The organism is Amycolatopsis lexingtonensis (assembly GCF_014873755.1).
In the GTDB taxonomy this organism is placed as follows: domain Bacteria; phylum Actinomycetota; class Actinomycetes; order Mycobacteriales; family Pseudonocardiaceae; genus Amycolatopsis; species Amycolatopsis lexingtonensis.
In genome coordinates, this window is sequence record NZ_JADBEG010000001.1 from 7,844,035 (window position 1) to 7,899,811 (window position 55,777).

At 71.5% G+C, this 55,777-nt stretch carries 57 protein-coding genes and 1 tRNA gene (2 of these 58 running past the window's edge); 34 read left to right on the forward strand and 24 right to left on the reverse strand.

Features of this window, described 5'->3' with window-relative positions:
- Together H4696_RS36335 and H4696_RS36340 are read left to right on the forward strand one after the other, a co-directional pair.
- Nucleotides 1–605, forward strand: the 3' portion of a protein-coding gene (locus H4696_RS36335; protein ID WP_086863563.1) for an SDR family oxidoreductase. 40 nt of this gene lie to the left of the window's left edge; only the last 605 of its 645 coding nucleotides appear in the window; the start codon falls outside the window, past its left edge; its stop codon occupies nt 603–605.
- A gap of 107 nt (nt 606–712) precedes the next feature.
- Nucleotides 713–1,360, forward strand: coding sequence for a DedA family protein (locus H4696_RS36340; protein WP_086863562.1), 648 nt, complete (start codon nt 713–715; stop codon nt 1,358–1,360).
- Here H4696_RS36340 and H4696_RS36345 read toward each other — a convergent pair.
- The gene (locus tag H4696_RS36345; protein WP_086863561.1) at nt 1,357–2,253 is read right to left on the reverse strand and encodes an EamA family transporter; all 897 of its coding nucleotides are present in this window, start codon (nt 2,251–2,253) and stop codon (nt 1,357–1,359) included. The genes H4696_RS36340 and H4696_RS36345 overlap by 4 nt on opposite strands.
- 86 nt (nt 2,254–2,339) lie before the next feature.
- Between H4696_RS36345 and H4696_RS36350 the strand changes: the two genes are divergently transcribed.
- Nucleotides 2,340–3,245, forward strand: a complete 906-nt coding sequence (locus H4696_RS36350; RefSeq protein WP_086863560.1) for a LysR family transcriptional regulator — start codon at nt 2,340–2,342, stop codon at nt 3,243–3,245.
- Here the strand turns inward: H4696_RS36350 and H4696_RS36355 are convergent.
- The gene (locus tag H4696_RS36355) at nt 3,235–3,840 is read right to left on the reverse strand and encodes a TetR/AcrR family transcriptional regulator (protein ID WP_086863559.1); all 606 of its coding nucleotides are present in this window, start codon (nt 3,838–3,840) and stop codon (nt 3,235–3,237) included. The two genes, H4696_RS36350 and H4696_RS36355, sit on opposite strands and share 11 nt — an antisense overlap.
- A 59-nt stretch (nt 3,841–3,899) precedes the next feature.
- On the opposite strand from H4696_RS36355, the gene H4696_RS36360 reads away from it, so the two are divergent.
- Nucleotides 3,900–4,541, forward strand: coding sequence for a peroxiredoxin-like family protein (locus H4696_RS36360; protein WP_086863558.1), 642 nt, complete (start codon nt 3,900–3,902; stop codon nt 4,539–4,541).
- On the opposite strand, the gene H4696_RS36365 is transcribed toward H4696_RS36360, so the two are convergent.
- Nucleotides 4,528–5,079 carry a DedA family protein gene (locus tag H4696_RS36365; RefSeq protein WP_086863557.1) on the reverse strand — a complete coding sequence of 184 codons (552 nt, stop codon included), beginning with the start codon at nt 5,077–5,079 and terminating at the stop codon, nt 4,528–4,530. The two genes, H4696_RS36360 and H4696_RS36365, sit on opposite strands and share 14 nt — an antisense overlap.
- A gap of 130 nt (nt 5,080–5,209) precedes the next feature.
- Between H4696_RS36365 and H4696_RS36370 the strand changes: the two genes are divergently transcribed.
- Nucleotides 5,210–6,112, forward strand: coding sequence for an SDR family oxidoreductase (locus H4696_RS36370; protein ID WP_086863556.1), 903 nt, complete (start codon nt 5,210–5,212; stop codon nt 6,110–6,112).
- 391 nt (nt 6,113–6,503) lie between these two features.
- Here H4696_RS36370 and H4696_RS36375 read toward each other — a convergent pair whose 3' ends face one another.
- Both H4696_RS36375 and leuA read right to left on the reverse strand, forming a co-directional pair.
- Nucleotides 6,504–7,475: a helix-turn-helix transcriptional regulator gene (locus tag H4696_RS36375; RefSeq protein WP_086863555.1), complete on the reverse strand. Its 972-nt coding sequence runs from the start codon at nt 7,473–7,475 to the stop codon at nt 6,504–6,506.
- Entirely contained in the window at nt 7,472–9,232 is a 1,761-nt protein-coding gene (gene leuA, locus H4696_RS36380) for a 2-isopropylmalate synthase (protein ID WP_169735118.1), read from the reverse strand. The genes H4696_RS36375 and leuA overlap by 4 nt, the downstream gene beginning before the upstream one ends.
- 218 nt (nt 9,233–9,450) lie before the next feature.
- On the opposite strand from leuA, the gene H4696_RS36385 reads away from it, so the two are divergent.
- A complete protein-coding gene (locus H4696_RS36385; RefSeq protein WP_086863553.1) occupies nt 9,451–9,819 on the forward strand; it encodes a hypothetical protein in 369 nt (122 codons plus the stop codon).
- Nucleotides 9,820–9,883: 64 nt separating this feature from the next.
- On the opposite strand, the gene H4696_RS36390 is transcribed toward H4696_RS36385, so the two are convergent.
- Nucleotides 9,884–10,474: a nitroreductase family protein gene (locus tag H4696_RS36390; RefSeq protein ID WP_249027164.1), complete on the reverse strand. Its 591-nt coding sequence runs from the start codon at nt 10,472–10,474 to the stop codon at nt 9,884–9,886.
- 228 nt (nt 10,475–10,702) lie between these two features.
- Here H4696_RS36390 and H4696_RS36395 point away from each other — a divergent pair, with 228 nt between their 5' ends.
- Nucleotides 10,703–11,968, forward strand: coding sequence for an aspartate kinase (locus H4696_RS36395; protein ID WP_086863551.1), 1,266 nt, complete (start codon nt 10,703–10,705; stop codon nt 11,966–11,968).
- Nucleotides 11,968–13,005 (forward strand): aspartate-semialdehyde dehydrogenase, encoded by a 1,038-nt coding sequence (locus tag H4696_RS36400; RefSeq protein WP_086863550.1) that lies wholly within the window; start codon nt 11,968–11,970, stop codon nt 13,003–13,005. The genes H4696_RS36395 and H4696_RS36400 overlap by 1 nt, the downstream gene beginning before the upstream one ends.
- 51 nt (nt 13,006–13,056) lie before the next feature.
- On the opposite strand, the gene H4696_RS36405 is transcribed toward H4696_RS36400, so the two are convergent.
- A complete protein-coding gene (locus H4696_RS36405) occupies nt 13,057–14,154 on the reverse strand; it encodes a DUF4034 domain-containing protein (RefSeq protein ID WP_192782726.1) in 1,098 nt (365 codons plus the stop codon).
- Nucleotides 14,155–14,164: 10 nt separating this feature from the next.
- On the reverse strand, nt 14,165–15,643 hold the full coding sequence (locus H4696_RS36410) for a M48 family metallopeptidase (RefSeq protein ID WP_086864518.1): 1,479 nt from the start codon (nt 15,641–15,643) through the stop codon (nt 14,165–14,167).
- Between the two features lie 157 nt (nt 15,644–15,800).
- On the opposite strand from H4696_RS36410, the gene H4696_RS36415 reads away from it, so the two are divergent.
- Nucleotides 15,801–16,979, forward strand: a complete 1,179-nt coding sequence (locus H4696_RS36415) for an RtcB family protein (protein ID WP_192782727.1) — start codon at nt 15,801–15,803, stop codon at nt 16,977–16,979.
- A 16-nt stretch (nt 16,980–16,995) separates the two neighbouring features.
- Nucleotides 16,996–17,376, forward strand: a complete 381-nt coding sequence (locus tag H4696_RS36420; RefSeq protein ID WP_192782728.1) for a hypothetical protein — start codon at nt 16,996–16,998, stop codon at nt 17,374–17,376.
- A 63-nt stretch (nt 17,377–17,439) separates the two neighbouring features.
- On the opposite strand, the gene H4696_RS36425 is transcribed toward H4696_RS36420, so the two are convergent.
- Nucleotides 17,440–18,597: an MFS transporter gene (locus H4696_RS36425; RefSeq protein ID WP_420831574.1), complete on the reverse strand. Its 1,158-nt coding sequence runs from the start codon at nt 18,595–18,597 to the stop codon at nt 17,440–17,442.
- Between the two features lie 175 nt (nt 18,598–18,772).
- Here H4696_RS36425 and H4696_RS36430 point away from each other — a divergent pair, with 175 nt between their 5' ends.
- The 3 genes from H4696_RS36430 (at nt 18,773) to H4696_RS36440 (ending at nt 21,778) form a co-directional block, all read left to right on the forward strand.
- Nucleotides 18,773–20,293 carry a DHA2 family efflux MFS transporter permease subunit gene (locus H4696_RS36430; RefSeq protein WP_225955895.1) on the forward strand — a complete coding sequence of 507 codons (1,521 nt, stop codon included), beginning with the start codon at nt 18,773–18,775 and terminating at the stop codon, nt 20,291–20,293.
- Nucleotides 20,274–20,873, forward strand: coding sequence for an acyl-CoA-like ligand-binding transcription factor (locus tag H4696_RS36435; RefSeq protein ID WP_192782729.1), 600 nt, complete (start codon nt 20,274–20,276; stop codon nt 20,871–20,873). The genes H4696_RS36430 and H4696_RS36435 overlap by 20 nt, the downstream gene beginning before the upstream one ends.
- A gap of 380 nt (nt 20,874–21,253) precedes the next feature.
- Nucleotides 21,254–21,778, forward strand: coding sequence for a hypothetical protein (locus H4696_RS36440; RefSeq protein WP_086859894.1), 525 nt, complete (start codon nt 21,254–21,256; stop codon nt 21,776–21,778).
- 71 nt (nt 21,779–21,849) lie between these two features.
- On the opposite strand, the gene H4696_RS36445 is transcribed toward H4696_RS36440, so the two are convergent.
- Nucleotides 21,850–22,905 carry an alpha/beta hydrolase gene (locus tag H4696_RS36445; protein ID WP_086859892.1) on the reverse strand — a complete coding sequence of 352 codons (1,056 nt, stop codon included), beginning with the start codon at nt 22,903–22,905 and terminating at the stop codon, nt 21,850–21,852.
- Between the two features lie 151 nt (nt 22,906–23,056).
- On the opposite strand from H4696_RS36445, the gene H4696_RS36450 reads away from it, so the two are divergent.
- The 4 genes from H4696_RS36450 (at nt 23,057) to gad (ending at nt 26,139) form a co-directional block, all read left to right on the forward strand.
- Nucleotides 23,057–23,605 (forward strand): NADPH-dependent FMN reductase, encoded by a 549-nt coding sequence (locus H4696_RS36450; RefSeq protein WP_086859890.1) that lies wholly within the window; start codon nt 23,057–23,059, stop codon nt 23,603–23,605.
- 134 nt (nt 23,606–23,739) lie between these two features.
- A complete protein-coding gene (locus tag H4696_RS36455) occupies nt 23,740–24,162 on the forward strand; it encodes an organic hydroperoxide resistance protein (RefSeq protein ID WP_086859888.1) in 423 nt (140 codons plus the stop codon).
- Nucleotides 24,163–24,203: 41 nt separating this feature from the next.
- Nucleotides 24,204–24,680, forward strand: coding sequence for a Dps family protein (locus tag H4696_RS36460; protein ID WP_086859886.1), 477 nt, complete (start codon nt 24,204–24,206; stop codon nt 24,678–24,680).
- A 73-nt stretch (nt 24,681–24,753) separates the two neighbouring features.
- The gene (gene gad, locus H4696_RS36465) at nt 24,754–26,139 is read left to right on the forward strand and encodes a glutamate decarboxylase (RefSeq protein WP_086859884.1); all 1,386 of its coding nucleotides are present in this window, start codon (nt 24,754–24,756) and stop codon (nt 26,137–26,139) included.
- Between the two features lie 175 nt (nt 26,140–26,314).
- Here the strand turns inward: gad and H4696_RS36470 are convergent, their stop codons facing one another.
- Nucleotides 26,315–27,376 carry an NADH:flavin oxidoreductase/NADH oxidase gene (locus H4696_RS36470; protein ID WP_086859882.1) on the reverse strand — a complete coding sequence of 354 codons (1,062 nt, stop codon included), beginning with the start codon at nt 27,374–27,376 and terminating at the stop codon, nt 26,315–26,317.
- A 207-nt stretch (nt 27,377–27,583) separates the two neighbouring features.
- On the opposite strand from H4696_RS36470, the gene H4696_RS36475 reads away from it, so the two are divergent.
- Nucleotides 27,584–28,210, forward strand: coding sequence for a TIGR03085 family metal-binding protein (locus H4696_RS36475; RefSeq protein WP_192782731.1), 627 nt, complete (start codon nt 27,584–27,586; stop codon nt 28,208–28,210).
- On the opposite strand, the gene H4696_RS36480 is transcribed toward H4696_RS36475, so the two are convergent.
- Genes H4696_RS36480 through H4696_RS36500 form a run of 5 tightly spaced genes read right to left on the reverse strand, consistent with a single transcriptional unit; the run spans nt 28,176 to nt 34,173 of the window.
- The gene (locus H4696_RS36480) at nt 28,176–28,868 is read right to left on the reverse strand and encodes a hypothetical protein (RefSeq protein WP_249027297.1); all 693 of its coding nucleotides are present in this window, start codon (nt 28,866–28,868) and stop codon (nt 28,176–28,178) included. The genes H4696_RS36475 and H4696_RS36480 overlap by 35 nt on opposite strands.
- Nucleotides 28,865–30,664, reverse strand: coding sequence for a carbamoyltransferase family protein (locus tag H4696_RS36485; protein ID WP_086865539.1), 1,800 nt, complete (start codon nt 30,662–30,664; stop codon nt 28,865–28,867). Before H4696_RS36485 ends, H4696_RS36480 begins: the two co-directional genes overlap by 4 nt.
- A 16-nt stretch (nt 30,665–30,680) precedes the next feature.
- Nucleotides 30,681–31,928: a hypothetical protein gene (locus tag H4696_RS36490; RefSeq protein ID WP_086865540.1), complete on the reverse strand. Its 1,248-nt coding sequence runs from the start codon at nt 31,926–31,928 to the stop codon at nt 30,681–30,683.
- Complete coding sequence (locus H4696_RS36495) at nt 31,925–33,166, reverse strand: ATP-grasp domain-containing protein (protein ID WP_192782732.1); 1,242 nt, start codon at nt 33,164–33,166, stop codon at nt 31,925–31,927. The genes H4696_RS36490 and H4696_RS36495 overlap by 4 nt, the downstream gene beginning before the upstream one ends.
- Nucleotides 33,163–34,173: a glycosyltransferase family 2 protein gene (locus H4696_RS36500; protein WP_086859553.1), complete on the reverse strand. Its 1,011-nt coding sequence runs from the start codon at nt 34,171–34,173 to the stop codon at nt 33,163–33,165. The genes H4696_RS36495 and H4696_RS36500 overlap by 4 nt, the downstream gene beginning before the upstream one ends.
- A gap of 324 nt (nt 34,174–34,497) precedes the next feature.
- Between H4696_RS36500 and H4696_RS36505 the strand changes: the two genes are divergently transcribed.
- From H4696_RS36505 to H4696_RS36530, 6 genes are read left to right on the forward strand one after another with little or no spacing between them, the layout of a single operon-like run.
- On the forward strand, nt 34,498–35,205 hold the full coding sequence (locus H4696_RS36505; protein WP_086859601.1) for a hypothetical protein: 708 nt from the start codon (nt 34,498–34,500) through the stop codon (nt 35,203–35,205).
- Nucleotides 35,202–36,233 carry a GNAT family N-acetyltransferase gene (locus tag H4696_RS36510; protein ID WP_086859554.1) on the forward strand — a complete coding sequence of 344 codons (1,032 nt, stop codon included), beginning with the start codon at nt 35,202–35,204 and terminating at the stop codon, nt 36,231–36,233. The genes H4696_RS36505 and H4696_RS36510 overlap by 4 nt, the downstream gene beginning before the upstream one ends.
- A 23-nt stretch (nt 36,234–36,256) precedes the next feature.
- A complete protein-coding gene (locus tag H4696_RS36515) occupies nt 36,257–37,288 on the forward strand; it encodes a hypothetical protein (protein WP_086859603.1) in 1,032 nt (343 codons plus the stop codon).
- Entirely contained in the window at nt 37,285–38,328 is a 1,044-nt protein-coding gene (locus H4696_RS36520) for a GNAT family N-acetyltransferase (RefSeq protein WP_086859556.1), read from the forward strand. Before H4696_RS36515 ends, H4696_RS36520 begins: the two co-directional genes overlap by 4 nt.
- Nucleotides 38,322–39,359, forward strand: coding sequence for a GNAT family N-acetyltransferase (locus H4696_RS36525; protein WP_192782733.1), 1,038 nt, complete (start codon nt 38,322–38,324; stop codon nt 39,357–39,359). The genes H4696_RS36520 and H4696_RS36525 overlap by 7 nt, the downstream gene beginning before the upstream one ends.
- Nucleotides 39,360–39,379: 20 nt before the next feature.
- Nucleotides 39,380–39,559, forward strand: coding sequence for a tautomerase family protein (locus H4696_RS36530; protein ID WP_225955897.1), 180 nt, complete (start codon nt 39,380–39,382; stop codon nt 39,557–39,559).
- 64 nt (nt 39,560–39,623) lie between these two features.
- On the opposite strand, the gene H4696_RS36535 is transcribed toward H4696_RS36530, so the two are convergent.
- Nucleotides 39,624–41,474 (reverse strand): prolyl oligopeptidase family serine peptidase, encoded by a 1,851-nt coding sequence (locus tag H4696_RS36535; RefSeq protein ID WP_086859560.1) that lies wholly within the window; start codon nt 41,472–41,474, stop codon nt 39,624–39,626.
- A gap of 39 nt (nt 41,475–41,513) precedes the next feature.
- Between H4696_RS36535 and H4696_RS36540 the strand changes: the two genes are divergently transcribed.
- Nucleotides 41,514–42,278 carry a class I SAM-dependent methyltransferase gene (locus tag H4696_RS36540; RefSeq protein WP_086859562.1) on the forward strand — a complete coding sequence of 255 codons (765 nt, stop codon included), beginning with the start codon at nt 41,514–41,516 and terminating at the stop codon, nt 42,276–42,278.
- Nucleotides 42,279–42,319: 41 nt separating this feature from the next.
- On the opposite strand, the gene H4696_RS36545 is transcribed toward H4696_RS36540, so the two are convergent.
- Nucleotides 42,320–42,393, reverse strand: a tRNA-Pro gene (locus H4696_RS36545).
- A 29-nt stretch (nt 42,394–42,422) separates the two neighbouring features.
- Nucleotides 42,423–43,403, reverse strand: coding sequence for a metallophosphoesterase (locus H4696_RS36550; RefSeq protein WP_192782734.1), 981 nt, complete (start codon nt 43,401–43,403; stop codon nt 42,423–42,425).
- A gap of 117 nt (nt 43,404–43,520) precedes the next feature.
- Between H4696_RS36550 and H4696_RS36555 the strand changes: the two genes are divergently transcribed.
- Nucleotides 43,521–45,368 (forward strand): serine/threonine-protein kinase, encoded by a 1,848-nt coding sequence (locus H4696_RS36555; RefSeq protein WP_086859566.1) that lies wholly within the window; start codon nt 43,521–43,523, stop codon nt 45,366–45,368.
- A gap of 38 nt (nt 45,369–45,406) precedes the next feature.
- On the opposite strand, the gene H4696_RS36560 is transcribed toward H4696_RS36555, so the two are convergent.
- Nucleotides 45,407–47,581 (reverse strand): transglycosylase domain-containing protein, encoded by a 2,175-nt coding sequence (locus tag H4696_RS36560; protein ID WP_249026982.1) that lies wholly within the window; start codon nt 47,579–47,581, stop codon nt 45,407–45,409.
- Nucleotides 47,582–47,925: 344 nt separating this feature from the next.
- On the opposite strand from H4696_RS36560, the gene H4696_RS36565 reads away from it, so the two are divergent.
- Nucleotides 47,926–48,222, forward strand: coding sequence for a WhiB family transcriptional regulator (locus H4696_RS36565; protein ID WP_086859570.1), 297 nt, complete (start codon nt 47,926–47,928; stop codon nt 48,220–48,222).
- A 65-nt stretch (nt 48,223–48,287) separates the two neighbouring features.
- Here H4696_RS36565 and bagB read toward each other — a convergent pair whose 3' ends face one another.
- From bagB to H4696_RS36580, 3 genes are read right to left on the reverse strand one after another with little or no spacing between them, the layout of a single operon-like run.
- Nucleotides 48,288–49,397 carry an ATPase BagB gene (gene bagB, locus H4696_RS36570; protein WP_086859572.1) on the reverse strand — a complete coding sequence of 370 codons (1,110 nt, stop codon included), beginning with the start codon at nt 49,395–49,397 and terminating at the stop codon, nt 48,288–48,290.
- Complete coding sequence (gene bagA / locus H4696_RS36575) at nt 49,394–50,401, reverse strand: ATPase BagA (RefSeq protein WP_086859574.1); 1,008 nt, start codon at nt 50,399–50,401, stop codon at nt 49,394–49,396. The genes bagB and bagA overlap by 4 nt, the downstream gene beginning before the upstream one ends.
- 21 nt (nt 50,402–50,422) lie before the next feature.
- A complete protein-coding gene (locus tag H4696_RS36580; protein ID WP_086859576.1) occupies nt 50,423–50,671 on the reverse strand; it encodes a hypothetical protein in 249 nt (82 codons plus the stop codon).
- Between the two features lie 105 nt (nt 50,672–50,776).
- On the opposite strand from H4696_RS36580, the gene H4696_RS36585 reads away from it, so the two are divergent.
- The 7 genes from H4696_RS36585 (at nt 50,777) to H4696_RS36615 (ending at nt 55,145) form a co-directional block, all read left to right on the forward strand.
- Nucleotides 50,777–50,938: a Sp36 family protein gene (locus H4696_RS36585; protein WP_086679227.1), complete on the forward strand. Its 162-nt coding sequence runs from the start codon at nt 50,777–50,779 to the stop codon at nt 50,936–50,938.
- Between the two features lie 5 nt (nt 50,939–50,943).
- Nucleotides 50,944–51,399 (forward strand): RidA family protein, encoded by a 456-nt coding sequence (locus tag H4696_RS36590; RefSeq protein WP_086840822.1) that lies wholly within the window; start codon nt 50,944–50,946, stop codon nt 51,397–51,399.
- The gene (locus tag H4696_RS36595; protein WP_086859607.1) at nt 51,399–52,025 is read left to right on the forward strand and encodes a hypothetical protein; all 627 of its coding nucleotides are present in this window, start codon (nt 51,399–51,401) and stop codon (nt 52,023–52,025) included. Before H4696_RS36590 ends, H4696_RS36595 begins: the two co-directional genes overlap by 1 nt.
- Nucleotides 52,026–52,061: 36 nt before the next feature.
- Nucleotides 52,062–53,201 carry a hypothetical protein gene (locus tag H4696_RS36600; protein WP_086859577.1) on the forward strand — a complete coding sequence of 380 codons (1,140 nt, stop codon included), beginning with the start codon at nt 52,062–52,064 and terminating at the stop codon, nt 53,199–53,201.
- A 107-nt stretch (nt 53,202–53,308) separates the two neighbouring features.
- A complete protein-coding gene (locus H4696_RS36605) occupies nt 53,309–54,127 on the forward strand; it encodes an NUDIX hydrolase (protein WP_086859579.1) in 819 nt (272 codons plus the stop codon).
- Nucleotides 54,124–54,894 (forward strand): MBL fold metallo-hydrolase, encoded by a 771-nt coding sequence (locus H4696_RS36610; RefSeq protein ID WP_086859581.1) that lies wholly within the window; start codon nt 54,124–54,126, stop codon nt 54,892–54,894. Before H4696_RS36605 ends, H4696_RS36610 begins: the two co-directional genes overlap by 4 nt.
- Entirely contained in the window at nt 54,891–55,145 is a 255-nt protein-coding gene (locus tag H4696_RS36615) for a glutaredoxin domain-containing protein (RefSeq protein WP_086859583.1), read from the forward strand. The genes H4696_RS36610 and H4696_RS36615 overlap by 4 nt, the downstream gene beginning before the upstream one ends.
- Here the strand turns inward: H4696_RS36615 and H4696_RS36620 are convergent.
- A protein-coding gene (locus tag H4696_RS36620) for a carboxylesterase family protein (protein ID WP_086859585.1) crosses the window boundary here: on the reverse strand, nt 55,123–55,777 show its 3' portion. The gene runs 512 nt beyond the window's last position; only the last 655 of its 1,167 coding nucleotides appear in the window; its start codon lies off the right edge, out of view; its stop codon occupies nt 55,123–55,125. The two genes, H4696_RS36615 and H4696_RS36620, sit on opposite strands and share 23 nt — an antisense overlap.

Consider the following 55,777-nt stretch of genomic DNA (forward strand, 5'->3'; position numbering starts at 1 on the left):
TCCACGTAGTCCGCCTGCTCGCCGCGCGAGGGCACCGGGTCAAAGCCGGGCTCCGCAGCCGGAAACGGGCCGAACTCCTCCGCGGCATCGGCAACGCCGAACCCGTGCTCGCCGACGTCACCGCCGATCCGGACGATCTCGTCGAGGTCCTCAAGGACTCCGACGTCGTCATCAACGCCATCGGCGCGCCCGATCCCGAACCCGAATCGGTGAACCTCGTCGACCGCGACGGCGCCATCACGGCCATCCGCGCCGCCGAACGGGCCGGGGTGCCGCGCTACGTCCAGCTCTCCGCCCAGTTCGCCGATTCGCCCGATCAGGGCGATCGGCTCGTCCGGTCGATCCTCCTCGCCAAGCAGATCTCGGACAGCGCCCTCCGGAAATCGGCGCTGACCTGGACCATCGTCCGGCCCGGGACGCTCACCGACGGGCCCGCCCACGGCCGGGTCAAGGTCGCCGGGCACCTCGAAGCGGGGCACATCACCAGGGCGGACGTCGCCGCCGTGCTCGTCGGGACGCTGGCCGAGCCGCTCACCGAAAACCGCGGGTTCGACGTCGTTTCCGGGGATTTCCCGGTCGCCCCGGCCCTCGCCGCACTCGGCTGACCCCGACTTGAGGAGGACCCCCGGCAATACCTGAGTAGGCCGCCCCGGGCGCCTCGCCCCCGGTACTCTGCGAAAAGCAGATTCCGGAGTACCAGGGGGTACGAGCAGTGCACATCGACCAATGGCTGGAGGCGATCCCGCCGCTCTCGGTGTACCTGATCGTCGGCGCGGTGATCATGATCGAGAGCCTCGGCATCCCGCTCCCCGGCGAAATCGTGCTGGTCAGCGCGGCCTTGCTGGCTTCGACCCACGACACGCTGAGCCCGCTCTGGATCGCCGTCCTCGCCAGTGCCGGCGCCATCATCGGCGACAGCATCGGGTATTTCATCGGGAAGACCGGTGGGCAACGCCTGTTCGCCTGGGCCGGCCGGAAATTCCCGAAGCACTTCGGCCCGACGCACCTCGCCAACGCCGAACGCATCTTCGACAAACGCGGGGTGTGGGCCGTCTTCCTCGGCCGCTTCATCGCGTTCCTGCGCATCCTCGCCGGCCCGCTGGCCGGGTCGCTGCGCATGCACTACCCGAAGTTCCTGCTGGCGAACGCGGCCGGCGGCATCGTCTGGGCCGGCGGCACCACCGTGCTCGTCTACTACCTCGGCGTCGTCGCCGAGGAGTGGCTCGGCCGGTTCTCCAAGTTCGGCCTGGTGGCCGCGGTCGTCATCGGCATCATCGTCTTCTTCGTCATGAAGAAGCGCCTCGGCCGCAACCACGAGGGCGAAGAAGAGACCCCGAAGCAGGAGGAGACGGCGGCCTAAACCGCCACCAGCTCCGGCTCGGGCTTGCGCGTGAACCGCAGCGAGCCCAGCAGCACGCCGGCGATCACGACGGCGGCCGCGCCGATCTCCAGCCCGGTCGGCCGCTCGCCCAGGAACGTGAACGACGCCGACAGCCCGACCACCGGCACCAGCAGCGAGAACGGCGAAACGACGCCGGCCGGGTTCCGCCGCATCAGCGTCGTCCACAGGCCGGAGCCGACGACGGTGCCGATCAGCACGACGTAGGTCAGGCCGCCGAGCGCGGTCAGCCCGGTCGGGGTGCCCAGCGTGGTCAGCGAACGCCACTGGGCGGCCGGGCCCTCCATGACCAGCGAGAGCGCGAACATCGGCAGCGGCGGCACCACCGACATCCACAGCGTGAAGTGCAGCGGGTTGTCCGGCTCCGCCCGGCGCGTGCTCAGGTTGCCGAACGCCCAGCTCAGCGCGCCCAGCAGGGTCAGCACCATCGGCAGCAGGGCGGCGTGCCCGGACTGCTGCCACGCGATCGCGACCATCCCGGCGACGGCGAGCGCGATGCCGGCCAGCTGGTGCGGCGTGACGCGTTCGCGCAGGAAGACGGCGCCGAGCAGCACCGTGAACGGCGCCGACGCCTGCAGCACCAGCGACGCGAGCCCGGTCGGCATCCCGGTGTCCATCGCGATGAACAGGAACGCGAACTGCCCGGTGCCGAAGCCGAGGCCGTAGCCGAGCAGGTACCGCACCTTCACCTTCGGCCACGGCACGAACAGGATCGTCGGCACGGCGATGACGGCGAACCGCAGCGCGCCCGCGAACACCGGCGGGAACTGGCCGAGCGTGGCGTGGATGGCGAGGAAGTTGAGTCCCCAGAGGACGGCGACGAGCACGGCGAGCAGACGGTCACGAGCGGGCATGCCTCCACTCTGACAACGCCGACCGTGAAGGACCAGCGAGAATATCTGCAGGAACCTTGTAGCGCCGCTTCACATAGGCTGGGCCCGTGGATCTGGGTCGCCTGCGCACGCTGCGCGAGTTCGCCGACCGCGGGAGCGTGACGGCGGCCGCGCGGGCGCTGCACTGCACGCCGTCGGCCGTCTCGCAGCAGTTGCGCGCGCTGCAGGGCGAGGTCGGGCTGCCGCTCACCGAGCCGGCCGGGCGGGGGCTGCGGCTGACCGACGCGGGCCGCGCGCTGGTCGCCCGCGCCGACGAGGTGCTGGCCGCCCTCGAGCGGGCCGAGTCCGAATTGGACACCTACCGCAGCGCGCCGCGCGGGCGGGTGCGGCTGGCGATCTTCCAGTCGGCCGGGCTGATGCTGCTGCCGGGACTGCTCACCCGCGTCGGCGGCTACGACGGCCTGGATGTCGACGTCCGGGACGTCGACATGACGCCGCCGGAGGTGCCGGGCCTGGTCGCGGACTACGACGTCGTCGTGGCGCACCGGGACGAGCACGCGCCGGAGTTCGACCACGACCGCCTGGACGTCGTGCCGCTGCTGCGCGAGCCGCTCGACGTCGCGCTGCCGGTCGGGCACCGGCTGGCGGCCAAGCGGCGCGTCGACCTGGCGGAGCTGGCCGACGAACGCTGGATCGGCGTCGACCACGGCTTCCCGGTGGACGACGTGCTCCGCTCGCTGACCATCCGCACCGGCGTGCGGCCGGTCGTCGTCCAGCGGATCAACGACTTCCGGATCACCGAACGGCTGGTCGCGGCCGGCCACGGCATCGCGCTGGTGCCGCGCTACACGATCGACACCCGTCGCGGCAGCGGCCTGGTCAGCAGGCCGCTGGCCGGGATCCGCGCGGCGCGGCTGGTCGAGGCGGTGTGCCGCACCGGCGCACTTCAGCGCCCCGCGGTGGCCAAGGTGATCGAAGAACTGGCCGCGGAGGTCGCCCAGCTCACCGCTTGAAGCCGCGCAGGTAGGCCAGCGCGATCCCCAGCGCGTCTTCCAGCGCCGTGAGGTCGTGCCGGATGTGCGCCAGCAGCAGTCCACCTTGGACGGACGTCATCGCCGCCTGCGCCAGCCGGGCCGGATCGGCGTCCGGCGCGAGCTCTCCCTTGTCCCGCAACGTGGTCAGCCCGCGCTCCAGGTGGGACTCCCAGGTCCGGTAGGCCTGGTCGACCAGCGGCGCGAGCTTCGGGTTGTCGCCGACTTCGCCGGCGAGGTTGCCCAGCGGGCAGGCGATCGGCCCGCCCGCGCGGCGGTGGACGTCCAGCAGCTGCTCGGTCCACGTCTCGAGGTCGGCCCACGAGGCCAGCGTGAAGATCGCCGGCTGGTTGGCGAGGATCTGCTCGAGGTACCGGTCGATCACGGCCCCGACCAGCTGTTCCTTGTTCTTGAAGTAGTGGTACATCTGCGATTTCCCGGCCCCGCTCGCGGCGAGCACCTTGTCCACGCTCGTGCCCGCGACGCCGTCGACGTACATCAGGCCCGCCGCCGCGTCCACGATCGCGTCCCGCGTCCGCTTGCCGCGCGGGGTCGAGGCTGCCGCTTGCGTCTCCATGTACTGAATAGTACAGTTCGGCTCACTGTACCGATCAGTACAACTAGCTAGGGGGATCCATGACGCTCAACAGCGCCCTGACCGACTTCCGGACCGAGGGCATGAAGGTGTGGCCCGCCGACCTGGCGGCCACGCTCACGAAGCACCCGCGTGACCTGGTCGAAGCGGCGAAAGCGGCGAAGTTCGCCGCGATCGGCACGACCGCCGGGGACTTCACGCTGCCGGACGCCGACGGCAGCGCCGTCAGCCTCGGCGACCTGACCGCCGACGGCCCGGCCGTGCTGGTCTTCTACCGCGGGCAATGGTGCCCGTACTGCAACCTGACGCTGCGGGCCTACCAGGCCGAAGTGGTCCCGGAGCTGGGGAAGCACGGCGCGCGCCTGGCCGCGATCAGCCCGCAGCTGCCGGACTGCTCGGTGGCGGTGAAGGAGAACAACGAGCTGGGCTTCCCGGTGCTCTCGGACGTCGGGAACGTCGTGGCGCGCTCGTTCGGGCTGACGTTCACGGTCGACGAGGACGTGCGGCCCACGATGGTCAAGATCGGCGCCGACCTCACGAAGCACAACGGGGACTGGGAACTGGCGCACCCGGCGGTGCTCGTGGTGGACCGCGAGCACGTGATCCGGTTCGTCGACGTCCACCCGGACTACACGACGCGGACCGAACCCGCGGACATCCTCGAAGCGGTCAAGTCGCTTTAGCGCCGCGCTTCACGCCGTAGGTGATCACCGAACCCAGGATCAGGGCGACGCCCAGGGAGAGCAGCAAGCTGATCCCGGGTTCGGTGACGATCCGGCCGCCCGCGTAGCCGAGGAAGGCCACGTAGGACGTCCAGAGTGTGACGCCGACGGCCGAAGCGGTGAAGAACTCCGCCATCGGCCACCGGAGCGATCCGGCGAGGAGGGCGCCGATCGTCCCGCCCGACGGGAGCCAGCGGGCGACCACCAGCACCGGCCGGGGGTGGCGCTGCAGCCGCCCGTCGAGCCAGCCGAGGCCGGCGGCGATCTTCTTCCGCCGGTCCAGCCGGTCCAGCGCCGCCCGGCCACCGAACCGGCCGAGGGCGTAGAGCGCCTGGTCGGACGCCAGGCACCCGGCACTCGCCACGGCGATCACCAGCGCCAGCGACGTCCCGCCCTGCGCCGCCGCGATGCCCATGCCGAGGAGCGTCACCTCGGTGGGCAGCAGCGGCACCAGCGAGACGACGAACAGCAGCACCAGTCCCGTCGTCGATCCGTCCACACCTCCATTAACCGCTCCGGTGGCGGCCGGGAGTCCCGATCACCGGGGACTCACAGCAACCCGACAGCTCGCCCACAGACTTCGCGAACCATGACAGGAGTTGTCATGGTTCGCCGCGACGCTCGGGAGCATGAACAAACTTTCCGGAAAAACCGCACTGGTCGCGGGCGGCACGCGCGGCGCGAGCCGGGCGATCGCGGTCGAGCTGGGCCGCGCGGGCGCCTTCGTGTACGTCACCGGCCGCACCACCCGCGCCGGCCGGTCCGAAGTGGACCGTCCCGAAACGATCGAGGAGACGGCCGAGCTGATCGAGCGCGCCGGCGGCCAGGCGGAAGCGATCCGCGTCGACCACCTGGTGCCCGAGGAGGTCTCGGCGCTGGCCGAGCGCGTGGGCCCGCTCGACATCCTGGTCGACGGCCTGTGGGGCGGCGACAAGCACCTCGGCTGGGGCAAGCCGGTGTGGGAGCACGACCTGGCCGCGGGCCTGCGCATGATCCGGCTGGGCATCGACGCGCACCTGATCACCAGCCACTTCCTGCTGCCCCTGGTCATCGGCCGCCCGGGCGGCCTGGTGGTGGAGCTGACCGACGGCACGGCCGAGTACAACGCGAAGTACCGCGAAGGGACTTCGCTGCCGTTCTACCTGGCGAAGGCGTCGGCGCACCTGCTGGCGATCGGCGAGGCGGCCGAGCTGGCCCCGCACTCGTGCACGGCCGTCGCGTTCACCCCGGGTTACCTGCGCTCGGAGATGATGCTGGACATCTACGGCGTGACGGAGTCGAACTGGCGCGACGCGTGCGAGCGGGTGCCGCACTTCGCGATCTCGGAGTCCCCGACGTTCTGCGGCCGCACGGTGGTGGCGCTGGCAGCTGATCCCGCGCGGCAGCGGTGGTCCGGGCAGACGGTGAGCAGTGGGCAGCTGGCGCGGGAGTACGGGGTGGACGACGTGGACGGCAGCCGCCCGGACGCGTGGCGGTACATGGTGGAGGTGGCCGACGCGGGGAAGCCCGCGGACACGACCGGCTACCGCTGACCGTTGCGGGCCCCCGCCCTCCCTGGGGGGCGTGCCCTTGGCCAGTCTATCGGCGGCCTCCGACAAAACCGGCCGAAAGCCGGGTGGGGCCGCCGGTTGTCCACAGGCGCCCGGTGTTGTGGATACTCGCCCGTCGCGGGTGAGCGAAAGACTGTTCATGACTTCCGGTACCGCCGGTGACCGGCTTGCCCGACGTCTTGAATGAGTCATTCAGGTCTTCGGAGGTCCTGAATGACTCATTCAAGACGGTTAGGGGCGGGCCGGGCTCGCGGGTGGCCAGGTCGGGTGAGTGGTGTCGCGAATGAGTCATTCGGGACCTCAGACGTCCCGAATGAGTCATTCGCGACCTCGAGAACCGGGTCGAAAGCCAAGGAGCCGGGCACCCCGCGGATCAACCGTTGCGCGCGGCCAGTTCCGCGCCGATCGCCGCCAGCGCCGCACGCAACTCCACCGGCTCCAGCACCTCGACCCCGGGGCTGAGCGAAACCAGCTGGCCGAGCCCGATCTCCCCGTCTTCCATGGCGAGTTCGGCCTCGGCCCACCCCGCCGCGTCCGGCTCGCCGAGCGACACCACCGTGTCCGCCAGGTGCTCACCCCCGAACACCCGCCGCAGTTCACGCACCGCCAGGCGGCTCAACCGCGCACGCACCCGCAACGGCCGCGCGACCTGCTCGAAAGCCGCCGAAGACGACTCCCACCACCGAACCAGGTCGAAGTCCGGAGGCCGCGAGAAGGGAACGTCGAGAGAAACAGCGTGCACGATCCGCGAAACCCGGTAGGTCCGCAAAGCGTCGTCGGCCACCACCCGCGCCACCAGGTACCAAACCCCCGCCTTCAGCACGAGCCCCAACGGCTCCAGCTCCCGCGAAGCCACCTTGTCCCGCCGCCGGTAACCGATCGAAAGACGCTGCTGCGCCCACACCGCCCGCACCACCGTCGCCAGGAACGGCGGCTCGTCGGCGCCACCGAACCAGCCCGGCGCGTCCAGGTGGAAGCGGCCGGCGACCAGCGCCGCGTGTTCGCGCAGCTCGGCGGGCATGCCCGCGGACACCTTCGCCCGCGCCGCGCTCCCCGCCGTGTCCAAGCCGAGTCCCGCGAGCGCGGAAGGGACCCCCAGCGCGAAGAGCGCGACGGCCTCCCGTGCGGTCAGGCCGTCGAGACCCGCGCGCCAGCCGTCCACGAGCCGGAAGCCGCCGTGGCGGCCCTGCTCCGTCCACAGGGGAACGCCCGCTTCGCGCAGCGCCGCGAGGTCGCGGTGCATCGTGCGCTCGGAGACGCCCAGCTCTTCGGCGAGCTCAGCGGCGGTCGCGCTGCGCCGTCGTTGCAACGTGAACAACAGCGCGACCAGCCGCTCGGCTTTCACCGGTTGGCGCGGTTCACCGCCGACACGACCGCGCGCAGCGACGCCGTCACGATCGAGGGGTCGACGCCGATGCCCCAGAACACCCGGTCCGAGATCGCGCACTCGATGTACGACGCGGCGCGCGCGTCGTCGCCGGGCGAGAGCGTGTGCTCGCTGTAGTCCAGCAGCCGCAGGTCGAAGCCCACGGTGGACAGCGCGTCGAAGAACGCCGCGATCGGGCCGTTGCCGCGGCCGGTGACCTCGTGCTCGTCACCCTCCACCTTCACGGTCGCGGTGATGTCGTACTCGCCGTCGCCGTTGTCGCGGACGTGCTGGCGGACCAGCTCCAGCGGCGTCTTCAGCTCCAGGTACTCGGCCGAGAACGCGTTCCACATCGTCGTCGGGTCGACCTCGCCGCCCTCGGAGTCGGTGTGGCGCTGGATCACCTTCGAGAACTCGATCTGCAGGCGCCGCGGCAGGTCGAGCTGGTGCTCGGCCTTCATGATGTAGGCGACGCCGCCCTTGCCGGACTGCGAGTTCACCCGGATGACGGCCTCGTACGTGCGGCCGACGTCCTTCGGGTCGATCGGCAGGTACGGGACCTCCCACGGGTATTCCTCGACCGGCACGCCCTGCTTGCCGGCGGCGTCCTTCAGCGCGTCGAGGCCCTTGTTGATCGCGTCCTGGTGGCTGCCGGAGAACGCGGTGAACACCAGGTCGCCGCCCCACGGCGAGCGCTCGGGTACCGGCAGCTGGTTGCAGTACTCGACCGTCCGCTTGATCTCGTCCATGTCGGAGAAGTCGATCTGCGGGTCGATGCCCTGGCTGAAGAGGTTCATGCCCAGCGCGACCAGGTCGACGTTGCCGGTGCGCTCGCCGTTGCCGAACAGGCAGCCTTCGATGCGGTCGGCGCCGGCCTGGTAGCCCAGCTCGGCGGCGGCGATGCCGGTGCCGCGGTCGTTGTGCGGGTGCAGCGACAGGATCACCGAGTCGCGGCGGGCCAGGTTGCGGCTCATCCACTCGATCGAGTCGGCGTAGACGTTCGGCGTCGCCATCTCGACGGTCGCCGGCAGGTTCAGGATGACCGGCTTCTCCGGCGTCGGCTGCCAGATTTCGGTGACGGCGTCGCAGACCTCGAGCGCGTACGACAGCTCGGTGCCGGTGTAGGACTCCGGCGAGTACTGGAACCGGAAGTCGGTGTCGGGCTGCTTGTCGGCCAGCTCGACGACCATTTCGGCGGCCTGCGTCGCGATCTTCTTGATGCCCTCGCGCTCCTCGCGGAAGACCACGCGGCGCTGCAGGATCGACGTCGAGTTGTAGATGTGGACGATCGCCCGCGGCGCGCCTTCGAGCGACTGGAACGTCCGCTCGATCAGCTCCGGGCGGCACTGGGTCAGCACCTGGATGCTGACGTCGTCCGGGATGGCGCCTTCTTCGATGATCTCGCGGACGAAGTCGAAGTCCGTCTGCGACGCGGCCGGGAAACCGACCTCGATCTCCTTGTAGCCCATGCGGACCAGCAGGTCGAAGAACTTGCGCTTGCGCGCGGGCGACATCGGGTCGATCAGGGCCTGGTTGCCGTCCCGCAGGTCGACGGCGCACCACAGCGGCGCGCGCTCGATGCGCTTGGCGGGCCAGGTGCGGTCGGGCAGGTCGATGTTCTCGACGACGTCGTACCAGGGGCGGTAGCGGTGGACCGGCATGGACGTGCCGCGCTGGGTGTTCCAAGCGGGCTGGTCAGCGGGCGCGGGGCGAGAGGGCTTGCGGATCTTGCTCATGGGATTGAGGGTGTCTCCAGCTCGACGGGTGCGACCGGCACCACGAAGCCCCGCGACGGGGAGCCGGTCCGGTCAGGCCCCGTCGCGGCAGCGAAGCAGGAGAGCACGCGCCACGGCCCCACCATAACCAGGGAACGCCGCCGGAGGGAAGCCGGGCAGTCCCTTCCAGGGGTTACCTGTGGGTAGCACTTGGCCGGTCGCCGTGCGAAACTGCGGGCATGGGTGAGCACGCAGAGTCGTCGTCGGAGGAGACCAAGGTCTCCCGCCGGGCTCCGGTCGATTGGCGCCGGACCGGGGGCCGGGTGGCGTCGGTGGTGGCGTCGATCGTCCGCTGGGTGGGGCTGGTCTTCGCCGCGTTCCTGGTGGTCCACGTGATCTTCACGGTCGGCTCGGCCAACCCGGACAACGGCATCGTCTCGTTCGTGAAGTCCTGGGCGGACGGCCTGGCACTGGGGTTCAGCGACCTGTTCACGCCGAGTGACGGGAAGCTGCGCGTCCTGGTGAACTACGGCATCGCGGCGGTCTTCTGGCTCGTGGTGTCGGGCATCCTCGCGAAGGTGATCCGCAGGGTGGGCGGCGCTTCCTGAGCCCGATGTCCGTGAATGCCACATTCACGGACACTTGGTCCCTCGATGTGGCATTCACGGCCTTTCACACGGCCGGCTTGCCCCAGGAGTCCGTGAACGCGAACTCCGCCAGCGGCAGCCGCACCCGCTCCGCCTTCTCGCGCTCGATCCGCCAGTCCTCCGCCAGCACGTCGGGCGACGCGACCGTCCCCACCGCGATCGCCACCTTCGGGACGGCGTCGTCCGGGAGCGAGAAGGTCGACCGGACCGCGTCCGCCGAGAAGCCCGCCATCTGGTGCGCGATCAGCCCGAGCTCCACCGCCTGCAGCACCAGGTTCTCCGACGCCAGCCCGAGCCCGTACTCCGCGTACGGGACCTCGCCCTTCTCGTTCGTCGTCACCATCACGCCGACCAGCAGCAGGCTCGCCCGGTGGGCCCACGCCCGGTTGCCCGAGTTCAGCGTCGACAGGATCGCGTCGAACGCCGGGGTCCCGCGGACGCCCACCAGGTAGCGGGCCGGCTGGGTGTTGCCGAACGACGGGGCCCAGCGGGCCGCTTCCAGGAGGGCTCGCACCTGGTCCGTCGTCACGTGCGCGGACTCGTCGTAGGCCCGCGGGCTCCACCGTTCGGCCATCAGGTTCGCGATCGGGACGCTCGTCACAGCTGGCTTTCGCACGATCTTGACGATACCCACGAGTGCTGTGCATCACTCGGGAGGAAGGGCTCCGCGCATTTCGTTGGTGTTACGGAAGATTTACTTCCGGGCGGCCGGTGCGAAGGGTCCGCCCCACGTCAAGAGGGTGGCGGGCCGTCGCGGCCCCGGTAGGCTCCGATGCAAATCATGGGACGCGGGGGCTCTCCGGTGCCCACCAGGGAGCCGCCCGGCCCGCGAGGAGGTTCGGGCGTGGCCCTCGTGGTCCAGAAGTACGGCGGATCGTCGCTGGAAAGTGCCGACCGGATCAAGCGCGTCGCCGAGCGGATCGTCGCCACCAAGAAGGCGGGGAACGACGTCGTGGTCGTCTGCTCGGCGATGGGTGACACCACCGACGAGCTGCTCGACCTGGCGCAGCAGGTCAACCCGGCGCCGCCGGAGCGGGAGATGGACATGCTGCTCACCGCCGGTGAGCGCATCTCGAACTCGCTGGTCGCCATGGCCATCTCGGCCCAGGGCGCCGAAGCCTGGTCGTTCACCGGTTCGCAGGCCGGCGTCGTCACGACGTCGGTGCACGGGAACGCGCGCATCATCGACGTCACGCCCAGCCGCGTCACCGAAGCCCTCGAGCAGGGTTACGTCGCGCTGGTGGCGGGCTTCCAGGGGGTCGCGCAGGACACCAAGGACATCACCACGCTCGGCCGCGGCGGCTCGGACACCACCGCCGTCGCGCTGGCCGCCGCGCTCAACGCCGACGTCTGCGAGATCTACTCCGATGTGGACGGTGTGTATTCGGCCGACCCGCGGATCGTGCCGGACGCGCGGAAGCTCGACACCATCCCGTACGAGGAGATGCTGGAGCTGGCCGCGAGCGGGTCGAAGATCCTGCACCTGCGCTCGGTCGAGTACGCGCGCCGCTACGGCGTGCCGATCCGAGTCCGCTCTTCCTACAGTGACAAGCCGGGCACGACGGTGACCGGTTCTATCGAGGAGATCCCCGTGGAACAAGCCCTGATCACCGGTGTGGCGCACGACCGCTCCGAAGCCAAGATCACGGTCACCGGGGTACCGGACCACGCCGGTGCCGCGGCCCGGATCTTCCGCGTGATCGCCGACGCCGAGATCGACATCGACATGGTGCTGCAGAACGTGTCCAGCACCGTCTCCGGCCGCACCGACATCACGTTCACGCTGTCGAAGGCCAACGGTGCCAAGGCGGTCAAGGAACTGGAGAAGGTCAAGGCGGAGATCGGCTTCGAGTCCGTCCTCTACGACGACCACGTCGGCAAGGTCTCGCTGGTCGGCGCCGGGATGCGCTCGCACCCCGGTGTCACGGCGACGTTCTGCGAAGCGCTGGCGAACGCCGGCGTCAACATCGAAATCATCAACACCTCGGAAATCCGGATCTCGGTGCTGATCCGCGACGCGCAGCTCGACGACGCCGTGCGCGCGATCCACGACGCGTTCGAGCTCGGTGGCGACGAGGAAGCTGTGGTCTACGCGGGGAGTGGTCGCTGATGGCGGAAGGTCTGCGGGTCGGGGTGGTCGGCGCGACCGGCCAGGTCGGCGCGGTGATGCGCAAGCTGCTGGCGGAGCGGGAGTTCCCGATCGCCGAGCTCCGGTACTTCGCTTCGGCGCGCTCGGCGGGTTCGAAGCTGCCGTGGCGTGACACGGAAATCACGATCGAGGACGCCTCGACGGCGGATCCGTCCGGTTTGGACATCGCGCTGTTCTCGGCGGGCGGCTCGACGTCGAAGGCGCAGGCACCGCGGTTCGCCGAGGCGGGCGTGACAGTGATCGACAACTCCTCGGCGTTCCGGATGGACCCGGACGTGCCGCTGGTCGTCAGCGAGGTCAACCCGCAGGCGATCAAGGAGGCGCGCAAGGGGATCATCGCGAACCCCAACTGCACCACGATGGCCGCGATGCCGGTGCTGAAGCCGCTGCACGACGAGGCCGGGCTGGTCCGGCTGGTCGCGTCGACGTACCAGGCGGTGTCCGGCAGCGGGCTGGCCGGCGTCGACGAGCTGGCGGGTCAGGTGAAGGCGGCCGCCGAGCACGCGTCGCTGCTCACCCACGACGGCGCGGCGATCGACTTCCCGAAGCCGGAGAAGTACGTCCGCCCGATCGCGTTCAACGTCCTGCCGATGGCCGGGTCCATTGTGGACGACGGCGAATTCGAGACGGACGAAGAGAAGAAGTTCCGCAACGAGAGCCGCAAGATCCTGAGCATCCCGGGTCTGGGCGTCTCGTGCACCTGCGTTCGGGTGCCGGTGTTCTCCGGGCACTCGATCTCGGTGAACGCGGAGTTCGCGCAGCCGCTGTCGGTCGAGCGTGCGACGGAGCTGCTGACGCACGCGCCGGGCGTCGAGCTGTCGGAGGTCCCGACCCCGCTGCAGGCGGCGGGCAACGACCCGAGCTACGTCGGCCGCATCCGCGTCGACCAGGGCATCGAGGGCGGCCGCGGCCTGGCGCTGTTCATCTCGAACGACAACCTGCGCAAGGGCGCGGCGCTCAACGCCGTGCAGATCGCGGAGCTGATCGCCCAGCAGTGACGGCCACAGCGGAGGCCCCGCACCGGATCCGGTGCGGGGCCTCCGCACGTGTCACGGGCGGGTCGCGCCGTGGCAGGCCAGGTAGCGCGTCTTGACGAACTCGAACACCGGCCTGCCGCCGTAGGCCCAGACGGCCGCGTCCGCGTGCGCGCCGAGCACCTTGAACTGCTCGACGGCTTCGTCGCAGCGGCCGTTCACCACCAGTGCCTTGGCCGCGTACGCGCGGTCACGGAGGTTCGACGGGTGGTCCCGGCCGTCGTCGGCCAGCCAGGGCAGGACGACGTCGAGCGCGCGTCCGGTCCGGTCGCTCTGCCACGCCTCGACCTTCTTCGCTTCCGCCTCGTGCGCGGCGACGAGGGCGAGACCCGCGAGCTTCGGCGCCTTCGCGGCGGCTTCGTCGGCGAAGGCGAACATCTGCTCGTGCGAACCGAACCACTTCTCGCACCAGTACTGCAGCGCCTGCTCGTGACCCTGCCGGTGGAGCGGGTCGCGGGCCACGAGCTCCGCCCAAACCGCGCGGAAGTCGTCGTTGCCGTACTGCCGCCCGCGGCCGACGGTGAGCAGGGTGGACCACGGGGTCGGGTCGTCCGGTGCCGCCTCGGCCGCGGCGCGGGCGGCCGCTTCGGCCTCCTCGAGCACGCGGAAGAACCCGGCCCACTGGTCCTGGGAAACGTGTTCGGCGGTGAACGACGAACGGATCTGCCAGGCCAGCGCGACCAGGCCCTGTGCGTGGACGGCTTCGGCGTCCGCGCTCCCGGCTGTCCGCCAGGCCTTCAGCGGAGCGTCGTCGTCCGCCGCGGCGTCCCCGAGCTGCTGCACGGCGGCGGCCCGGCGGTCCCAGTCCGTGCCGAGGTCGTCGAGCAGTGCGGCACCCGGCTGCCAGTCGCCGGCGCGGTAGGCCGCGACGGCTTCGGCGAGGCGGGCGTCGGCGACGAACTTCGTGGCCGTCACGGCGTCGTCCGGCGGGAGACCCCACAGCGCGACGTCAGGCATCTCGGTCTTCGGCTTGTCGTCCCGGGGCACGTACTGCGCGAGTTCGGCCGGGGAGAGCGTCTTCACGTAGTCCTCGACGTCCATGCCGCGGGCACGCGCGGCCTTCACCAGTGCGACGGCGGCCTTGCGGCGCTTGGAGTTGAACAGGGACAGCAACGGGTTCTCCTCAGGACGGGACGGGAAGCGCGCCGGCCGCGGTGAGCAGGCGGCGCAGGGGGACGGTGTCGGGGTCGGCCGCCGCGGCGGCGTCGAGGGCGGCGGACAGCTCGGTGCCGTACGGCTCGTCGACGACCAGGTCGGCCGGGCCCGACCAGGACAGCTTCCAGCGCGCCACCCCGGCTTCCGCCAGCGCGGCGGAGACCATGGTGGACAGGTTTTCGCGGACGGAGGCGACGACGAACTCCCGCCGGGCCCGCGGCCCGGCGGTCGCCGGTGGCCGGCTGTCCGGGTCGGCGAACTCGCTCGCGTGCCCCTCGTCGATGCGCGTGAGCGCGTCCTCGAGCGTGCGCCCGTTCAGGAACGCCGTCGCCACCTTGGCCGCGGCGTGCCGGAAGCCGAGGTCCACCAGGCTGTCCCAGTCCGTGCGCCGCTTGGCCGCCGCTTCGGCGTTCAGGTCGGCGAACAGGGCCGCGTCCAGCGTCGCGTCGGCGTCCCGCAGGACGTCGCTCGCGGGGCGGTCGCCGCCCGGCGAGCCCGGTACCGCAGGCAGGGCTTCCAGCGCGGCGATCCGCTCCGGCGTCGCCGGGTGCGTGTCGTAGCGGGAGGTCTCCTCTTCCGGTAGCTCGCGCCGCAGCCGGTCGATCTGCTCGGCGCGCTCGGCGTCGGCGAGCAGCGCGAGGAACCCGGCGGCGGGCCGGTCCGGCAGGTAGCCCGCGTGCCAGCCGACCAGCAGGTAGTGGTCGACGTAGAACTTCCAGGCGACGTCGAGCGCGTCGACCTCGCGCAGCGCGCTGGTGGCGGCTTCGGTCCCGGCGAGCCGCGCCGCGGCGGCGTCGGCGGCGAGCTCCTGACGGCGGCAAACCGAGGCGGAGACCGCGAAGTAGAGCTTCGCGTAGAGCACGAACAGCTTCCGGACCAGTCCCGCGAACCAGCCGTCGCCGTCGAGCCCGGTCAGCGCTTTCTCGATCGACCGGCGGCCGCGGTAGGTCAGCCCGGCCAGGCGGGTGTCGCGGTTGGTGTAGTGCGCCAGCTCGTGCCCGAGCAGGGCGCGCAGCTGGTCGTGGTGCAGGCCCGCGAGCAGCTGCGCCCCGATGAACATCTCGCGGCGGCGCACCCGCAGCCCGAGCCAGCCGGTCCGTTCGCGAACCCCGGCGTTGACGTCGGCGATCAGCGAGATCGCGTCCGGCGGCCGGGTGCCGACGGTGTCGGCGAGCTCCCGCACGAGCGCCCACAGCCCGGGCTGGTCCGCCGGCGTCACCGGCACGCCCGGCAGGTCGCCACCGCGGGTCCGCTCGATCGCGAACAGGGCCTTGAGCAGCGCGAACGACACCGGGACGGCGACGATGCCGAGCTTGACCGCCAGCAGCCCGGAGTGCTGGAAGGCGTAGTACTCGGCAACGGCGAGGCCGCCGACGATCAGCAGCACGAGGACCGGGAACCCGGCCAGCAACAGGACGGCGACGAGCGCGCGCCACGACGTCTTCACGATTCCTCCCCCACACCGTCCCTTCCGGACGGTCGGCTCATTCTGCCGGACCGATCGCGTCGGCCGGATTTCTTTTTGCTCACGAAGAAATCGCGTTGGTGTTTTGACGGCGGCCGGGAGATCCTGTGCACCGCAAGCAAGTCAAGGGGAGGAAATCATGCACACCGCTGTCGAAGGGGCCCGCGTCCCGATCCGGATGTGGGCGGATCCCGCGTCGGTCGAAGACCAGGCCATGCGGCAGCTGCACAACGTCGCCAACCTGCCGTGGGTGCACGGCGTCGCCGTGATGCCGGACGTGCACTACGGCAAGGGGGCGACCGTCGGCAGCGTCATCGCCATGCGCGACGCCGTCTCGCCCGCCGCCGTTGGGGTGGACATCGGGTGCGGGATGAGCGCCGTCCGGACGTCGCTGACCGCCGCCGACCTGCCCGACGACCTCGGGAAGCTGCGCCGTCGCATCGAAAGCGCCGTGCCCGTGGGCTTCGGGCTGCACAAGACGCCCGTGAACCCCGCGAAGGTGCACGGGGTCGGCGGCTGGGACGCGTTCTGGAAGGGCTTCGGCGAGCTGCACGAGGGCGTCCAGGAGCTGCACGACCGGGCCGCGCGGCAGATCGGGAGCCTCGGGGGCGGGAACCACTTCATCGAGGTCTGCCTCGACGACGACGGCCGGGTCTGGCTGATGCTGCACTCGGGTTCGCGCAACATCGGCAAGGAGCTGGCCGAGCGGCACATGGCGGTCGCGCGCAAGCTGCCGCACAACGCCGACCTGCCGGACCGCGACCTCGCCGTGTTCGTCGCCGGCACGCCGGAGATGCAGGCGTACCGGCGCGACCTGTTCTGGGCGCAGGACTACGCGGCGCGCAACCGCGCCACGATGGTCGCGCTGGTGAAGCAGGCGCTGAAGGACGTCGTCCCGCAGACGACGTTCGACGACGCCATCTCCTGCCACCACAACTACGTCTCGGAGGAGACGTACGACGGTGTCGAGCTGCTCGTCACCCGCAAGGGCGCGATCCGGGCCGGATCGGGTGACCTCGGGATCATCCCGGGCAGCATGGGGACGGGTTCGTACATCGTCCGCGGGCTCGGGAACGACTCGTCCTTCCAGTCGGCGTCGCACGGCGCCGGACGCCGGATGTCGCGCAACAAGGCCAAGAAGCTGTTCACCGCGGACGACCTCGCCGCCCAGACGGCCGGCGTCGAGTGCCGCAAGGACTCCGGCGTCGTCGACGAGATCCCGGCGGCGTACAAGGACATCGATTCGGTGATCCGGGCGCAGACGGACCTGGTCGAGGTGGTCGCGCACCTCAAGCAGGTGGTCTGCGTCAAGGGCTGACCGGTACCTTGGCGCCATGACGAGGGGTGGAACGACGGCCGCGTTGCTGGCCGCGAGCGCACTGCTGTTGAGCGGCTGTGCCGAGGTCAGCGACGCGGTCGACCAGGGGAACCGGACCGCGGACAAGGTGAGCGCGTGCACGGAGGCGCTCGGGCTCGCGGATCTGAACCCGCTGGTCGACCCGGCCAAGCTCAAGGCCCGCGCGGCCGACAAGGAACGGCGGCTGCGCGAGCTGGCGGCGAACGTCCAGGACCAGGACGTCAAGAACGCGCTGCTGGGGATGGCGGGCTCGTACGTCGAGGTGCAGAAGGAACGCATCGAGGACGCCGGGGTCGTGGCCCAGTGGGTGCAGCGCAACGTCACGAAGCTCGACGCCCTGCGCGCAGCCTGCGGCTGACCCCGCACCGGACGTAGCTTTCACGTGAAAGCTACGCCCCAGGTGGGCGCTTTCACGTGAAAGCTACGGTCGCTCGCCGCTGGTGGTGGCCATCGCCGGGACCGGGTCGGCCGCCGGTTCGTGGGTGCGGGAGTGACGGTGGAACAGGCCCGCCGCCGCGATCAGCAGGCCGCCGAGGCCGGCCGCCGCGAAGCCCCACGCCGGGCTCGAGTGGTCGATCGCGAAGCCGACGAACGGGCTGCCCAGCGCCAGGCCGAGCCGGGTCGACGCGTCCTGCAGGCCCATCGCCTCGCCGCGCACGCGGGGCGGGGCGATCTTGCTGACCGCCTCCGTGGTCGCCGCCAGGGTCGGGGCGCACAGCAGGTTCGTCGGGATCAGCACCAGCATCAGCAGCCACCACGGCTGGTCGGCCAGCCCGACCGGCACCACCAGCAGCGCCATCAGCAGCATCAGCACGCCCTGCGGCAGCGACCGCTTGACCGCACCGTGGACGATGCCGCCGAGGATCGACGCCGCGCACATCACCGCGATGACCAGGCCGGTCACGCCGAGCTCGCCGTTCGCGCGCAGGGCCGCCAGCGTCGCCAGTTCGGTGCCGACCAGCACGAACAGCGCGCCGCCCGCGATCAGCAGCGCGGACACCAGCCGCCAGGACAGCCACGTGCGCAGCTTCGGGCGGACCTCGTCGACGACCGGCTCGCGGTCGCCGCGGATCGGCGGGTCGACCAGCCAGATCAGGAACGCCGTGCCGCCGAAGAGCACGCCGAGCGCGCTGAGCGTGAACGTCGGCGGGAGCGACGTCATCGCCGCGATGCCGACCGCCGGGCCGATCATGAACGTCACTTCGATCGAGATGGTGTCCAGCGAGTACGCCGCCCGCCGCTCCGCCACCGGGACGAGCGCCGCCAGGACCTGCCGGGCCAGCGAGCCCGCCGGCACCGAGAGCGCGCCGGCCGGGACCGCGACCGCGGCGAGCGCCGCGTACGGCAGGTGCGGTGCGGCGACCCAGAACGCCGTCGTGGCGATCCCGCAGACCGCGACGACCGGGCGCAGCCCGTACCGGTCGATGCACCGGCCGACCAGGGGCGCGCCGAGCGCCATCCCGAGCGTGATCCCGGCGCCGACCAGGCCGGCGGCACCGTAGCCGCGGCCCAGCCCGGTGACGACGTACAGCGTCATCATCACGCCGTTCATGGTCATCGGCAGCCGCGCCAGGAACATCAGCGCCATGGTCGAGGACACGCGGGGGACGGCGAGGACCCGGCGGTACGGCTGCAGTGGCACGTCCTCGATGAGAACGCACCTTGGTACGCGCGTGCAACAAAATTTCGCGCCTGGTGCTCCGTTAATTTGAGAGCTACTATCATTTGGTAGTGACTACCAATTGGGGGTAGCTATGACTCAGTTCTATCCACGCAGGTGGTGGGCCCTCGGCGCGCTCGCGGTGAGCCTGCTGACCGTCGGCCTCGACCTGACCGTGCTCAACGTCGCCGTGCCGACACTGGCCGTCGACCTCGGCGCCACGACCACGCAGCTGCAGTGGTTCGGCAACGCCTACACGCTGGCGCTCGCCGCGCTCCTGCTCCCGGCGGGCCTGCTCGGCGACCGGTTCGGCCCGAAGAAGCTCCTGCTCGGCGCGCTCGCGGTGTTCGGGCTCGCCTCGCTGGGGTGCGCCTACGCCGGTTCGCCGGGCGCGCTGATCGCCGCGCGGGTGGTGCTCGGCGTCGGGGCCGCGTTCCTGATCCCGCTGTCGCTTTCGCTGCTCAACATCCTGTTCCCGCCGGAAGAACGGGCGAAGGCGCTGACGACGTGGGTGATGGCGACGTTCGCCGGCATCCCGCTCGGGCCGCTGCTCGGCGGCTGGCTGCTCGACCACTTCGCGTGGGGCTCGGTGTTCCTCATCAACGTCCCGCTGACCGTCGTCGGCGTGGCCGCGGTGCTGTTCCTCGTGCCGTTCACGCCGGGGTCGGGCCAGGGCCGCGTCGACCTCGCGGGCATCGCGCTCTCGGCCGCCGGGCTGGTGGCGCTCACCTACGGCTTCGTCCACGCCGGCGAGCACGGCTGGACCGACCCGGTGACCTGCGGCCTCATCGCGCTCGGCGTCGCGCTCGTCGCGGTGTTCTGCCGGACCCAGACGCGGGTGGCGGCGCCCCTCACCGACCTCGCGCTGCTGCGCGAACCGCGGTTCGTCTGGGGCGCGGTGCTCGCCACGATGGCGTCCTTCGCGCTGATGGGCCTGATGTTCGTGCTGCCGCAGCTGTTCCAGGCGGTGCAGGGCGCCGACGCGCTGCAGACCGGCCTGCGGCTCCTGCCGCTGATCGGCGGGATGCTGGTCGCGGCGAAGATCGCCGAGCGGCTGGTCGCCGCGGTGGGCGTGCGTGTGGTCGTCACCGGCGGGTTCCTACTGCTCGCGGCGGGACTGGCGTGGGGGACGGCGCCGTCGGACGGCTACGGCGGGACCGTCGGCTGGGAGGTCGTCATCGGCCTCGGCACCGGGTGCACGCTGCCGCCGCTGATGTCGATGGCGATGGGCGCGCTCACCGAGGGCCGCTCGGGCGCCGGCTCGGCGCTGATCCAGGTGCTGCGCCAGGTCGGCGGCACCATCGGCGTCGCCGTGCTGGGCACGGTGCTCAACGGCGTCTACCGCGACGGCGTCGAGGTGGCGGGCCTGCCCGCGCCGGTGGCCGACGCGGCGCGGGGCAGCGCGTCCGCCGCGATCGCCGTCGCCGGGAAGCTCCACCTGCCCGGGCTCGCCGAGTCCGCGCGGACCGCGTTCACCGACGGCATGGCGGCGACGCTGTGGGTCTGCGCTGGGCTCGGCGTGGCCGGGGCGCTGCTGGCGGCGCTGTTCCTGCCCGGGCGGGCGGTCGCCGGGGCGCAGCCGCGAGAATCGGGGCATGACGTCGTCGCCATCTGAACCGCAGGGACTGCGCGAACGGAAGAAGGCCAGGACGCGCGCCGCGATCCAGCGGCACGCGCTGCGGCTGTTCCACGAGCAGGGCTACAGCGCGACGACGGTCGACCAGATCGCGGCCGCGGCGGAGATCTCGCCCAGCACCTTCTTCCGGTACTTCCCGACGAAGGAGGCGACGGTGCTGTACGACCCCTTCGACCCGCTGCTCATCGCCGCGGCGCTGGCGCAGCCGCCCGAGCTCAGCCCGATCGGCGCGCTGCGGGCGACCGTGACCACCATCCGCGAGGTGCTCCCCGCCGACGAGTGGGAGCGCGAACGCCAGCGGCAGCGGCTGGTGCTGCGCGAACCCGAGCTGCGCACCGCGGCCATGGACAAGTTCGCCGAGGGGATCGACCTGCTGGCCGGGTTCGCCGCGCAGCGCACCGGCCGCGAGCCGGGCGGCTTCGAGGTCCGCAACTGGGCGGGCGCGGTGGTCGGCGTGGTGCTGGCCGCGTTCCTGGGGTCGGCGGCGGATCCCGAGGCGGACACGTTGGCGGTCCTCGACGAAGCCGTGGCGCACCTGGAAGCGGGTTTGCCGCTCTGAATCGGCGAATCGTCTTCGCGTCTTCGCGCTGACCTGTGTGGGTGGCGGTGCGAGCGTGGGGGACTCCCCGTCTGGAGCAGTCCCGACACGCGGTCCGACGGAGTGATGAGGCCAATTGATCACCGTTTACGCCTGTGTGGGTGACCCAACTGTTCCATAGTGGACAGTGCTCACCACTGCGTGACGATCGGGATCGGTCATGATGATCTTCAGGGGGAAGGGCAAGCTTTCGACGTTAATCAGATGCGGGCCAGTTCGCCCTTTCCGGATCCGGCACGTAAGGGTTAGAAAACGTCTCTAACCGGTGATCGGGTGGCTTATCTCCGATACGGCGGGTATCGATTTAACCCGTCAGGTCTCCCGAGGCCAGGAGGTAGGAAATGAAAGGCAAGTTCGGGCGGTCCATCGCCCTGGTAGCCGCGAGCAGTCTGCTGGCGGTCGGAATGGCGGGGATCGCTTCGGCGAGCCCGGACGGGGGCAAGGGTTCCTCCAGCACCCAGGCCCTCGCCGCACAGGTGCTCCAGATGCGTGACGACCTGACCAAGGTGGCCTACGCGGGCAACGTCGGCGCCACGCGCGGCGACCTCGGGCAGTTCAGCCCGGTGCTCGCGGACATCGCGGCGGGCAAGCGCTACACGGTCCAGACCGACACCGAGCAGCTGGCCGGCCTGGCCAAGGGCCGGGCCGACGAGTCCAGCCGGCTGCTGGCCGACCCGACGGCCAAGGCGCGGCAGCTGCCGCCGCTGCCGCTGCCGATCCCGTCGCTGCCCGACCTGCCCGGCCCGCTGAAGATCGTCAGCGACCTGGTGAAGGCGTTGCTGGCGGCCGTCACCGGCATCCTGGGCGGGCTGCTCGGTGGCCTGCCGGTACCGCCGCTGCCGGTGCCGCCGCTGCCCGCTCCATAACCACAGGGAAAAACAGGGGGATCCGGAGCCCGGCCCGCGGACATTTCTCCGCGCCGGGCTCCGGATTCGTTTCACTCCGGTTTCTTGGACAATCCCTGCCGCAGTGCGCCCGCCGTTTCGGCCAGTGCTTCGCGGAATCGCGTGCCGACGCCGGTGAAGTTGATGAACCCGTGGATCAGGTCCTCGTGCCGCCGCAGCGCGACCTCGACCCCGGCGTCCGCGAGCTTCTTCGCGTAGGCCTCGCCCTCGTCGCGCAGCGGGTCGAAGCCGGCCGTGACGACCAGGGCCGGCGGCAGGCCGCTCAGGTCGTCCGCGCGCAGCGGGGACAGGCGCGGGTCGGTCAGGTCGGTGCCCTCGGGCACGTAGTGGCCTTCGAACCACTTCATGTGCACGTCGGTCAGGAACAGGTCCTCGGCGAACAGGTCCTGCGAGCGGTAGCGGTGCGCGAAGTCCGTCGCGGGGTAGATCAGCAGCTGGAACGCCGGCGCCGGGCCGCCGCGCTTCACCGCCTGCTGCGCGGTCACGGCCGCGAGGTTGCCGCCCGCGCTGTCGCCGCCGACGGCGATGCGCGCCGGGTCGGCGCCGAGGTCGCCCGCCTTCGCCACCGCGTAGTCGAACGCCGCCAGCGCGTCGTCCGCCGCCGCCGGGAAGGGGAACTCCGGGGCCAGCCGGTACTCGATCGACAGCACGCGCACCCCGGCGTGCTTGGCCAGGAAGCGGACGGCGTTGTCGTGGCTCGCGCGGGTGCCGATCACCCAGCCACCGCCGTGGAAGAACACGAGCAGCGGCGACTTCTCGGGCAGCCCGGCCGGCGTGTAGAGCGTCGAAGGCAGGTCGCCGTCCGGGGTCGGCACGGCGATCTCGCGCACCGAAACCGGTTCGACCGGCTTGCCGCTGACCAGGTGCCTGCCCAGGTCGAGCAGGGCGCGCGACTGCTCGACCGAACCGCGCACCAGCTCCGCGCGGGCGATCTTCTGCAGCCGGAGCAGCAGCTGGGCGTCGAGCGCCAGGTCCTGGCCGTCGATGCGGACGGTCCGCCCCGCCGCCGCGCGCCGGACCGGCGTGGGCAGCCAGAACGCCAGCTGGGACGCGGCCGCCTGGACACGGATCGGGAGCGGGATCGCCATGGGTTCCTCCTGAGCGTCGATGCCGCCCCGGACGTTACTTGTCAGTAGGTAACAGGTCCAGTTGTGACCAGGACCTCCGTCCCAGAGTCTGGTCCTCCAGTTAACTGGAGGGGTTAGCCTGGAAAGCGTGACTTCAGCCAGGACGCTCAACGTGCTCGGGATCGGCGGCTCTCTCCGCGAGGGCTCCCAGTCCGAACGCGCGCTGCAGATCGCGCTCGGCGGCGCGGCCGAAGTCGGCGTCCGGACCCGGCTGCTGACCGGCCCGGAACTGGTCCTCCCCTTCTACGACGCCGGCGTGCCGGAGCGCGACGAACGCGCCACGCGGCTCGTCGAAGCCATCCGGGAGGCGGACGGGCTCATCGTCGTCTCGCCCGGCTACCACGGCGCACTGTCCGGCCTGGTCAAGAACGCGCTGGACTACGTCGAGGACCTGCGTGACGACCGCCGGCCCTACCTCGACGGCCGCGCGGTCGGCCTCGCCGCCGTCGCGTACGGCTGGCAGGCCGCGGTGACCACGCTCGAACAGCTGCGCACGATCACGCACGCGCTGCGCGGCTGGGCCACCCCACTGGGTGGTTCGATCAACTCGGCCGAGACCAAGTTCGACGAGGGCGGCGGCGCGTCGGACGAGAAGAGCGTGCGGACCCTTCGCCTGATCGGGCGCCAGGTGGCCGAGTTCGCGGTGGCGCGCACCGCATGACGTTTCGCCCGGGGGCACCCGGGTAATCGATGTACGTGACGCCTGCCATGTGCGGGCACTGTTCCGCGGGTGCGGGATGTTGTGTCCGGTGAGACGCTCGTCGAGGAGCGTCCGGAACAGAAGGCAGGCTGAGCATGGGTCAGGCGATCTACACGGCGGTGGCGACGGCGCGCGGCGACGGCCGCAACGGCGAGGTGACTTCGTCGGACGGCGTCATCGACGAGTCGCTGGCCATCCCGAAGGAGATGGGCGGCCCGGGCGGGGACAAGACCAACCCCGAACAGCTCTTCGCCGCCGGCTACTCGGCCTGCTTCCACAGCGCCCTGCAGCTGGTCGCCCGCCAGGCCAAGGTCCAGCTCCACGACTCGACGGTGACCGCGGAGGTGAGCGTGCTCAAGCAGGAGGTCGGCTTCGGTCTCGGCGTCGCGCTCAATGTCTCCCTGCCGGGCCTCGAGCAGGCGCAGGCCGACCAGTTGGTCGAGCAGGCCCACCAGGTCTGCCCCTACTCGAACGCGACCCGCGGCAACATCGAGGTCGCGCTCTCCGCCACCGTCTGAATCCCCGCCGTCGAACCAGTCAGAGGAAAGGATCACGTCAGATGAGCACCTCTCCGATCAAGAGCCCGCTTTCCGAGGCCGACAAGGAGATCACCGGCAACGCCCTGCAGGCGACGCTGGTCGACCTGGTCGACCTCTCCCTGATCGCGAAGCAGGCGCACTGGAACGTCGTCGGCGCGAACTTCCGCAGCGCGCACCTCCAGCTCGACGAGCTGGTCAACACCGCGCGCCAGTACGTCGACGAGGTCGCCGAGCGCGCCAACGCCATCGGTGTTTCGCCGAACGGCAAGGCGAAGACCGTCGTCGAGAGCTCGGGCGTGCCCGAGTACCCCGACAACTGGCAGTCGGTGGAGTCGACGGTCGCGGCGATCGTGGACATCCTCGCCGCGCTCATCGAGCGGCTGCGCAAGCGCATCGACGAGACCGACAAGAGCGACCTCGTGACGCAGGACCTGCTGATCGAGATCACCCGCGCGCTGGAAGAGGCGCACTGGATGTGGCAGGCGCAGCAGGCTTGATTTTTTAACGCGAAAGGGCCGTTCCGGACGGAGCGGCCCTTTTTCGTCGGCGGCGGTCGGTACGTTCGGTGGCATGGTCTTGCATCAGGGGAAAGCCGATCGCGACCGCACGGCCGGGACGAACCCGCTCTACGCCGGGGCGAACCCGGCGCTGGCGGCGGACTTCGTCATGCCGCACGACAAGCTGCGCGACGACTCGCTGCAGCCGGACACCGCGTTGCAGCTCGTGCGCGACGAGCTGATGCTCGACGGCAACGCGCGGCTCAACCTCGCCACGTTCGTCACGACGTGGATGGAGCCGCAGGCGCGCGAGCTGATGGCCGAGTGCGTCGACAAGAACATGATCGACAAGGACGAGTACCCGCAGACGGCGGAGCTGGAGCGGCGCTGCGTGAACATCCTCGCCGACCTGTGGCACGCGCCCGACCCCACGGACATCATGGGCTGCTCGACGACCGGGTCGTCCGAAGCCTGCATGCTCGCCGGGATGGCGCTTAAGCGGCGCTGGTCCAAGCTCGGCCGCACCGGGAAGCCGAACCTGGTGATGGGCGTGAACGTCCAGGTGTGCTGGGAAAAGTTCTGCGAGTACTGGGAAGTCGAGCCGCGGCTGGTGCCGATGGACGGCGACCGGTACCACCTCTCCGCCGAGGAAGCGGTCGCGCGCTGCGACGAGAACACGATCGGCGTGGTGGCCATCCTGGGCTCGACGTTCGACGGCAGCTACGAGCCGGTCGCCGAGATCGCCGCGGCGCTGGACGCCCTGCAGGAGCGCACCGGCTGGGACGTCCCGATGCACGTCGACGGCGCTTCGGGCGCGATGGTCGCGCCGTTCCTCGATCCCGAGCTGGAGTGGGACTTCCGGCTGCCGCGCGTGGCGTCGATCAACACGTCGGGCCACAAGTACGGGCTGGTGTACCCGGGCGTCGGCTGGGTGATCTGGCGCGACCGGGCCGCGCTGCCGCCGGAGCTGGTGTTCAACGTCAACTACCTGGGCGGCGACATGCCGACGTTCGCGCTGAACTTCTCGCGCCCTGGCGCCGAGGTCGCGGCCCAGTACTACACGTTCGTCCGCCTCGGCCGCGACGGTTTCCGCGCGGTGCAGCAGGCTTCGCGGGACGTGGCGACGCACCTTTCTTCGGGGATCGCGGAGCTGGGCCCCTTCTCGTTGTTGACTCGCGGGGATCAGCTGCCGGTGTTCGCGTTCACGACCCGCCCGGACGCGGGGTTCGACGTCTTCGACGTGTCGCGCCGCCTGCGCGAGCGGGGGTGGCTGGTGCCCGCGTACACGTTCCCGGAGAAGCGGACGGACCTGGCGGTGCTGCGGATCGTCGTCCGCAACGGCTTCACGCACGACCTCGCGGACCTGCTGCTGGCCGACCTGGAGCGGCTGCTCCCGGAGCTGGCGAAGGAGGGCGGCCACCCGAAGGACCCCGCGAAGGCGACCGCCTTCCACCACTAGTGCCACGCGTCAAGGTTGCTTGACACACGGGACACGCCCGGGTGGCAGAACGCCGGCCCGGCAACGGCAACCAAAGGTCTTGAATGAGTCATTCAGGACCTCCGAAGACCTGAATGACTCATTCAAGACGTTCGCACGTGGCCGCCGGCCGTCAACGAGCCTCGGACGCGCGACACTAGTGCCAGGACTTGGCCCGGGCGTACTGGTCGGGCCAGCGCACGTCGGCGCCGAGGACGTTCGCCGCGCGCAGTGGCCAGTGCGGGTCGCGCAATAGCGCGCGGGCCAGGAACACGACGTCGGCCTGGTCGTTCCGGACGATTTCCTCGGCCTGGTGCGGGTCGGTGATCATGCCGACCGCGCCGGTCGGGAGGCCGGCTTCGGCGCGGATCCGCTCGGCGAACGGCACCTGGTAGCCGGGGCCGACGGGGATGTCCGGCTTCGGGACGTTGCCGCCGGTCGAGGTGTCGATGAGGTCGATCCCGCGCTCGGCCAGGAGCTTCGCCAGCCGGACCGAGTCGTCGAGGGTCCAGCCGTGGTCCGCCCAGTCGGTGGCGCTCAGCCGGGCGAAGAGGGGAAGGCCGGTCGTCGCGCGGACCGCGTCGGCGATCTCCAGCGCGAGGCGCGTGCGGCCCTCGAAGTCGCCGCCGTAGCGGTCGGTGCGGGTGTTGGACAGCGGCGACAGGAACTGGTGGACGAGGTAGCCGTGCGCGAAGTGCAGCTCGAGCACGTCGAAGCCGGCGTTCTCCGCCCGGCGGGCCGCCTCGGCGAAGACTTCGGGGAGCGCGCTGACTTCGTCGGTGGTCAGCTCGCGCGGAGTGGCGTAGTCGCCGAACGCCGTCGCGGACGGACCGACGCTCTCCCAGCCCCCGTCCTCGGGCGCGACGCTGCCGGGCCCGTCCCAGGGCCGGTGCGTCGACCCCTTGCGCCCGGCGTGGGCGAGCTGCATGCCGATGGCGGTGTCCTGGCCGTGCACGAAGTCGACGATCCGGCGCCAGGCGTCCGCGTGCTCGTCGCTCCAGATGCCGGTGTCCTGCGGGCTGATCCGGCCTTCGGGGCTGACGGCGGTGGCTTCGGTCATGACGAGCCCGGCCCCGCCGGTGGCGAACTGACCGAGGTGGACGAGGTGCCAGTCACCGGGAAAGCCATCGGCGGCGGAGTACTGGCACATCGGAGACACCCAGACGCGGTTCGGCAGGGTCAGGCCGCGGACGGTGATCGGGCTGAAGAGTCGGCTCACCTCTGGGGCAACGACAGGTGCCGGTGGTCTCTTCCCGTGCCCTGCCCCAAGCGCCCCAATGTGGCGTTGGTTGCGTCCAGCGCACCCAATGTGGCGTTCGGTGCGTCAGACGCACCGAACGCCACATTGGGGCGCTCAGGCGACCAGGTACGTGCGCGGCGTCTCTTCCCGTCGCCAATGCCTCTACCGGCGGGTAACCTCGGCCCCATGGGTGTCGCTGCAGACGAACGCCAGGCCTTGAGCTTCCTCCTCCGCGAACTCGGGCCCGACGCGCCCACGTTGTGCGAAGGCTGGACGACCCGCGATCTCGCCGCGCACCTCGTCGTGCGCGAACACCGCCTCGACGCCGCGCCCGGGATCCTCATCCCCGCCCTCGCCGGGCACACGCAAAAGGTCCAAGACCGCTACGCCGCCAAGGCCTGGGGTGCCCTCGTCGAGCAGGTCAAGCAGGGCCCGTCCAAGTTCTGGCCCACCGCGATCGGCCCGCTCGACGAGCTGACCAACACCGCCGAGTTCCTCGTCCACCACGAGGACGTCCGGCGCGCGCAGCCCGGCTGGGAACCACGCCCGGCCGACGCCACGAGGGATGCCGCTGCCTGGCGGTCGGCGAAACAGGCCGCCAAGCTCAACCTCCGCAAGGCGCCAGTCGGCGTCACGCTCCGGACCACCACCGGGCAGGAGGCCGCCGTCAAGACCGGGCCCGATCCCGTCGCCGTGATCGGGGCGCCGGTCGATCTGCTGCTGTTCGTGTTCGGCCGCGACGCCGTGCACCTGGAGTTCGAAGGCGACGCGGCCGCCGTCACGAAGCTGCAGGCCGTGAACCGCGGACTCTGACCGAAACCCACCGGCCCACCGGCAGCGACACGACGATCGCGGCCAGCACCAGGTGCACGGCCATGAAAGCCACCGCGGCCGGCACGCTCGGCGGCCCGCCGAGGAACACGATCATGTGCGACGCCCACTTCAGCTCGGTCGGTTTCGTGCCCGCCGCCCAGACGTCGTTGAGCGCCCAGAACGTCAGGTCGTTCACGCCGGAGATCACCACGAGGATCGACGCGATCCCGACCTTCAGCACGTTCGCCGTCCGGCCGCCGCCGAGGCGGTAGGCCAGCAGCGCGAACAGCACGATGAACGTCGTCACGAACAGCTCGAACTGGTACACCGGCTGGAAGTCCTGGTCGGGCGAGCGCGCGAACCCCTGCACCCGCATCACCAGCTCGGTGTCCAAATAGGACATGTAGACGAAGACGGCGAACACGATCAACGCCGGCCCGAAGCGGCCGCGCGGGAACAGCGACACCGTCAGCACCGCGAAGACGAACGGGCACAGCTTGAACGCCCAGTCGCCGACGTTGTCCAGCGTCTGGTCCGGCGGCAGCACCACCATGATCAGCAGCGTGGTGACCACCGCCGGGACGGCGGCGACCAGCCACAGCCACTGCCGCCGCCGGTACAGGGCGGCGACCAGGCCGGGCGATTCCAAGAGCGTCACAGTTCCTTCTCCACCCAGAACGGTCCGAGGGCCAGCGCGTCGACGTCGGTCTTGAGGTAACACGCGATCGCGTCGGCCGGGCTGGCCACGATCGGCTCGTTGTTGTCGTTGAACGAGGTGTTGACGACCATCGGCACCCCGGTCAGCTTCTCGAACTCGCTGATCATCCGGTAGTACAGCGGGTTGTCCGCACGACTGACAGTCTGCACCCGCGCGGTGCCGTCGACGTGCGTGATCGCCGGGACCTCGGCGCGCTTGTCCGGCAGGACGTCGAACACCAGCAGCATCACCGGTGACGGGTAGTCGCTGACGAAGTACTCGCCCGCGCGCTCCTCCAGGCACGAAGGCGCGAACGGCCGGAACGCCTCGCGGTGCTTCACCTTCTCGTTCATCCGCGTCTTCGACTCGGGATCGCGCGGGTCGGCGACGAGCGACCGGTTGCCCAGCGCCCGCGGCCCGCACTCCATCCGGCCCTGCACCCAGCCGACGATCTTGCCCTCGGCCACCTTCGCCGCGGTGTGCGCCGCGATGTCGTCGACGCGCTCGTACTCGACGCCGGCGTCCTGCAGCGCCAGTTCCATCTCGGCCTCGGTGTAGTCGGGGCCGGTGTAGGTGTAGCCGTCGCGCGGGCGCGGCTTGCCGTACTTGGCGACCGAGACGTCCAAAGCCGCGCCGAGCGCGCAGCCGTCGTCGGCCGCCGCGGGCTGGGCGAAGAAGTCCTCGAACGGCGTCTCCAGCAGGATCCGCCCGTTCATGACGCTGTTCAGCGCGACCCCGCCGGCGACGCACAGCCGCTTCGAACCGGTCTCGCGCTGCAGCCAGCGCGCCAGGTGCAGGCCCGCTTCTTCGAGCGTCACCTGCAGGGCGTACGCGATGTCGCAGTAGTGCTGGGGAACGGGATTCGCAGCCGTGACGCGGGTTTTCGGCCGCGCCGGGCCGAAGGCGTCGGTGAACTTCCGGGACATCACGTGCTTGCCGGTGCGGTGGTGGCCGAACCAGCTCAGGTCGAGTTCGAAGCCGCCGTCGTCGTCGAGGTGGATGAGCTGCTTGAACGCGTCGACGTAGGTGTCCTCGCCCAGCGGCGCCAGGCCCATGATCTTGCCTTCGTCGCGGGTCGGGAAGAAGCCGAGGTAGCCGGTGACGCCCGCGTACATCGCGCCGAGCGAGTGCGGGAACTTGATCCGGCGCAGGTCGACGATCTTGTTCCCGCGGCCGTGCGCGAGGTAGGTCGCCGTGCCGTCGCTGCCGATGCCGTCGAACGTCATGACCGCCGACTCGTCCCACGGCGAGATGAAGTACCCGCTGGCCGCGTGCGCGCGGTGGTGGTCCACGAGGTGGGTCTTGAACTTCGTCGGCCCGGTCCAGCCGACGGCTTCCTTGACGTCGTTCGCCAGCGTGTAGGACCGCTTGATGTGGGCCAGAACCGCGCCGCCGACGTGGTAGTCGTCGTGGCCGGAGCCGCCCCCGGTCCGGAAGGTGTCGACCATGCCCGCGGACTTGCCGCCCTCGTCGCCGTTGGCGTTGCGGAAGACGTCCAGCGTGCCGGGGAAGTACCGCGCGAACACCTTGGCCGCGTGGATGCCTTCCTTCCAGCGCTGCCAGTAGTAGGCCACGTGGTCGACGTCGGCCAGGGTGATCCCGGCGCGCTCCAGGCAGAACTTGATGGCCTCGGCGGGGAAGCCGCCGTCGTGCTTCACGCGCGTGAAGCGTTCTTCCTCGGCGAACGCGATGATCTCGCCGTCGCGCACGAGTGCCGCCGCCGAGTCGTGCACCCGGCTGATGCCCAGTACGTACATGATCTCTCCCAGTGGTTCAGAATCGGCGGACCAGGCGCCGCAGGACGGCCGCCTTCACCGCGAGCGCGAGGACGAGCGCGGCGAACCCGCCGACCGGCCCGAGGACGGGGACGAGCAGCGCCGCGGCGACGGCGGTGGCGACGAGCGACACGACGGCGGTGCCGGACGTCAGCGTCAGCACCTTGCTGTTGGTGTTTTCGATGAGGAAGCCCGCGTACAGCCCGGTCGCGTACAACGCCGTCTCGACGAGCACGAGCACCCCGAGGACGACGTAGGCGTCTTCGGCGGTGAGCAGGGCGCGGGTCCCGGGGATGGCGAGACCCGCGCCGAGCACGAGGACCACGCCGATCCCGGCGCGTTCGACCAGCCGCAGCAGTGAAACCGCCCGCGCCCGCCCGGCCGCCGCGCCCGTGCCGCGCATCCGCCGTGACGCCGCCGGCTGGTGCAGCTTGAGCTGGTAGTACAGCAGCGAGCAGAACGCGCTCGACACCAGCAGCGCCAGGTAGAACGGGCCGCTGTCGGTGGTCCGGCCGGACAGCGCGAGCACCGCGAACACGACCGACGTCGAGATGACGTCGAGCAGTTCGGTCAGGCCGAGCAGGACGGTGCTGCGGCCGAACGCGGGCAGCAGCCGGTGTCCGGGGACACCGCCACCCCGCAGCCACGGGCGCGGCAGCAGGGCGACCGAGGTACCGAGGATGACGAGGATCCCGCCCAGCAGCATCGCCAGGTGCGTCTCGGGCGGCCAGCGCACCGCCCACGTCACGCACGTCACGACGCCGACCACGACCGAGCCCGCGGCGAACGCCAGCGCGTCCAAAGTGGACTTGTCACGCAGCCGGTGCAGGCCGGACACGGTCATCAGCAGCCCGCCGGAGATTGACCAGGCCGCCGCCGTCAGGTACAGCGCCGCGTCCGAGCGCGGAGCCACCACCAGCGCGACGGCCGTCGCCACCAGCACCGCCAGCACGGGCACCGCGGCCAGCCGGACCGCGAGCGCCGCGACGGCGTCCCGGGTCCGGTGCAGCCGCGGCAGGCTCTTCAACGCCGACTTCTCCGCCGCGGCCGGCACGAAGTTGAGCCAGGTCATCAGGCCCAGCGCGTTCGCGAAGCGCCCGTAGTCGCGGGCGCCCCACGCCGTGATCAGGACCAGCCCCATCACCTGGACCGACAGCCGGAAAACCCCGCGGCCGGCGAGCAGCCGCAGCACCACCGCCGGTCGCGGCGGGGCCGCGACCGGCGAAGCGGCGGAGGGCGCGGTCACGGCAGGGGTACCGCCATGTCCTGGTCGTGGAGCAGGAACTTCAGCGTGCCGCGGACGGCGTTCTCCGCCGTGAGCAGCTCCGGCACCGAGCCGGCGGTGAGCACGACGTACCCGAGCTTGTGCCCCGCCTGTTCGTACGGCCGGACGAACGAACCCTCGTCGGCGAACAGGTGCAGCCCGACCAGACCCGGCATCGCGCGCACGTCGTCGATACCGTCCACTCGGGACAGGTGACCGCCGCGGTCGGACGCGAGGATGTGCACCAGGGTCGGCTTCGGCTCGTGCAGGTCCAGCGTGACCTCGCCGCCGGTGGCCGCGGCGATCCCCGCGCCGATCAGGTCGGCGCCGTGGCAGTGCGCGATCGCCTCGGCGAGCCCGTTGCCGCCCATCCGCGCGCCCATTTCGACGAGGTACAGCCGCCCGTCCCGGCCCAGGACGGCGTCCAGCGTCAGCGGTCCGGTCCGGTAGCCGAGCTCGGTGCAGATCCGGTCGAGGGCTTCGATCAGGCCCAGCTCGACGTCGGCGGGCAGCTCGGCGGGCAGCAGGTGCGACGACGTCACGAAGAACGGCGGCGGCGTCAGCACGCGTTCGGTGACGGCGTGGAAGACGATCCGGCCGTCGACGACCAGCGCCTCGATGGTGAAGTGCGAACCGTCGAGGTGCTCCTCCACGACCAGTCGCCCGGACGGCGAGAACGCGAGCGACTCGGTGAACGCCTTGGTCAGCAGGCCGGGGCCGGGGCACGAGACGACCCCGCGGCTGCCGGAGGAGTCGACCGGCTTGACGAGCGCGGGGAACCGCAGCTGCTGCGCGGCGTGCACGAGCTCCGGGCCCGGGCGGCCGTCGACGCTGCGGTAGCTGGGCAGGGCCAGGTGGTCGCACAGCGCGCGGAACACGGACTTGTCCGTCGACGCCCGGACCGCGTACTCGGGCAGCGGATCCGGGAGCCCCCAGTGCCGGGTCAGCCACGCCAGCGCGGGCAGGCCGACGTCGCTGGCCGGGCACAGCACGCCCGCGAGGTCGCGGCGGCCCTCCAGCGCCGCCGCGATCTGCTCCGGTGCCCGGACGCTGACCTGCAGGAACTCGTCCGCGTACGCCACCGCCGGCGCGCCGGGCCGGACGTCGACGCAGATCGTGCGGAACCCCAGTTCCCGCGCCCGCTCGTAGGTGCTGACCGAACCGTCCGCGCCCCCGAGGATCACCAGGGTTCTCGCGGGGTCCTTCTTCGAACTCGTCACGCCGAAACGCCTTTCCCCAGTTGCACATCGATGAGCCGGGGACCCGCCGGGTCCGCCGGGGTGAAGAGCCGGTCCTCGGCGTCGACGACGACGTTCGCTTCCCGGACGTAGAACTGCCGCGGCCGCGGCTGACCCGCGCCGACCACGACGAGGTAGCGCACGGTCAGCGACGCCACCAGCAGCAGGACCGCGAGCAGCGCGAACAGCAGCGTCGCGGTGACCCCGGCGCCGAGCAGGCCGAACGCCGCCGCGCCGCCGGCGAGCACCGCGATCCCCGCGGCCAGCAACGCCGTCGCGGACGCCGCGGTCGTGAGCCGCCGGGTGAACCCGACGAAGAGTTCGATGGCGTGCGAAGCCAGGAACCCGAAGCCCACTTTGGACTCGCCGCGCTCGCGGGCCCGGTGCGCGACCTGGACGCAGGTGTACCGGCTGGTCAGCCGGGGGACCGTGGCCAGGAAGTACGGCGTGCCGAGCCGCAGGTCGACGATCTTGCGGGCCAGTTCCGCGCGGACCAGCCGGAACGCCGTGGCGCCCGGCGGGATCTCGATGCGCAGCACGCGCCGGCCGAGGAAGTGGAACGCGGCGGTGCCCCACCGCCGCAGCCGCGGGTCCTGGCGGTTCGTGCGGACGCCGAAGACCGCGTCGTTGCCCTGCTCGGCCGCCGCGACGAGCTTCTCCGCCTCGGCGGCGGGGAACTGCTGGTCGGCGTCGACGTGCAGGACCCACGGTTGCGACGCGTAGCGGTAGCCGGCCGAGAAAGCGGCCTCGAAACCGAAGTTCCGGGAAAAGGACAAATACCGCACGCGCGGGTCCGCGGCCGCGAGCGCGCGGATCTTGTCCAGCGTTCCGTCGACGCTCCCGTCGTCGACGTAAAACAGTTCCAGCGAATAGTGGCCTAGTTCGTTGGTTATTTCCCGATAGGACGGTTCTATGTTGTCGACTTCGTTGAAGCACGGAATGACTACGGTGAGTCCACTGTGGGCCGGCCCCGGGAAAGGGGTGGTCATCTGCCCTGCTCAGGTGGGTGTACCGAATTCGTGTCCGCGCGGTCACCGACAGTGTGAATTGTGATCATGAATCCCCCAGCCGGATCCGGTAAGGCCGCTTGCCGATTGCGGTGTGGCGGGAGTTATAAGCAGATGGATCGGGAAACGGCGACGGTACTTCTACGAATTCCACCGTTCAGCCCCAGACCAAAGTAGTAACCCATCCGGCATTCGGGGTGACCTGACGGCCAGGTCCTTCCCCGCGGGCCGGTCGGTGGCGCAGACTCCCCGGCCATGTGGAATCTGGGGGCGGGGGTCGTGTGGCGTGCCGCCTACGTCCGGGCGGTGCGCTCGGCGTTCGCGACGGTGCCGTTCTACCGCGAGCGCTGGGCGCTCGACGGCCGGGAGGACCCGGTCGTGGTGCCCGGGCGCACCGGGACGAACGGCGGCGCGGCACCCCTCGCGGAAGCCGTGCACAAACTGGTCGACCTCGTGCCGCTCGCCGGCGGCGCCCGGCGGCCCGAGCCGGCGCGCGGGCTCGGGCGGGTCCTGCGGACGGCCCGGCGGCCCGGTCCGGGCAGCCTGGTCGTCCTGCTGGGCCCCGACGACCTGCGCCCGCCCACCGACCTGCCGAAGGGCGTCCGGGGCTGTGTCGCCGATCCGGACGCGCCTAGCGCCTCGGTGCTGCGCGAGGTCGCGGCCGTGCTGGACCGCGGGCGCCGCGTGCTCGCCGTCGGCGACGACAAGGCGATCGCGGCGTTCACCGAGGACCACCGCGTCGAGGCCGTGCCGCACCGCGAGCTCGATTCGCTGGACGCCGGCCCGTACGGCGTGCTGCACGACCCGGTGCTCGGGTACCTCGGCGCGCTGGGCGGCTGCGGGCGGTGGCACCTCGACTGGCCGCACGTCTACGCCCGGGAGACGGCCGCCGGGCTCGCGTTCACGTTGCTGCGCCAGGCTTCCCCGCGGTTCGTGGACGTCGTCCCGGCCGGCGGGGTGCCCGGCGAGATCGCGTTCTGCCCGCGGCACGGCACCCCGGTCGTCCTGGCATGAGGTTCGCGGTCCACGACCCCCGCGCCGACCCGGCACCCGCGGGGTGGGCGGCGTTCTCGCGCGCCGCACGGCTGCACCCGGTGTGGGACTACGGCGTGATGGGCCTCGAAGCCTGGGGCGCCCGCAACCCGCAGCTGCTGGTCGTCGCGGCCGACGGGGACGAGCTCGTCGCCGCGGTCTCCGTGCTGGTCTGCCGTCCCCGGGTGGCGCCGCGGTTCGCGCCCCGGCCCGGGAAGCGCTTGCTGCGGCCGTTCTGGGCCGAGGTCTGCCAGCCGTGGCTCAGCGGCTACCCGGGGATCGCGTTCGCGCCGGGCGTGGCCGACCGGCCGGCGCTGGTGCGCGAGTTCGAACGGGAACTGGGCCGCCGCCTCGGTCCCGGCCTGCTCGGGGTCGTCCACCGCGCGCTCGGCGAGGACCTCGCCGCCGGGCTCGGCGGCCGCGGCCGGCTCGTCAAGCGCGTGGATCCGGTGGCGGTGCTGGACAACCGGTTCGAGTCCGAAGAGGACTGGATCGCGTCGCTGGGGAAGTCGCGGCGGGCGGGGTTGCGGCGGCAGCGGCGCCGGCTCGCCGAGGACACCTCCCTGGTGATCCGCGGCGGACCGGGCCGCACCGACCTCGACGGCGCCGAGCTGGCCGGGTTGATCCAGGCGCACCGCGAGCGGTACGGGCGGCTGGCGCTCGACACCCGCACACCGCCGTCGGCGGGGTTCCTTGACCGGTTCGTCCGGCGGCCGGACGTGCACACCCTGACCTACACCGACACCGGGGGGAAGCTGCTCGCCGTGCAGACGCTGCTCGACCACCCGGACACCCCCGTCCTGCAGCACTGGGCCGCGTTGCCACCGGACGCGGGCGGGAAGAAGTGGCTGTACTTCGACTCCTACGTGCGCGCGGTGCGCTTCACGGCGAAGCGCGGAGCCCGGGAACTGTCCGCCGGCCGCGGCATGATCGCGCTGAAGCAGGAGCTGGGGTTCCGGCCCCGGCCGGTCTACACGGCCGCCGTGCCGAGGCCGGTGCTGGGCCGGTGAAGACCGTCGTCGCAGTGTCGCAAGTGGACGTTCACGACCCGCGCGTCGACCCGCCGCCGGAGGGCTGGGCCGCGTTCCGGGCCCGGTGCCTGCCTCCGGTGTGGGACTACGAGTTGCTGCGCCGCGAGGCGTGGCTGGCGAAGAACCCGCCGGTGCTCGCCGTGGTCCGGCAGGGCCCGGTGGTCGTCGGCGCGCTGTCGGTGATGGTGTGCCGGGGCTGGGGCGGCGGCACGTTCGGGCCCGTCTCCGGCGGCCGGTTCCGGCCGCGCTGGGCCGAGGTCTACCTCCCGCTGCTCAGCGGCTATCCGGCGTCCGTGTTCGACGAGGACTTCACCGATCGGCGCACGGCGATCCGGCGGTTCGAGCGGGCACTGCGCGAGTACGTCGGCCCGGGGCTGCTCGGGGTGGTCTACCGCGCGATGAACCCGGAGCTGGTGCCCGCGCTGGCCGGGCGGGCGCGGGTCAGCCGCGAGATCGACCCGGCCGCGGTGCTGGTCAACCGGTATTCCACTGTGGACGAATGGGCGGCGGGGCTCGCGCCGGACGTCCGCCGGTACCTGAACCCGGACGTCGAAACGGAAGCGGCGGCCGGGCGCACCGACCTCGATCCGCACGAGCTGGCCACGCTGCTCAACGCCCACCGCGCCCGGCAGGACGAACGCGCGTGGGCCGGCGGCCAGCGTTCCCGGGTCGGTGGGCTGCACCTGGACACCCGCAGCCCGATCGCGCCGGCGTACCTCGACGGGCTCGTCCGGCGGCCCGACGTCGTGACCCGGACCTACCGCGCCGGGGACGGCCGGCTGCTCGGCTTCAACGCGATGATCGACCAGGACCGCGGCTGCGCGGTCCACCACTGGGCCGCGCTCCCGAGCGCGGCCGGGGGCCGGAAGGGTCTCTATGTCGACTGCTACGCCCGGTGCGTGGCCCACATGATCGCCGCGGGACGACCGGAACTGACCGCCGGCCGCGCGATGCTGCCGGAGAAGAAGGCGCTGGGCTTCGGCACACGAAGCCTCTTCTCGGTGGCCGTCCCGAGGCCGGTGCTGGGCCGATGACCTGGACCGTCCGGGTGCTCGACCCGCGCACCGACCCCGAACCCGCCGGCTGGGCCGCGTTCCTCGAAGCCCAGCAGGCCCCGCTGACCTGGGACTACGGCCTGTTGTGCACTGAGTCGCGGTGCTCACGCAGCCCATACCTGCTCACGGTCGTCAGCGACGGCGAAGAGCTCGTCGCCGCCGTGCTCGCGATGGTGTGCCATCCCGGCGGCTCGGCCGAGCCCGGCGCGGTCGACGGCGTCGCGCGGTGGACGCCGCGCTGGCTGGAGGTCCAGCACGCCTGGCTGTCGTGCTACCCCGCGTGGCTGTTCGCCGAAGCGCTCGACGCCGCCGCGCGCCGCGAGATCCTGCGCCGGTTCGAACGTGCCGCCTGCCGGCGCACCGGCCCGGGCTGCCTCGGCGTGGTCTACCGCGCGGCCACCCCGGACACCGCCGGGCTGGTGGCCGGGCGCGGCCGGCTCGTCCGCGAAATCCAGCCCGCGTTGGTGCTGGAGAACACCTTCGGCGACCTAGACGACTGGCTCGCCTCGCTGAGCCGCAACCGGCGGTCGAGCCTGCGCGGCCAGATCCGCAAGATCGCCGCGGACCCGGCGATCGTCGTCCGCGAGGGGACCGCGCGGGACGACCTCGACCCCGAAGAGCTGGCCGCGATGCTGCGGGCGCACCGCGCCACCAAGGGGCCGGTGAAGTTCGACCAGCGCGGCCCGGTCACCGCCGAGTACCTCGGGGAGCTGATCCGCCGCCCCGACGTCGTCACCACGACCTACCACGACGCCGACGGGCGCCTGCTCGCCTTCACCGACCTGCTCGACCACCCGGTGATGCCCCTGCACCAGCACTGGGCCGCGCTGCCGCCCGGCGGCGGCCGGCCGAAACACCTCTACTTCGACGTCGTCGTGCGGGGAGTGCGGCACATGATCGAGAACAACCGGAAGTTCCTGTCGCTGGGCCGCGGGGTCACCGACCTCAAGGCGTCGCTGGGGTTCAGCCCGAGCCCGATGACCGGCGTGGTCGTGCCGAGGCCGGTGACGCGGTGGTGATCGACGTGCTCGACCCGCGTCACGACGCGGAACCGGCGTACTGGACGGCGTTGCGCGCGCGGGCCGGCCTGCGCGCCGACTGGAGCTGGCCGGTGCTCGCCACCCAGGCGTGGGCCGCGCGGACCCCGCAGCCGGTGACCGTGCTGCGCGAGGGCGGCGAGCCGTGCGGGGTGGTCAGCGCCGCGTGGGTCACCGGCCGGACGCGGCGGCACCGGTTCGCCGGCCCGGGCCGTGGCTGGTTCGGCGGCCTCGACGTCCGCGGTCCGGGTGCGGGTTCGCAGCCGGGCTGGTGGTTCGCCGACGCGGGCGACGACGGCGGCGTCACGCGCCTGCTCGAGGCGTACGTCCCGGCCATGCGGGCCGAACTCGGCCGCGGCCTGCGCGGGCTGCTGGTGCGGCAGGTCGGCGAGCCGGGCGTGCCCGCGGTCGACGGGCGGTTCCGGCTGGTGCGGCGGACCGAGGACATCGCGGTGCTCGACGTCGCCGCGTTCGGCTCCCGCGACGACTGGATGAACTCGCTGGCCCGCAAGCGGAAGCAGAACCTGCGCAAGATCTTCCGGACCTTCGACGCCGACCCGTCGGTCGAGGTGCGGTTCGTGCCGGGCAAGGACGCCGACCCGGTCGCCGTCGCCGAGGTGCTGCGGCACAACGAGCGCAAGCACCACGACGTGCCGATCGTGCCGTTGCCGCACTTCACCGGCTACCTGGCCGCGCTGCTGAGCGAGCCGGACGTCTCGGTGATCGAGTACCGCGACACCCGCACCGGACGGCTGATCGCGCTGGCCACCCTGCTCGACCACCCGGACCTGCCGATCGCCCGCCACTGGGGCGCGCTGCCGCCGTCGGACGGCGGCCGGCCGAACCTGTACTTCCACTTCTACGGCGAGGCGGTGCGCTGGGCGATCGCGAACGGCCGGGCGTCGGTGGTGTTCGGCAAGAAGATGACGGAGATGAAGGCGACCCTCGGCGCGCGGCTCGTCCCGCAGTTCGCGGCGGCCGTCCCGGTGCTAGCTTCGCGGCGTCCCGCCTAGTACCAGGAGCCGCCATGCCCATGATCAGCGTTGCCATGTTCCCCGGCCGCACCCCCGCCCAGAAGAGCGCGCTGGTCCGCGAGCTGACCGACGCCTTCGTCCGCACGTGCGGCGGCAAGCCCGAAGGCGTCCAGGTGACGCTCGTCGAGATCGGCGCGGACCACTGGGCCACCGGCGGCGTCCTGCACTCGGAACGCTGAAGCGCCACTTTCACGTGAAAGCTACGTCTTGGGGCGTCGCTTTCACGTGAAAGTGGCGGGTGGGTCAGCGGAGGCCGAGGGCGCGCAGGGCGAAGTGGACCTCGATCGACGTCTGCTTGATCGTCTCCGCGATCACCAGGGAGCCGTGGCCCGCGTCGTAGCGGTAGAACTCGTGGTGGAGGTCGCGGCCGGTCAGGCGGTCCAGGTAGTTCTCGATCTGGCGGATCGGGCAGCGCGGGTCGTTGTCGCCGGCCAGTACGAGCACCGGCGCCGTCACGGCGTCGACGTAGGTGATCGGCGAGCACTCCCGGTACACCGCCGGCACGTCCTCCGGCGAACCGCCGAAGAGCGCGCGGTCGAACGAGCGCAGCTGCTCCATCTCGTCCTCGTACGCGGCGACGTAGTCCGCCACCGGCACCCCGGCGACGCCCGCCGCCCACCGCGTCGGCTGCGTGCCGAGCGCGAGCAGGGAGAGGTAGCCGCCCCAGGAAGCGCCGTTGACGACGCACTTGGCCGGGTCGCTCAGTCCACTTTGGACCGCCCAGTCGTGCACCGAAGCGACGTCCTCCAGCTCGGTCAGCCCGGGCCGGCCTTCGATGGCGTCGCGCCAGGCCGAGCCGTAGCCGGTCGAGCCGCGATAGTTGACCTCGACCACGGCGAACCCGGCGTCGAGCCAGGTCGCCCGATAAGCCGAGAAGCGGTCCTCGTCCGCGGCGTGCGGGCCGCCGTGCAGGGAGAAGACCGTGGGCAGCGGGCCGTCGGGCGCGCCGGACGGCCGCGAGACCAGCGCGTGGATCCGCCCGCCGACGCCTTCGACGAACGCGTCGGTCACCGGCTCCGACCCCGGCGCGCGCTCGCCCGGCGGTTCGAGCAGCACCGAGTCGGCGCCGTCGGCGGTGCGCGCGCGGACCGCCGACGGTTCGGCCGCGCTGGACCACGAGTACTCGACCGTGCCGTCCGGGCGGACGCCGGCGCCGCCGATCCGGCCGGCGGGGGTGTCCACTGAGGACAATTCGGCCGTGTCGAGGTCGTAGCGGTACAAGGAATTGCGGCCCTCGTGGAAGTGGACGACGAGCAGGGCGCGCGCGTCCGGGTACCAGCCGGCGACGACCTCGCCGGGCAGGTCCAGCTCGAGCTCGGTCTCGGTGTCCGCGCGGACGTCCCAGACGAGCAGCTCCTCGCGGCCCCGCCGTTCGTGCAGGACGAGCAGCCGCTGGTCGCCGGGCAGCGGCGAGAACTCCAGCGCGGACAGGCCCTTGCCCTCGCCGTCCCACTTCTCGGCGACGGTGCCGAAGCCGTCGGTGGCGAGCACCCGCAGCGCGGGGTGCCGCGAATCGCCGTGCTCGGAGTGCGAGATCGCGATCAGGCTCTCGTCGCGGGAAAGCGACGCGATGCCGGCGTCGTCCGCGTGGCTGTAGAAGCGGTGCGTCTCGCCGTCGATCCGGGCGAACAGCTCGCTGCCGTCGTCGGTCGAGACGCCGACCGCGACGAGCTTCGCGCCGATCTCGAGCCCGGCCGGGTAGCCGTCGTGGACGTCCGGGACGCCCTTCTCCGGCTTGCTCCCCTCGGTCGCGGCGAACGGCTCGCGCACCCACGAGCCGAACTCGTCGCCGTCGGTGTCGTCGAACCACCAGATCCACTCGCCGTCCGGGGACGGCGTCGCGTGCAGGGTGCCGTTGGGCCGGTCGGTGACGCGGCGGTGCTCGCCGGACGCCCGGTCCCAGGCGTAGACCTCCCAGACGCCACTGGAATTGGAGACGTAGATGTTGGCGTCGGGCGCGTCACGGGCCCAGTCGGGCGTGGAGATGCGCGGCGCGTGGAAGCGGGCGCGCCAGCGGTTCTCGGCTTCGGCGTCGTCGAACAGCCGGTCCGGGACCACCGCGGGCGGATATTGGTTCGCTGACTGCGTGCTCACCCCTCGATCCTGCCACCTTCTGGCCGTACTGTGTGCGGGGTGCTGGAGGGTTACGCGCCGGGCTACGGGCGAGACGCGGTTTCGATGATGTCCGCGCGCACGGCTGCCGAGCGCGCGGCGTTCGCCCAGCCGCTGTTCGCACCGGGGATGTGGGTGGTCGACCTCGGCTGCGGCCCGGGCTCGATCACGCTCGGCCTCGCCGCGGAGTCCCGGGTGGCCGGCGTGGACCTCGACGCGGGGCAGATCGCGATGGCCCGCGAAATCGCGCGCCGGGCCGGCAGGTCCACAGTGGACTTCCTGGTGGCCTCGGCGTACGACCTGCCGTTCGCCGACGGCAGTGTGGACGTGGCGTTTTCGCACGCGCTGTTCGAGCACCTGTCCCGTCCGCTGGACGCGCTGGCGGAACTGCGCCGGGTGCTGAAGCCGGGTGGCAGGCTCGCTTTGTCCACATCGGACTGGAGCAAGGCCCGGTTGCGTCCGAAGACGGCGAACGTCGACGCGGCGCTGAGAGGGCACTACCTGCTGCGCCGCCAGGCGGGCGGCAACCCGTTCGCGGGCCGGGTGATCGCCGACCAGTGCGTCACGGCGGGGTTCACCGAGGTCGTGTCGAGAGCCCGCTACCGCTCGGACATGAGCTACCGCGACCTGGCGAAGTACGTGGAGGCCCGGTTGGAGGCGGCGCTCAAGGAGGAGGGCCGCGACCGTGACCAGCTGGCGAGCGCGGCGCGTTCGGCCTGGGTGTGGACCCGCGGCGGGGACGGCGACTTCAGCCAATGCTGGGTGGAAGTGACCGCGACCCGCTGAAACCAGAAGAGCCGGTGTCCGAAGACACCGGCTCTTACTCGTCGGGGTGGCGGGATTCGAACCCACGACCTCCTCGACCCGAACGAGGCACGCTACCAAGCTGCGCCACACCCCGAGGTACTGCTTAACGGGTCGTGGAGAAGTCTAGCGGACGGTGTTTCGCGCTTTCCGCGGGGCCAGCTTTCGCGGCTTCGCGGGCTCCGAACCACGCGGGACCAGCGTCAACAGGCTGGCCTCCGGCGGGCAGGCGAACCGGGCCGGCGCCCACGGCGACGTCCCCAAGCCGGCCGAGACGTGCAGCCACATGTGCGCGCCCCACCGCGAAGCACCGCGTGCGCGGCTGCGATCCAGGTCACAGTTGGTGACGATGGCGCCGTAACCCGGGAGCCGCAGCTGGCCGCCGTGCGTGTGGCCCGCCAGCACCAGGTCGTAACCGTCCGTGGCGAACGTGTCGAGGACCCGCGGCTCCGGCGAGTGCGTCACGCCGATGCGGACGGCCGCGCCGCTGTCGGCCGGGCCCGCGATGTCGGGGTAGCGGTCGCGGCGCAGGTGCGGGTCGTCGACGCCGGCCGCGAACACCGCCTGCCCGCCGACGTCGATCGTGCGGCGGACGTGCGTCAGGTCGGTCCAGCCGTGCTCGACGAACGCCGCGCGCAGGTCGCGCCAGGGCAGCTGGACGCCGTGGATGCGCTTCTTCTTGCCCTTCGGCATCAGGTACCGGGCCGGGTTCTTCGGCTTGGGCGCGTAGTAGTCGTTGCTGCCGAAGACGAACACCCCCGGCCGGTCGAGCAGCGGGCCCAGCGCGCGCAGCACGGACGGGACGGCCGTCCGGTGCGAGAGGTTGTCGCCGGTGTTGACGACGAGGTCCGGGTTCAGCTCGTCGAGCGCGGCGACCCAGCGCTGCTTGCTGCGGTGGCCCGGCAGCATGTGCAGGTCCGAAACGTGCAGGATCGTGAAGGGCCGGGACCCGGGCGCCAGCACCGGGAGCTCGGCGGTGCGCAGGGTCCAGTGGCGCCGTTCGATGCCGACGGCGTAACCGAGGGTCGCGACGCCGAGCGCCACCGTCCCCGCGGCGAGGCGCTTCGCGGTCGCCCCCGACGTGCTTGTGTTACTGAGCGTGCTCACGAGCTCCAGGATACGTGCTCAACAGTTGGATGAACTCGCCGCCGTTCTGGGGAACCTGCCGATTAGCATCTGCGTCGGCCCGTAGACGGGTGACCAGCCGGGGGGTTGGGGAGAACGATGGAGCAGTTCGGGCCGTACAAGATCGAAGGCCTGCTCGGCCGAGGGGGAATGGGCGAGGTCCACCGCGCCTACGACACCGCGCACGACCGCGTCGTCGCGCTCAAGCTGCTGTCCGGCCCGAACGCGGGCGACGAGGCGTTCCGCGCGCGGTTCCGCCGCGAGTCGCAGATCGTCGCGCGGCTGCGCGAACCGCACGTGATCCCGATCCACGCCTACGGCGAGATCGACGGCCGGCTCTACCTCGACATGCGCCTGGTCGAAGGCAAGGACCTCAAGGAGTTGCTGGAGGACGGGCCGCTGTCGCCCGAGCGGGCGGCGGCGATCGTCGAGCAGGTCGCGGGCGCGCTCGACGCCGCCCACGAAGACGGCCTGGTGCACCGGGACGTCAAGCCGTCCAATGTGCTCGTCACGAGCGCCGATTTCGTGTACCTCGTGGACTTCGGCATCGCGCGGTCGATGACGGCGGAGGGGACCTCGATCACCGGTACCGGCAACGTGATCGGCACGCTCGACTACATGGCGCCGGAACGCTTCGGCGAGGCACCGATCACCGGCCTGGTCGACGTCTACGCGCTCGCGTGCGTGTTCTTCGAGTGCGTCACCGGCCGCCGCCCGTTCCTGGGCGAGGGCGCGGCCGCGCAGATGGGCGCGCACCTGACCGCGCCGCCGCCGGCGCCGTCGCAGGTGCGCCCGGGCCTGCCCGCCGCGCTGGACGCCGTGGTGGCACACGGGATGGCGAAGAACCCGGCCGACCGCTACCCGACGGCGAAGGCGTTCGCGGACGCCGTCCGCGCGGCGCTGACCGCGCCGGCCCCCGCGATCCCGACGTGGCAGAAGACCCTGCCGGGCCCGGTCACCCCGCGGCCCACGCCGACCGCGCCACCCCCGACGTTGACCGGCCCGCCGACCGGGCTCGGGCACCCGGGGCCGCCGACCCCGACGGGCACTCCGGCGGTCGGCACCCAGGCCGGGCCGTACTCCGGGCCCTACCCCGGGCCGCCGACCCCGCCGGGCCAGCCCGCGGTGGCCGCCCCGTATCCCGGTCCGCCGACCGGCTCCTACCCTGGGCCGCCGACGGGCCCGCAGCCCGTCCGGTTCACCGGCCCGTCGGGCAAGGTGGCCCCGACCGGCCCGCCGAAGGCGCAACGCAACCGCTGGATCGCCCTGTGCGCCGCGCTGGCGGGTGTCGTCGTGGTCGCGCTGGTGATCACCTACGTGGTGACCAAGGACGACACCCATACGGCCGGCCCCGGCCCGAACACGCCGACGACCGTCTACTCGACGCCGCCGCCCACGACGTCCGAGACACCGGAGCCGACACCGTCCACTTCGGAATCGAAGGCCGCGCCCGACACCAAGCTGTTCGACGCGCTTCCCGCGGTCTACAAGCAGTACACCTGCGTGCCCGCCGCCGCGCCGCCCGGCACGGCCGCGGCGGCCGAGTGCACGGACTCGAACGTCGGCGACGTCCGGATCGGCAACGTGATGTTCCCGCAGCCGACCGGGGCGAAGTTCCTGCGCTTCCCGGACTCGGCGGCGATGGACGCGTTCTTCCAGGACGTCGTGAAGACCCAGGGGCTCACCCGCAACGACGCCCAAGGCGCGTGCCGGCCGGACAAGTACCCGAAGATCTGGGGCACGTACTACCGCGCGGAGGTCCCGAACCCGGTCCCGGGCGAGTACCTCACCTGTTTCCTCGGTGACCCGGCCCAGCTGGTGTGGACGGAGAAGAAGAACCTCGTGGCGGGCATCCTGCTCTCCACCAAGGTGACGACCAACGACGAGCTGGACAAGCTCTACCAGTGGTGGAACACCGAAGTCCTGTCGGAGATGCCGAAGAACTGAAGAAGGGCCCGCGGTTTCCCGCGAGCCCTTCTCCGGCGTTACCGGGCGCCGCCGCCCATGTACTGCGGGTCCGGTGGTGGTAGCTGCATGACCGGCTGGCTGGCGTCGAGGATGTTCTTCATCGCGCCGAACCACGTCCGCGCCGGGGCCTTGCCACCGAAGATGTTGCCGCCACCGCCGCAGACGCGGACGTTGCCCGGGCCGGCGTCGCAGATACCGCCCTGCCCGCCGCCGAACTTGAACGTCATCGCCGCGCCCGCGAGCTGCGGGGTGCCGCCGACGAACGCCGCCGAGACGTTGCCCTGCGTGGTGCCCGTCTTGCCGATGATCGGGCGGTTCCAGCCGACGTCGGCGGCGGCCTTGGCCGACGTGCCGCCCGGCTGGTCGTCCTTGCTCATGCCGACGGCGAGGGTGTTCGCCAAGCCTTCGGGCACGGCCTGCTCGCACGGCGCTTCCTTGATCGGCACCGGCTTGCCGTTGCGGTCGGTCACCCCGGCGATCGGGGTCGGCGGGCACCAGACCCCGCCGGAGAGGATCGTCGCGGCGACGTTGCCCATCTCCAGGCCGCTGACCGGGCTGAACCCGAGCGTGAACGCGCCGTAGCCCGGGCTGTTGCCGTTGGGCCCGTACGCCTCCGCCTGGCTCTGGTTCTTGCCCTTGACGTTCGGGTCCACCGGGCCACCGCCGGTGTTGCTCGCCATCGTGTCGCGCAGGCCGAGCCGCTTCGCCATGTCGATGGCGGGGCCGGTGCTGCCGAGCTTGTCCTCGAGCGCCACGAACGTGGTGTTCGGGGACGTCGCCAGCGCCGTCTGGAGCGTGGCGTTGGCGCCCACCCGGCTGTAGTCGCCCGCGTTGCCGACGCAGTACCAGTACGTGGCGGGTTTCCCGGTCGGCGTCGTGCTGCAGCCGCCCTTGCCGGTCGAGAACACGTGTGACGTGTAGGAGTCCGGCATGTCGACCGGCGAGTAGATCCCCGCGATGCCCTTGTCGAGGACGGCCGCCGACGTGAAGATCTTGAACGTCGACCCCGCGCCGCCGGTGTTGTAGACGCCCGCGGGCAGCGCGTACGTCGTCTGCCCGGCGTCCTGGTCCTGGCCGTAGTCGCGGTTCGCGGCGAGCGCCACCACCTCGTGCCGGTTCTTGCCCGGTCTGATCAGCGACAGCGTGTTCGCGACGTACTTCTGCGTCTTGTCGACCTGCGCCTCGGCCGAGACCTTCGCCTCGTGGTTGGCGCGCTCGTCCAGCGTGCTCTTGATCGTGTAGCCGCCGGTGTAGAGCTGGTCCTTCGTCATCCCGGACTTGAGCAGGTAGTCCTCGACGTACTGGCAGAAGAACCCGGACTCCGGGCCGGCGCCGATGCAGTTGGCCGGCGGCTTCGCCGGGAAGTCCGGCACGACGCCCAGCGGCTCGCCCTTGAAGCGGTCGGCGTCGGCCTTCGCCAGCTTCTTGTTCTCGACCATCCGGTCGAGGACCAGGTTGCGGCGCGCGGTCGCCTTGTCCGCGTGCTTCCACGGGTCGTTGTTGATCGGGTTGTTCACCAGGCCGGCCAGCAGCGCGGCCTGCGGCACGGTCAGCTTCTCCGGCGTGGTGTTGAAGTACGCGTGCGCGGCGGCGCCGATGCCGTAGATCTGCCGGGAGAACTCGACGATGTTGAGGTAGCCGGCGAGGATCTGCTGCTTGCTCAGCTTCGTCTCGAGCTGGATCGCGATCCGCGCTTCCTTGAGCTTGCGGGCGATCGACTGCTCCTGGGCCTTCTTCTGGCCGATCGGGTCGTTCCGGTAGACGACGTTGATCAGGTAGTTCTTGGTGTACTGCTGGGTCAGCGTGGAGGCGCCCTGGGTGTCCGCGCCGGTGCTGTTGCTGACGGCCGCGCGCAGCGTGCCCTGCCAGTCGACGCCGTGGTGGTCGTAGAACCGCTTGTCCTCGACCGAGACCAGGGCCCACTTCATGGCCTCGTTGATCTGGTCCGGCGTGATCGGCAGCCGGTACTGGTCGTACAGCGTGGCGATCGGCTTCCCGGTGCTGTCGGTGACCGTCGTCACCAGCGGTGGGGGGATGTCGGCGAGGTCCGACGACGTCTTCTCCACCGTCTCGCTGGCCTGGTTCGACATGACACCGGCCGCCCCCACGACCGGGAAGAGCATGCCGGCGACGAGCACCCCGGCGAGCAGGCAGAGGCCGATGAGCTTGAACAAACCATCCGCTTTTCGCACGAGGGCCAGGCTACCCGGAACGAGTCAGGCGACGGTGACGCCCTGTCTCCGCAAGTGTGAATTCAGTGACAAAACCGACCCCCTTCAGTGACTTCTGGTAACGGAAGGCATTCTAGGTCTCGACGGGGGGAACCGAGGGCCCCTACAGTCCGTCAACGTCTCACGAAGAAAAGCCGACGGATGGATCAACGCGAGTGGGAGCTCGCCTGCTCCGTTCGGCGGCACCGGCACCGGGGAGGTGCCCGGGTAACCGACGTGAGCTGAGGGAGACACGCTCGCGGGGGCAGGGAGCGCAGTGCCTTTCCCCGCTGGTGCGTCGATCACCAGGGTAGGGAGCTGGGGGTATGGAAACCAACCAGTCGAGCTGGCGAATCAACGCGTCCTGCCGGGACGCCGATCCGGACGGCCTGTTCGTCCGGGGTGCCGAGCAGAACCGGGCCAAGGCCGTGTGCCTTGGCTGCCCGGTCCGCACGGAATGCCTCGCCGAAGCACTCGACGGCCGCATCAACTTCGGGGTCTGGGGTGGCATGACCGAACGGGAACGGCGGGCGTTGCTGCGCCGCCGCCCCGACGTGGAGAGCTGGGCGGACCTGCTCGAAGCGGCCAAGCGCGACGCGGAAGAGCGGGTCGAAGTCGGCTGACGACGCCGTCGCTTTCACGTGAAAGCTCCGCACCCAGGTGGTCGCTTTCACGTGAAAGTGCCGCGTCAGCCGGCGAGCTTCACGCCGATGTCGCGCAGGCCGTCCAGGTCGTGCACGTCACCGGCGAGCGCGGGCACCCGGGCCAGCGCCACCTCGGGGTGCGCCCGGGTGAACCGCGCGAGCAGCCGCTCCTCGCGGGCCGCCAGGTCGACGCGGTCCGCGTGCAGCCGCAGCACCGCCTCGGCCAGCGGCGCGTTCTGCAGCGTCTCGGCCGCGGCCAGCGCCTCCGCGCCCGACAGCTTCGCGAGCACCGGGTGCGTGCGGTTCGCGATCAGCCCGGCCAGCGGCATCGACTCCGACGACAGCCGCTCCACGAAGTAGGACGCCTCGCGCAGCGCGTCCGGCTCCGGCGCGGCCACCACGAGGAACGACGTCCCGGACGAGCGCAGGAGCTCCGCTGTCTTGCGCGCGCGCTCGCGGAAGCCGCCGAACATGCTGTCGAAGGCCTGCATGAACGCCGACGCGTCGGTCAGCAGCTGGCCGCCGATGATCGTCGACACCGCTTTCGCGAACATCGAGAACCCGGCGTTGACGACCTTGCGCAGGCCCCAGCCGCCGGCCTTCGCCGGGCCGGTCAGCAGGCGGATCATCCGGCCGTCCAAAGCGGACGACAGCCGCGTCGGCGCGTCCAGGAAGTCCAAAGCGGACCGGCTCGGCGGGGTGTCCACGATGATCAGGTCCCAGTCGCCGGTCGCCGCGAGCTGGCCCAGCTTCTCCATCGCCATGTACTCCTGTGTGCCGGAGAACGACGTGGAAATGGTCTGGTAGAAGGGGTTCTTCAGCAGCTGCTCGGCGCGTTCCGGGCCGGCGTGCACGCGCACCATGTCGTCGAAGGTGCGGCGCATGTCGAGCATCATCGCCCACAGCTCGCCCTTGGGCTCGAACCCTTCGACCTGCACCTGCTTCGGGTGGTTGCCGAGTTCGCGCAAGCCGAGCGCCTGCGCCAGCCGCCGCGCCGGGTCGATGGTCAGCACCACCGTCTGGCGGCCGCGCTCGGCCGCGCGCAGCGCCAGCGCCGCGGCCGTGGTGGTCTTGCCGACGCCGCCGGAGCCGCAGCAGACGATCACGCGGCTTTCCGGGTCGTCCAGCATCGCGTCGATGTCGATGGTCGTCACAACCGCACCCCCTGGTCGGTCAGGGCCTCGGCCAGGTCGTAGAGGGCCGCGACGTCGACGCCGTCGGTCAGGTCCGGCAGTTCGAGCGTGGGCAGGTCGGCCTCGGCGAGCTGCTCCCGCGCCCGCTGCTCGGCGGCGACCCGCACGGCGTGCTCGACGGTCTCGTCGACCAGCGCCTCCAGCGTCTCCTGCGGCAGCTTCAGCCCGGCCGACGCGAGCCCGTCGCGGACGCGGGAAGCGTCGACGCGCCCGTCCGCGGCGGCGGTCACCGAGCGGGCCGGCAGCCGCGGCGGCCGGACCCGGTTGACGAGCACCGCGCCCGGGCGCAGGTCGGCGCCGTCCAGTTCGGCCACGGCCTCGACGGTCTCGCGGACCGGCATCTCCTCCAGCAGCGTGGCGAGGTGGATCACGGTCTCGCCGGAGTGCAGCAGCCGCACGACGCCCTCGGCCTGGCCGCGGATCGGGCCGGTCTTCGCGAGGTCGGTCAGTGCCTTGGTGACGTCGAGGAACTTGACGACCCGGCCGGTCGGCGGCGAGTCGACGACGACGGCGTCGTAGGTGTGCCGCCCGTCGGACTCGGTGCGCCCGACGCACTCCTTGATCTTCCCGGTGAGCAGGACGTCCCGCAGGCCCGGCGCGAGCGTGGTCGCGAACTCGATCGCGCCCATCCGCCGCAGCGTCCGGCCGGCGAAGCCCAGGTTGTAGAACATTTCGAAGTACTCGAGCAGCGCGGCTTCGACGTCGACGTGCAGCGCGCGCAGCTCGCCCCCGCCGGGCACGGCGGCGATGCGCTGCTCGGCGTAGGGCAGCGGCTCGGTGTCGAAGAGCTGGGCGATGCCCTGGCGCCCCTCGACCTCGATGAGCAGCACGCGGCGGCCTTCGCGGGCGAGCGCGAGGCCGAGCGCGGCGGCCAGCGTCGTCTTGCCGGTCCCGCCCTTGCCGGTGACGAAGTGCAGCCGGGCGCGGGCAAGCTCGTCGGTCCAGCCGGCATGGGAAGTGGTCACTTCTTCACCCTAAATCAGCTCTCAGCTGGCCAGCAGCATGACGCTGACCGCAGCGGCGACCGCCGCGACCAGTGCCCAGGCCACGGCGCCGGGCAGCACCGTGAGGGTGAGCACGCCCACCACGACCAGCAGCGTGAAGGTGATCACCCCGCCGAGGGCGACCTGGCCCGAGCTCTGCGTCCGGTCGCGCACCTTCGCCATCACGACGAGCACCAGGGGCAGTCCGGCCGCCGCGAGCAGCGCCGTCGCGATCACGCGCCAGGTATCCACGGGCCAACGCTAGCGGCGTGAGATGAACCACACTCCGGCGCGTCGCGAGCCGAAACACGGCGGTGGCCCCCGGCGCACTTGCCCGCTTGGTTACGCTCCCGATCCATGAGCGCCACCAAGTGGGAGTACGCGACCGTCCCTCTGCTGATCCACGCCACGAAGCAGATCCTCGACCAGTGGGGCGAGGACGGCTGGGAGCTGGTCACCGTGCTGCCGAACCCGACGGGCGAGCAGCACGTCGCGTACCTCAAGCGTCCGAAGGGCTGATCCGCGTGAGCTGGAGCGAACGGCTGAAGGAACTCGGCATCGAGCTGCCCGGCGTGGCCGCTCCGCTGGCCGCCTACGTGCCCGCCGTCCAGAGCGGGAAGCACGTCTACACCTCGGGCCAGCTGCCCTTCGTCGACGGCGTGCTCGCCGCGACCGGCAAGGTCGGCGCGGAGATCAGCCCCGAAGAGGCGAAGGGGCACGCCCGCACGTCGGCGCTCAACGCGCTCGCGGCCGTGCACGCGCTGGTCGGCATTGACAACGTCGCGAGGATCGTCAAGGTTGTCGGCTTCGTGGCTTCCGCGGAGGGCTTCACCGGTCAGCCCGCGGTCGTCAACGGCGCGTCCGAGCTGCTCGGCGAGGTCTTCGGCGACGCGGGCATCCACGCCCGCTCGGCCGTCGGCGTCGCGGAGCTGCCCATCGGCTCGCCGGTGGAGGTCGAACTGATCGTGGAGGTGCAGTGATGGACCCGGACATCGAGCAGTCCACCCACGAGCTGCTGCTCCGGCTGGCCGGGCGGCTGCCCGACCAGCTGCTGTGGCGGTTCCGCGACTGGCTCGGCGAGGGCGCGATGGGCACCCTCGCCCGGACCCTGCCGAGGTCTTTGCTTAAGCACAGGATCGACCTCGACCAGACGGAGTACCGGCTGCTCGTGGCCGGTCTCATCCCGCACGGCGCGGACTGGCACCAGGTCAGTTCGACGCTGGGGGTAGACGACGTCACCGAGAACCGGTACACATTCACGTCGAGTGCGCCCGAATGGGTTAACTCGGTCGACTCCGTGTCCGTGTTGATCCACGCAACGTTGCGGGGACGCCCGGATGTGGGGGAAGTGCGGCAGAGCTGGCGACACGTCGGTGTGGTCGGGCAGGGAACCGCCAAGCGCGTCCTGCTGATCACCGCGCAGGCGGGTTTGCCGAGGTTGACCGGCGAGCTGCAGCGGGTGCTGCGGGTCTTGGGCGACGAAGAGCCCAGCGTCGAAGTCATCCCGCCGCGTTTCGACCTGCCGGGGTACCACCGGGCCGCGCTGGCCGACTCAGAGCTGGTCTGCGTGGGCGCGGTGGCGGGGAACCGGCTAGTAGCCGCATAACGCTCGCCCGCCAGCGAGCTGGGAGGGAGCAAGGCAATGGTGGAGGTCCACGACGGCCCGCCCATGGACGGGTTCTCGGTGCCCCTGCGCCTGCACAACCTGTTACTGGCCCTGGCGGGCCGGATCGACGACAGCGCACTCACCGAAGCGCGTGAGCTGATCGCCCGGGCGCACATCGACGAGGCGGTCGAGCTGACCACCGGCACGCTCATCGCGGGCCGGATCCCGGTCAGCTCCGCCGAGCAGCGCGAGCTGGCGCTGGTGCTCGAGATGAGCCGGTCGGACGCGACGCTGGCGAACGACCTGCTGGTCGACGAGGCCGAGCCGGTCAACACGCACCGGTTCAGCGGCGAGAACTCCCCGGAGTTCGGCATCGCCGAGGCGCTCGACCGGACGCTGCAGGTGCTGCCGGACGTCCGGTCGGTGCACGCGGTGTGGCGCAACACCCCGGCGGGCAGCGTGCCGGGCGCGTTGCCGCAGCGCGTGGTGCTGGTCGAGCTGGGGCCGGAGGGCAACCCGCCGGCCGTTGCGTTCCGCGTCGACACGGCGCTGCGCCGGGCCGGGATCCACTCGGTCGTCGAGGTCAGCGGTCCCGGGGTGGCGCACTCCGAGTACCACCAGGCGGCTTCGGCCGCCGCGTCGCCGGCCTGGGTGACCGGGAGCGCGACGTCGAGCGCGTCGTCCTTTCGGCCCGACCCGGTCGTCAAGCCGCCGGCCCCGGTGACGCCGGAGCCGGTCGCGGAGTCGGGCAGCAGGCACAGCATCCGCTCGAGCGGCACCACGACGGCGCCGCCCGAGCCGGTCGCCCCGGTGGTGCCGATCGTGTCGCCGCCGCCCGCCCCGGAGCCGCCCCGCAAGGCGCGGTCCGAGCGGTCGGAGACGCGCGCGGAGCGCACCGCCGACCTGACGCCGGCGGAGGTCGCGCAGCTGCGGCAGGCGCTGGCCGAAGACCCGGAGAAGGGCCGCGAGATCGCCGCGGGCAAGCCGTCGATGCACGAAGTCGTCGAGCTGCCGGCGCTGGACCTCGACGACCCGAGCCTGAGCGAGCGCGACCGGGCGCTGCTGCGCGAGCTGCACGCCGAGCTGGCCGAGCGTGAGCGGGCCGAAGCGGCGAAGATGCGGCTCAACGGTGCTTCCCGCTCCGGCGGCGAGCAGCGCGGCTGGACCGCCCCCTAGGTTCGTCTCGAAAAGGCGGAGCTTTCACGTGAAAGCTCCGCCTTTTCCGTGTCTGGGATGCCACAACTGCGCGACGGGACGTCGGGTACCGGAGGTATGTTGCCCGGGTGGAGCAGCCAACGGAGTTTGTCTTCGACATCCCGGTCGGCGCCGGGGTCGCCACCCGTGCCAACGCGGACGGCCCGCCGGCGACGCCGAAGGACGCGGCGACCGTGATCCTGGTCCGGGACGGCGCCGAGGGCGTCGAAGTCTTCCTGCAGCACCGGGTCAAGGGCATGCCGTTCGCGGGCGGGATGACCGTCTTCCCCGGCGGCGGGGTGGACCAGCGCGACGCCGACGCGTCGGTGGCGTGGGCCGGCCCGGAGCCCTCGTGGTGGGCCTCGCGGTTCGGTTGTGACGAGGCTCTCGCGCGGGCGCTGACCTGCGCGGCGGTGCGCGAGACGTTCGAGGAGTCCGGGGTGCTGCTCGCGGGCAGTGCGGAAACCGTGCTCACCGACGTCGTGCCGTACGCCGCCGCCCGCCAGGCGCTGGAGACGCGGGAGGTGTCGCTGGCCGGGTTCCTCGCCGACGCGGGCCTGACGCTGCGTGCCGACCTGCTGCGCCCGTGGGCGCACTGGATCACGCCCGAGCAGGAGCCGCGCCGCTACGACACCCGGTTCTACGTCGCGAAGCTGCCGGAGGGCCAGCAGGCCGACGGCGCGACGTCGGAGGCGTCGAGCTCCGGCTGGCAGCGCCCCGACGACGCGATCGCCGACGCGCGCGAAGGCCGGCGGATGCTGATGCCGCCGACGTGGCTGACGCTGAGCGAACTGGCGAAGTTCGCGACCGCCGACGACATCCTGAACGAGCAGCGGGAGATCGTCCGCATCGCGCCGACGCTCATCCGTGAGAACGACCACGTCCGCGTCGTACTGGAGAAGCGATGACTGCCCCCGCGTACGGCGTGCTGCGCCAGGTCACCGAGACGGCGTCGGTGCTGCTGGAGAACAACCCGTCGTCGATGACGCTCGAAGGCACCAACAGCTGGGTGCTGCGGGCGACGCCGTCGAGCCCGGCCGTGGTCGTCGACCCGGGCTACCGCGACCTCGAGCACCTCGAACTGCTCGCCGCGGTCGGCCCGGTCGAACTCGTCCTGCTGACCCACTTCCACCCCGACCACGCCGAGGGCGCGCCGTGGTTCGCCGAGCGCGTCGGCGCGCCGGTGCGGGCGTTCGATCCCGCGCTGTGCATCGGTGCAGCGTCCTTTGTGGACGGCGAGGTGATCAAGGCGGGCGGCCTGTCCACCCAGGTGCTGCACACGCCGGGCCACACGGGCGACTCGGTCTCGCTGGTCCTCGACGGCCAGGTGCTGACCGGCGACACGGTCCTCGGCCGCGGCACGACGGTGCTGCACGACCTCGGCGACTACCTGCGCTCGCTGCGGAAGCTCATCGAGCTGCCGCCGGGCACGACCGGCCTGCCCGGCCACGGCCCGGAGCTGCCCGATCTCCCGGCTACCGCCCGTGAGTACCTGGCCCACCGGGAACAGCGGCTCGACCAGGTGCGTTCGGCTCTTCAGGAGCTGGGGCCGGACGCCACCCCGCGCCAGGTCGTCGAGGTCGTGTACGCCGACGTCGACCGGGCGCTGTGGGCGCCCGCCGAACTGAGCGTGCAGGCGCAGCTGGACTACTTGCGGTCGGAGGAACAGGGATGAGCAACGTCGAGGTCGAGTTCTACTGGCGCCCGGGGTGCGGCTTCTGCGCCGCGCTCGACCGGCCGATGTCGAAAAGCGGCTTCAACATCCGCAAGATCAACATCTGGGAGGACCCGGCGGCGGCCGCACGCGTGCGCGAGGTGGCGAACGGGAACGAGACGGTCCCGACCGTGATCGTCGGGTCGACGGCCATGGTCAACCCGTCCTTCGCGGAGGTCGAGGCGGCGGTCAAGGCAGCTTCGGCGGGCTGATGGTGCCGGGCGGCGTTCCGTGGAGGAACGCGGCCCACACTTCGCGCAGCCCGGTCTCCGTTTCGAGGCCCTTCGGGGCGCCTTCGAGCATCGGCGCGGCCCAGACGTCGTGGGTGCCGAAGAGGAACGGGATGTCGATGCAGTGGCAGGCGCCGAACCGGTTGCCGGGCGCCTGCCAGTCGAAGCGGTAGGTGACGGCGTCGAGCTTCTTCACCAGCCGGTCGCTGGTGAAGAAGCTGTTCGCCCGCTCGATCGCGTCTCGCGGTGCGTCGGGGACGAAGGCGCGTAGCTCTTCTCGCGTCCAGCTGATCAGCGCGGGCCCGTGCGGTGCGGCTTCGATCAGGTCGGCCGCGACGAGGTCGTCGTCGGCGATCAGCTGGAACGGCGGCTCGATCGAGCCCGGCTTGCCCGGCACCGCGAGCTGCGCGGCCAGCAGCCGCTCGACCGGGGCGGTCCGGATGTCGTCGCCGCCCAGCCCTTCGATGAGCCGTTCGGTGGCCACCGCGGCCTCGTCTCTTGTGGACGGTCGCATCCCGAGCGGTGCGCTCTGCAAGGCGATCCGCTTGATCAGCCCGTGCGTCCGCGGCGACGACCACAGGGCGAGCGTCGACTGCGCACCGGCCGACTGCCCG

Coding starts and splice junctions, on each gene's coding strand:
- H4696_RS36555 (WP_086859566.1), top strand. CDS start 43,521: ATGGAGCAGTTCGGGCCGTACAAGATCGAAGGCCTGCTCGGCCGAGGG.
- H4696_RS36520 (WP_086859556.1), top strand. CDS start 37,285: ATGACCTGGACCGTCCGGGTGCTCGACCCGCGCACCGACCCCGAACCC.
- H4696_RS36440 (WP_086859894.1), top strand. CDS start 21,254: ATGAAAGGCAAGTTCGGGCGGTCCATCGCCCTGGTAGCCGCGAGCAGT.
- H4696_RS36610 (WP_086859581.1), top strand. CDS start 54,124: ATGACTGCCCCCGCGTACGGCGTGCTGCGCCAGGTCACCGAGACGGCG.
- leuA (WP_169735118.1), bottom strand. CDS start 9,232: ATGAGCAAGATCCGCAAGCCCTCTCGCCCCGCGCCCGCTGACCAGCCC.
- H4696_RS36415 (WP_192782727.1), top strand. CDS start 15,801: ATGCACACCGCTGTCGAAGGGGCCCGCGTCCCGATCCGGATGTGGGCG.
- H4696_RS36370 (WP_086863556.1), top strand. CDS start 5,210: ATGAACAAACTTTCCGGAAAAACCGCACTGGTCGCGGGCGGCACGCGC.
- H4696_RS36400 (WP_086863550.1), top strand. CDS start 11,968: ATGGCGGAAGGTCTGCGGGTCGGGGTGGTCGGCGCGACCGGCCAGGTC.
- H4696_RS36360 (WP_086863558.1), top strand. CDS start 3,900: ATGACGCTCAACAGCGCCCTGACCGACTTCCGGACCGAGGGCATGAAG.
- H4696_RS36345 (WP_086863561.1), bottom strand. CDS start 2,253: ATGCCCGCTCGTGACCGTCTGCTCGCCGTGCTCGTCGCCGTCCTCTGG.
- H4696_RS36430 (WP_225955895.1), top strand. CDS start 18,773: ATGACTCAGTTCTATCCACGCAGGTGGTGGGCCCTCGGCGCGCTCGCG.
- H4696_RS36355 (WP_086863559.1), bottom strand. CDS start 3,840: ATGGAGACGCAAGCGGCAGCCTCGACCCCGCGCGGCAAGCGGACGCGG.
- H4696_RS36460 (WP_086859886.1), top strand. CDS start 24,204: ATGAGCACCTCTCCGATCAAGAGCCCGCTTTCCGAGGCCGACAAGGAG.
- H4696_RS36485 (WP_086865539.1), bottom strand. CDS start 30,664: ATGTACGTACTGGGCATCAGCCGGGTGCACGACTCGGCGGCGGCACTC.
- H4696_RS36445 (WP_086859892.1), bottom strand. CDS start 22,905: ATGGCGATCCCGCTCCCGATCCGTGTCCAGGCGGCCGCGTCCCAGCTG.
- H4696_RS36425 (WP_420831574.1), bottom strand. CDS start 18,597: ATGTTCCTGGCGCGGCTGCCGATGACCATGAACGGCGTGATGATGACG.
- H4696_RS36565 (WP_086859570.1), top strand. CDS start 47,926: ATGGAAACCAACCAGTCGAGCTGGCGAATCAACGCGTCCTGCCGGGAC.
- H4696_RS36435 (WP_192782729.1), top strand. CDS start 20,274: ATGACGTCGTCGCCATCTGAACCGCAGGGACTGCGCGAACGGAAGAAG.
- H4696_RS36420 (WP_192782728.1), top strand. CDS start 16,996: ATGACGAGGGGTGGAACGACGGCCGCGTTGCTGGCCGCGAGCGCACTG.
- H4696_RS36600 (WP_086859577.1), top strand. CDS start 52,062: ATGGTGGAGGTCCACGACGGCCCGCCCATGGACGGGTTCTCGGTGCCC.
- H4696_RS36615 (WP_086859583.1), top strand. CDS start 54,891: ATGAGCAACGTCGAGGTCGAGTTCTACTGGCGCCCGGGGTGCGGCTTC.
- gad (WP_086859884.1), top strand. CDS start 24,754: ATGGTCTTGCATCAGGGGAAAGCCGATCGCGACCGCACGGCCGGGACG.
- H4696_RS36510 (WP_086859554.1), top strand. CDS start 35,202: ATGAGGTTCGCGGTCCACGACCCCCGCGCCGACCCGGCACCCGCGGGG.
- H4696_RS36500 (WP_086859553.1), bottom strand. CDS start 34,173: ATGACCACCCCTTTCCCGGGGCCGGCCCACAGTGGACTCACCGTAGTC.
- H4696_RS36530 (WP_225955897.1), top strand. CDS start 39,380: ATGATCAGCGTTGCCATGTTCCCCGGCCGCACCCCCGCCCAGAAGAGC.
- H4696_RS36385 (WP_086863553.1), top strand. CDS start 9,451: ATGGGTGAGCACGCAGAGTCGTCGTCGGAGGAGACCAAGGTCTCCCGC.
- H4696_RS36455 (WP_086859888.1), top strand. CDS start 23,740: ATGGGTCAGGCGATCTACACGGCGGTGGCGACGGCGCGCGGCGACGGC.
- H4696_RS36585 (WP_086679227.1), top strand. CDS start 50,777: ATGAGCGCCACCAAGTGGGAGTACGCGACCGTCCCTCTGCTGATCCAC.
- H4696_RS36595 (WP_086859607.1), top strand. CDS start 51,399: ATGGACCCGGACATCGAGCAGTCCACCCACGAGCTGCTGCTCCGGCTG.
- H4696_RS36475 (WP_192782731.1), top strand. CDS start 27,584: ATGGGTGTCGCTGCAGACGAACGCCAGGCCTTGAGCTTCCTCCTCCGC.